This window comes from Paenibacillus paridis, from assembly GCF_006345825.1.
GTDB lineage: Bacteria > Bacillota > Bacilli > Paenibacillales > Paenibacillaceae > Pristimantibacillus > Pristimantibacillus paridis.
Window position 1 is genome coordinate 1,211,103 of sequence record NZ_VCIX01000092.1, and the last position, 55,344, is coordinate 1,266,446.

The window sequence follows — 55,344 nt, forward strand, 5'->3', positions numbered from 1 at the left end:
GGGCGATCTTTCCAAGCCGAAGCAGGTGGCAAAGATTGAGCGGCTTATTGAAGGCGAGATTACAGCGATTATGGAGAATGGATGGAAGGCTTTGCGCAAAAACGGTGCGGACGTCATCGGCTTTGGCAGCGTCATCCGTCAGAAATATCCAAAGCAATGGTCAAAGGCCAGCGATAATTGGGAAGAGCTATTTGCAGGCACAGAGGTAAAAGTAAAGGTGAAGGTCAAACTGAATTCTACGGGCATGAGCGGTAGCGGCTTCAAACAAGAGCAGGAGAAAGACAGCTAATAAGCAGAAAGGAGACCGTATGCAGCAAATCGGGAAAAACCAGCTTTGGATTTTGATCGTCGTTTTTATGATCGGCAGCACTCCGCTGTTCGAGCTTGGCATTAAAGCGAAGCAGGATGCATGGATCGCGATGACGCTTGCCGCGGTCGCCGGTCTGCTGCTTACGGCGCTTTATGTCCAAATTCAGAAGAGAGCGCCCGAATCTGAGCTTGCGGAGCTTTACAAGATCCATTTTGGCCGCTGGATTGGCGGATTTGTTGGCATTATTTACGTTTTGTGGTTCGCTTATGAATCGATGCGCAACGTACGGGATGTCGGTGAGCTTACCGTCATGACGCTGCTCTCCTTTACTCCGAAGTGGATCGTCATGCTGCTTATTCTCAGCGCTGCCGCTTACACGGTGAGCAAGGGGCTGGAGGTGTTTGTGCGTGTCGTGCAGCTGCTGTTTCCTATTGCGGCATTTAGCTATGCTTTTCTCCTAATTCTGTTGTTTATCAGCAGGCTTCCGAAAATTAGGCATTTGCTTCCCCTTCTGGAGAATGGCATGATGCCTGTCTTAAAGTCGGCTTTTCCAGATTTGCTATCCTTTCCGTTTGGACAATTGGTTATTTTTTTCGTTTTCTGGAAGCATGTCAGCGAGAAAAAAATGATCGGAAAAATTTCTTATTGGGCTTATATAAGCGTATCCCTGTTTCTCATTCTGATGAACGCCATTACGCTGAGCGTGCTGGGTCCGGAGATTTCTGCCCTTACTGCGTTGCCGCTGCTTGAGGTGGTGCAGTTGATCAGGCTGGCCAATATTTTGGAGCGATTGGATGTTATTGTGACGCTGCTGCTGTTGATTGGACTTTATGTCAAAATGACGGCGCTATACATGGCGGCAGTGTTTACCTTCACCGCTGTCACCGGTATGGCCTACCGATACTGCGTGCTGCCCATCGGTCTCGTCATCTATGCGTCTTCGTTTCTGGAAACGAACAATACGTACCACCTTTGGATCGGGCTTGATATTACGCTCAAAATCGTTCCGTTATTTCAAGTCGTGCTGCCGTTCTTGATGCTAATCGTCGGGGTGCGGAAAAAATATAAAACCAAAAACATGGCCGGCTAGCTGCTGGGCCATACTCACCGAAGCGGCTGTGTCTACATATTTTATGATACAGCTTGAAATATGAGCTTTATTTGCTGCTTATATTTCACCGCGAAACGGGCTTTTGCCGCCGCAGGACTGCGTAAGCCGTTTACGCTTGCTTGAGGGGGATACGCGTGAGCGATGCCAATAGGGATATGACAAGCATTATTTTGGTGACTTACAATCAGCTGGATTACACGAAGCAATGCGTGGAAAGCATCCAGCGTCATACGCAGCAAGGAAGCTACGAGCTGATAATAGTAGACAATGGATCAACGGATGAGACGGTGCAATGGGCCAACAGCCAACCGGGCCTCCACGTTATCGCTAACGGTGCCAATGCCGGATTTCCAAAGGGCTGTAATATCGGCATTGCCGCAGCTTCAGGGGAACATCTGCTGCTGCTCAATAACGACACCGTTGTGACACCGGGCTGGTTGGATGGATTAAAGCGCGGCTTGCTAAGCGATGAAATGATTGGGGCCGTTGGTCCCGTGACTAATTCAGCGGCTTACTGGACGGCAATTCCCGTCTCTTATGCAACAATAGAGGAAATGGAGTTGTTTGCTTCCGCGATGCACGCCTTTCCCGACCGCTCGAAGTGGGAGGAGCGGGTGAAGCTGGTGGGCTACTGCCTGTTAATTAAGCGGGAGGCATGGGAGCGGGTTGGGCCGCTGGATGAGACCTTTGGAATGGGCAACTTCGAGGATGATGACTACAGTATCCGGCTGAGGCTGGCAGGATATAAGCTGCTGCTGTGCGGAGATACGTTTATTCATCATTATGGCAGCATGACCTTCGGCTCCGATCTAGAGAAGTTTCGAGAGGGGTTTCGAAGAAATGGCGAGATTTTTCGGGCAAAATGGGGCTTTCACCCGAGCGAAGCGACATCGATGCGAACGGATATTAGCGCGGTCATCCAGCGTGAATCCCACGGCTTTAAACGCGAGGGCGGAGCCTATATGGAAATTGGCTGCGGCTGTGGAGCTACGATACTTAATATAAAGAACCGATTCCCTGCCGCAAAATGGTACGGTGTAGAGCGCAACGAGCTGGCTGCTAGAGTAGCTGAATCCTCGAACATTACCGTGTTTCGCTCGGGTGAGCTGGAGGATTGGACGCTGCCTGCCGAGGGGCTAAGCGGCATTATCGTCGGTGATGCCCACGCCTATGGTACGCCGGAAGCGCTAAAGCGATTGGTTCGGTTGCTGAAACCCGGAGGCTGGCTCGTTGGCTCTTTTGCAAACCGCTTTTATTTTGAGAATATCCGGCAATATTTAGACCCGGCGAATGTAAATGCACAGCGTCAGGTGAGCACTCAGTACACCGTGAAGCAGGCCAACCAGTTATATGAGCAGGCTGGTTTTACCTTTGTGAAGGTTACGTTGGAGGAAAAAAAACCACCGGAGCAGCTTGACTATATCCGGCAGTTGGAGCAAGTCACGGATGCCGCTATCCATAATGAGCTTGCTTCACCCTATTTGCTTGCGTACGGACGGACGGCTCTTACCAATCAGGAACAAGAGGCGGAGAGCGCGGAAGAGAGCTGAACGGGTGTAGTCGCAGTGCCGTGTCGGAAGAAAAAAAGAGCGGAAGGGGAAAGCTTTTTGAAAAAAAACTGACATGGTGGCTGCGGTTTGTTATAGTATAAAATAGATTGACGAAACCGAATATGTTCTGGGGAGCTGGTTTGGCCGGCTGAGAGGGAATTAGCGATACAATTCCGACCCGTTAAACCTGATCTGGATAATGCCAGCGTAGGGACAGAAGCTCTTGTTTAAGGAATGCTTGAAGGTTAGATTCAAGCGTTGCCTGAATAATTAGCTGCGCAGCCGATGATATGGCGTCCTCCGGATTGGGAGGGCGCTTTTTTTTTGATGTCCAGCATGGGTTTGGCCAACCGGACCGGAATGAGGCTTCGTCGCTAGAACAAATAGACGGAATGAGAGGGGAACAAACACATCATGAATCAGAGGAAAGCAAGAAAAGGCTCGTGGAAAATGATCGCGGCGATGCTAGTGTTCGTTATGGCACTTGCAGGCTGTGGCGCGGCAAACAATAAACCGGCTGAAAGCGAGAAGCCGCAGGGGCAAGAAGGTGCAGTGGACAAGCCGCTTGAGAAAGTGCAGGTGGTGCTCGACTGGACGCCAAATACGAACCATACCGGACTTTATGTCGCTAGAGATAAAGGTTTCTTCAAGGAACAGGGCCTCGATGTTGAAATCATTCAGCCAGGACAAAGCGGCGCGGATCAAATGGTCGCCTCCGGCAAAGTGCAATTCGGCGTAAGCTATCAGGAATCCGTCACGATGGCAAGGATTGAAGGCGTTCCGCTTGTATCGATCGCGGCGGTCATTCAGCATAACACCTCTGGCTTTGCTTCGCCGCTGGCGAAGGGGATCGATTCGCCAGAGAAGTTCGAAGGCAAAACATACGGCGGCTGGGGTGCTCCGGTAGAAGAGGCAGTCATTCAATCTATCATGCAAGAAAAAGGCGCGGATGTCAGCAAGGTCAACCTAATCAGCATTGGCGATAGTGACTTCTTTACAGCAGTGAAGCGGGATATTGATTTTGCTTGGATTTATTACGCTTGGACCGGTGTGGAGGCGGAGCTGCGCGGAGAGAAGATCAACATGGTCTATTTGACGGATTACAGTGACAAGCTGGATTATTATACGCCGGTTTTGACAACAAACGAATCTCTGATCCAGGAAAAGCCGGACTTAGTTAAAGCGTTCACGGCGGCGGCAGCGAAAGGTTACGAGTTTGCGATCGGAAATCCCGAGGATGCGGCTGAGATTCTGATTGCGGCGGAGCCGGATTTGAATGCAGATCTTGTACGTGCCAGCCAAAAGTGGCTTAGCCCGAAATATCAGGATGACGCAGCCAAGTGGGGCGAACAGAAGCTAAGCGTCTGGGAAAATTACGCGAGCTGGATGTACGAGCACAAGCTGCTGGAGAAGGAGCTTGAGCCGGAAAAAGCGTTTACGAACGAGTTTTTGCCCGAATAGAGCATTGGGTACCGACGATCAGAGAGGATGAAGCGGCTTAGCCGCATAGATCGACAACAAAGAGAAAGAAGGAATGGAAATGGCAAACGCACTAGTAAGCATACAAATCTTGCCGACCACGCCCGGCGGCGAGAGCGTCCTGCCTTATGTGGATAAGGCGATAGACATCATTAAAGCAGCAGGGGTGCCGTACCGCGTTGCTCCGCTGGAAACGACAATGGAGGGCGAGCTTAGCCATCTGCTAGGCGTTGTTCAGTCGATGAGCGAGGCCATGGCGGAAATGGGCTGTCCGTCCGTTATTTCGCAAGTGAAAATTTACTACAATCCGGCAAAGGGAGCTTCTATGGGCAGGCTGCTGGAGAAATATCCAGATGGACAATAAACGCAAAAGCTTTTGGTCAAAGCTCTGGCCCCCGGCGCTTTTGCTAATTATTCTGTTAGGGTGCTGGCAGGGCGCATTAGAGCTTGGCATTCTAAAGGAATGGATGGTTCCATCGCCTGTCATGATCATAGAAGAGGCCATTCGGATTTGGCCAAGGCTAATGGAACATACGGAAGCAACCGTGCAGCTGACACTGCTTGGGTTTGCTGGGGGAACGGCGGTGGGCTTTGTGCTCGCCGCTTTGCTGCATTTAATTCCCGGAGTCCGTACAGCCGTCTATCCGCTGCTCGTTTTATCGCAAAATGTGCCTGTGATCGCCATTGCACCGATTTTGACAATGCTTCTTGGTTGGGGACTGCTGCCCAAAGTCTTGCTTGTTATGATGGTTTGTTTCTTCCCCATAACGGTAGCTATGCTCGGCGGCTTGATGAATACGGATCAACCACTTCGCAATTATTTGCAAATGATCGGTATCCGCAAGTGGAAGTTGTTCTGGAAGCTGGAGCTTCCGCATGCTATTGTCCATTTGTTTTCCGGCCTCAAAATTGCGGCCTCTTATAGCGTGCTGAGTGCGGTCGTGGCAGAATGGCTAGGCACCAATAAGGGACTGGGGGCGTTTATGCTCATTTCATCCAAAGGGTTTAAGCCGGATCGCGTATTTGCGGCAGTTTTTATTATAGTCGTGCTTAGCTTGACGTTATTTGGGCTTATTGCTCTGGCAGAACGCCTAGTTATCCGTTGGCGCCCAGAGAAAGAGGGGAGGTAGCGAATGCGAAGCAGGAACGACAATCAAGCGATGACGCTTCAGGTGAATAATATACGAAAACAATTTGGCAAAGGGAACGAGAGCAAACAGGTGCTGGGAGGATTAACCTTTTCGGTAGCGGATGGAGAGTTCGTATCCATTATCGGCCCGTCAGGCAGCGGAAAAACGACGCTCTTTCAAGTCATCGGCGGGTTGGAGCGGCCATCGGAAGGCGAAATCTGGATTGACGGAAAGAAGGCGAATGGCGAGCGCGGCCATATTTCATATATGCCGCAGCAGTCGTCGCTATTGCCCTGGCAAACCGTGGCCGGGAATATCGAGCTGGCTTTGACAATATCGGGGGTCAACGGCAAATTGGCCAAAGAGCAGACGAGAGAATGGCTGGACCGCATTGGCTTGACAGAATATGCGAAGGCCTACCCGCATGTACTCTCCGGCGGCATGCAGCAGCGGATTTCGTTTTTGCGAGCATTGCTTGCGCCGCAGCGCCTAATGCTGCTGGATGAGCCGTTTGGCGCTTTGGATGCTCTTACGCGCGTGCAAATGCAGCAATGGCTGATGTCCATCTGGGAGCAAAACCGCAGGTCTGTCTTGCTTGTGACGCACAGCATCGAGGAGGCCCTGTATTTATCCGATCGGGTCATTGTGCTTTCAGCCTCGCCAGCGACTGTGCTGGAGGAGTTTCATATTCCATTTGAGCGTCCGCGGCAGGAAGAAATCTGGTCCGATTCGAGGTTTATTATGCTGAAGCAGCGTATTTATGAGCTGTTGAGGTTTGGCACAGAAGGAGGGCGAGAACGATGAGTGGAAAATCGGATGAGCAAAATAGGATGAAGATGAAAGCAGGAATAGCACCTCATTCTCAAGCTTGCATCGATTCCCACGTGCACGTTGATTTATATGATGAGCAGGAACGAGACAAGCTGCTGGAGAACGCCTTCAGCGAGGGGGTGGCGGCTGTGGTGGCAGTCTCGATGCATTTGCAATCGGCAGTCTTAAACAGGGCGATCGCAGGGCGTTATCCGGGAAAGGTCTATCCTGCTTACGGCTTCCATCCAGAGCAGCCGATTCCATCCGAAGAGGAATTAATGAGGCTGTTTGATTGGATTCGTGAGCGTTATGAAGCAGAAGAGCAGTTTGCGATCGGTGAGGTCGGTCTGCCTTATTATACGCGAACAGAAGCGGAAGCGGCTAAGGCAAACCAAGAGGGGCACCTCTTCGATGAACGGCCTTATTTGGCGCTTCTTGAGCGTTTCGCCGCACTTGCCGCAGAGCTGGACCTACCGATTATCTTGCATGCGGTCTACGAGGATGCTGCTAAAGCATGCGATATTCTGGAAAAATACAACGTGCGAAAAGCCCATTTTCATTGGTTTAAAGGAAGTGCCGAGGTCGTTCGTCGAATGGCGGCGCGCGGTTATATGGTTTCGGTTACGCCGGATGTAGCCTACGAGGAGGAGATCCGGCATCTGGTTATGCAGTATCCCCTTGAACAGCTCATGGTGGAAACGGACGGTCCCTGGCCATTTGAGGGCCCCTATGCCGGACAGCCTACACGGCCTGCGATGGCTGCCGATGCCGCTAAGCATATCGCCGAAATCAAAAAGCTGCCAGCGGATAAGGCAGCCGAGCAATTGCTTGCCAATACACGTCGTTTTTATGGCATAGAGTAGCGTTATTCCTGCCGCTTTGTCCATGGCGCTTGTAACTTTTGCTGCATACACAAATAAGGACAGGTAAGATTACAGGCCTTAACAAGCGGCAGAAGGGAGTCATGCGAATGGCACAGCTGACAAGGGATCAATTTATAGCGATATTGGTACCGACGGTTATACGGATAAGGCAAGAAGGCTCACCCATGTTTCCATCCGTTCGGCTAGCGCAAAACGTGCTTGAAACCGGAGGGGTTATTCACTCTTGGTACAACTTGGGCGGAATCAAGGTAGGCAGCGGGCAAACGAATGCCTATTGGCACGGAGAAGCGGTCGTGAAGGGCACCTGGGAGGTTGTGGACGGGCGAAATACGACTACGCGAGCTGCATTTCGGGCTTATAAAAGTGTTTATCATTTTTATAAGGACCTCGATCTGCTTCTCGCTACACCGCGGTACGAGCGTGTTCGCAAAGCAGCAACGCCAGAAGCGCAAGCCGATATGCTATTGGCATGCGGCTACGCGACGGACCCGGCTTATCCGGCGAAGCTAAAGGCGATTATCAATCAATACAATTTGAAGCGATATGACGCCGCAGGCAATAAATTCGTGCCAAAGCCGGAGAAGCTGAAGGATGCAGAGAGGATCGCCGTTTTGTCTGACGGTGAATTTTTGTCTGACGGCTATTTGCTAAATGGAGTGACCTGGGTTCCTGCAAGGCTGGTTGGCGAAGCTCTAGGGGCAAAAATAGATTGGACTGGAACAAAGGTCACTGTAAACGGAAAAGAGCTTGAATCGATGTTGTCAGAAGCGACAGGTTATGTACCCATCCGTGCGCTTTCCACGGAGCTTGGGCAAGCGGCAACCTGGGATGCGGCTGCCCGCGCAATCTTGCTTGCGCCGCTGTAACTGGCCGCCATTCAAGCTTGATCGAACACTTGAATAAGTGGCCAGCGCTGCTTCCAATTTTTCCGTGCGATACGTTGTTCATAATACGATAGCCGTTCAGCGGAACCGGCAAAAAACGGCGTTGGCCTGACTTTCATTTGAATGGCATCTGCAATGCCGCAAGGGGCTGCCAATCGTACTTGATCGTCATCGTCTAGCGTTAGCCCTAGCGCTGTGGCAGTCTCAGGGAATTTGGACATGGCATCCGTACAGGAGAGATAGGGCGGCGCTTGATCGATAAGATGCATCCGTGCTTCATTTTTGACAGACCAGGGGATATGAGGCTGGAGAACGCGAAGGCGCGCTTCCAGTCTCTTTTCCACGTCTTCCTCTATATTGCTGTCATCGAAATAGATAACATCCACATCGGGTGTAGCCGTCCTTTCGCGAAAGCCATGCAGCACGTCCCATATTTTGGAGCGAATAAAGCCGGCACAGACCCACCAATCGGGCAAATGCAATGTACTTACTGTTCTAAGAATGTCCATCATCCACTCGTCCTCCTGAACAAGTGCGAGGATGTCATTCTCCGTGCGCAAATTCATGGGAATGCCTCCTAAGGGGAAATGATAAAAATGATTTGGCCAAAAGAAACCGGCTTTCAGACCCTCGCGTGTCTGAAAGCCGGTTTCCTTGTCTGGCAACGAATATGCTGCTTATTTGCCTTTCCGGGAAGCAGCCCAGAAAGCGAGTATGATAAGTGGGATAAGAATGTACCAGGGAATGGTAATCGTGCCCCCAACGATAAGGGCCAGTGCCATAACTAAAATCACGCCAATAATAATGTACAAACAGCCTCTGCCGAATGTTTCCATCGCCAATCGCCTCCTAAAGCTTCGGCTTTGCGGAGCAAAACCCTTTCCGTAAGCAGCTACCTCTTGAGAGTATATTCGTATATAACGTTTTTAGAGGCGATCGGGTTCCAAATAGTTGCAGCGACTAGCTCGAGACGACCCTGCATAACATGCCAAGGAAACGGAAGCCGGACAAAAAAATGGCCCACATCGCTGTGGGCCGGTGTCCTAGATCTATATATCAACAGTGGGGTTGATGTCTTTTATTATAAAAAATGAACCTTAACTCAACATTAAAAATCTTTGTCGGTTTATTGAAGAACAACCGCTCCAAATATTGGGCTAAGGAGCAATCACAAACTGCTCCCAAGCTCCGCCAACAGCCGCGCGATTAGCATAAAGTACGTTCCCGTTGTTCAAATCGGCGCAAACGTACATATTGTTCGCGACGGATCTCAGCGCAATAAGCCCATTTCCCAAGTCCTGCCGGTAAAACTTCTCCCACGTTCCGATAAAGGAGGCGCTGGCAATGAGTCTGCCTCCATTATTTAAATCCGCTTGAACGTATTTAATATTAGCAAGAGAGAGCAGAGATACGGTGCCGTCTGAATTGTTGATCACCTTGAACTGTTCCCAATCCCCGGCTGTCGCACGATTGGCAATCAGCGGGCTTGTGCCCGTGTTATCCGCGCTGACGTAGCTGCCATTCGCGTTCGCCTTAAGGCTAGACCAGGTGGAGCTTACTGGCGCCGCTCCCGTATACTTTTTGACAAGGTTCTGGAATGTGGTGTTTGGCGTAAAGTTTGCAGTCGTGAATTTATTCCATTTGGCAGTAATGGTGGCTGCGCTATCGCTAGTTAAGTTAGGTGCAGGATTGCTGTTGTTGACGTAATAGCCCCAGTTGCCCCCATCCTTAACCTTATAGCTCCAGTTGGTCCAAGAAGCGTTCAAGCCATTTAGGCCATTCAGCCATTTTTCGTATAGATCATTTTGCCCAAAAGAGAATTCACCTGCGTAAACGGGCACATTCCAGTTTTTCTGATACAAAGCCATTTCTCTCAGCCATCTGTCGATTTCGGAATTGGTCAAATTCCAGTTGTTATAATCGGTGAATTGATAGTGGTGGGTTTGGTAGACAACGTTAGTCCAGCCGTATGCAGAAGGAGGGGAGGCAGCGAACCAATCGAAGAAGGCTGCGATGATGATGATATGGTTTTGGTCCTTGGCACGAACAGCTTGATACAGGCGGTGGAAAAAGTCCATTTTCTGCTTAATTTGAGCTGCGTTTTCCCCTGTTCCCATCGTCACGAGAGGTTCATTTAGCAGATCATAGGCAGCTACTGTCGGATTGTTATTATAGCGCGCAGCTAGCCTTTCCCAAATTTGTACGGTCCAGTTCTGGTAAGTGGCATTCGTCCACATTTGGTTTGAATTTTCCTGTCCGCAGGAATGCCAAGGACATGCCGCGCCAGGTGCCCCGTGGAGGTCAAGAATGACGTATAAATTCCGATTGCTTGCTTCCGTGATCAGCCAGTCCAGCTTGCGGAATGTCACCGAATCCGGTTTCATCGTGCCATTCGTGTACATGAAGTCCTCCCAGTAGAGGGGTACCCGTACCACGTTCATTCCCATATTTTTAATGTTATCAAGGTCGCTTGCCTGAATCCATGCATCCTGGTAGCCGTTGATCAACGTTTGCGCCCCCGATTCACCGAACCGGTTAATTAAGGTCCGGCGTATCGTATACTCATCAACCGCGCCAGCGGGGGTCATCCAGTTTTCCTGCAGCAGCCAGCCGCCAAGATTTGTGCCTCGCAGGTTAATGACGGATCCAGTGCCCCAATTGTTTTTGATGACGGTTCCGCTGGTTTTCAGAAAATCACCTGAGCCGAAAGCCGCATTGGCAACAGATGGACCCGATACGGTAAGCAACAAGCTTACTAATAGCGTACTGCATAACATGACAAGCAAACCTTTTTTCAAAATCATCACGCCTCCTTGTCATCTTCCCCATCCAAAGAATAGCATTGTAAATCTGTTCAAATAAGTACTCATTTTTGCGAAAATGTATTCAAATTATGGAAGTTTTCACTTGGGAGAAGGAGCTGAAAAGGGAGAACTGTACAATTTTACATGGCGGTAATTTTCCAAGCGAATCTAGTTAATGAAATGGGATTATACTGAGGACGTAACAAAAGAAAAGGATGGTGACGGAGTCATGAACGCATTGGAAACCAAGGAAACGATTGTCCAGGAGTTAACTGCAAGAGTGGTGCCTGTTCCGCTCATGACCAATAAACAGACCTGTTATGAAGCGTTGCGAGCCTTTCAAAGCCATCCGGAGGTGCCATGCATTATCGTATCGGATAAACAAGGCCAGCCTATAGGACTGGTAAGAAAGGATTTGTTCTTTCTAAGGCTGAATGGCTTTGGCGGCATGGATACTTGGCAAACGGAATCCATTGCGAAGCTTATGAATAAATCGCCTGTGATTGCCGATCTAGAATCCACAATGGATCTATTAATTGCGGCATTGGCGATTGGAACTGGCCTGCACGGGAAAGGTGCGGACTATGTGATAGCGATTAAAGGAAACGGTATAATGGGAGTATTGTCGGCTAGCCACTTCCTAAACCCATAAATGCATTCACATTAGGCTAACCAAAATAGTAGTAGTTCTTTAACTGTCCGCTAGAGGGACGGTTTTTTGTTTTTAAAGCGCGTATTTGGAGGCTGGATGCCTGCTGCATAGTTTTTTTATGGTTAACAAATAATACAGGTGTTTAAAAAAAATCTGGCAAGGGGACGAGTAAATGAAGAAGATCTCGCTTATTTTCTGTATGATTGCTTGCATGGCATTTGTATTTGCTGCACCCGCTTTCGGAGATAACTCAAGAACAGGCACGATGGAGTCGAACTACAACACACGAAGCATGGGGAATACGGTGCCCGACACAGGCATACGCTCAGGGATCGAAAGAGGGATAGACAATACTACCCGCGCACTTGATGCAGACCGCACAACGAATATGACCGCTAATAATTACAGAGCGACTGCGACGGATGATCGCGCCTTTAATTGGAGCTGGCTGGGGCTGCTGGGGCTGCTAGGTTTAATCGGGTTGAGAAGCCGCGATCGCGAGCGTACGTAATACTCCTTTTTATGGGCCTTCGAGGCGCTAAAACGGATAATTGTGGTGAAGTGTAGCTGGACATGACAAAAGAGCTGAGCAGATTCATTTCTGTTGGGCTCTTTTTTTTGCGCAGGGGTCATTTCTATTCAGGTAATAGAAATTACATGATAGAATGGAAACTAAAGGGGATTGATCAAGCTAAGGAGGATAAGCCGTGGAAGCCTTTATCGCTTGTTTATTTTTTGTGATTATGTTTATTACTGGGATGCTTCTATACCTAAGCAAATCTCTGAAAACAGACCGTTGCCTGGTCGTCAGCAAAAAAGCGGAAAAAGTATATGGAATGAACGGATACATCCATTCAAAAAAAATAACAGTGCTGACGGTTAACAGCTCGGAACTGGAACTTATCGTAATGAAACATTCTGATTTTGAAGAAATCCAGGTTGGAGCTAGAGGAAGTATAACGTACAGGGGAGTTTTCTTTCGTAAGTTCAAGGTTGATACTGTGCAATAAGTATGGTTATTAATGGTTAACTAAGGCATTTGAAAATTATATTGATTTAAGCGCAGCGGGCCGAATAGGGCACACGCTGCGCAGCAAGTAAACCAAACTTTAGGCCCCGCGCCACTCCTTTAATTGCCACGAAGGGACAGCTTCAAATTACACTCCATGCAGCTTCTGATCCACAAAACGCCCATGCTCCGGCACCGCAATTTCACTAAATTTATCCGTTAGCAGCTTTAAGTTGCTTTTTAGCATCTCGCCGAACATCGGCTCGCCATGGCCGGTAATTGCCAAATAGGGTTGGAGGTCAGCCAGCTTCTGCACCGACTTCTCCGCTGCCTGCCAATCCGTCGTAAAGTATTTGGGAGGGCCGCTTATTTCCTGTTCCTGCATCATGACTTTATATAGCGATTCCTGCTTTACGGTGACGAAGGCGTCGCCCGCAATTAAAGTGCCATCCTCTTGGCGGAACAACGATATATGGCCGGGGGTATGGCCTGGCGTAAGGATGTATTTCCAGTCGGGAAGCCCGGGTACTTTTCCACCTGGAGGAAGGGCTTGAACGCGATCATCCAGATTTATGCCATCATGGGGAAAGAACGCCGACATTTCAGCGATGAGCCCGCCATGAACGGACGGGTCGGCAGGCGGGTAATCCGCTTTGCCTGTCAAATAGGGCAGCTCCCGCTTGTGCGCATACACCGGAGCGTTCCAATGCTCAATTAATTCAATGATAGCTCCGACATGGTCAAAATGCCCATGCGTCAAAATAATAGCCGTCGGCGCACGGCCAAACCGCTCTTCCGCCGCTTGAATAATTTTTTTGGCGGATCTTGGCATACCTGCATCTACGAGAACCCAGCCATCTTCCGGTTTGTTTGGGTCGCCGATAAAACAAACATTAACGATCTGAATGGGATAACAAAAAATATCGGGTCGATACGCAAGCCCCTCGCCGCTGGCAAAAGTCGTGATCGGCATAAATGTATGTTCAAATGAACTTTCCAAGCATCCAGCGCCTCCTTTAATGACTTCATTTTCCTATATAAAATGTCCAATTGTGTTTCGCTTATACGGAAGCCCTCATGCTAATAGCCGCAATTTGCACGCAGGCATCGATTCTAATGTTAAAAGAATGAAATGCTGAGCATTCGTACAAATTAAGTTGCATGATTAGCCGAAGGAGAAGAGCGATGACAAACACGATTCCTAAATTTCCTGAATCCTATTGGACCGAATCAGCAAACGTAAATCAGTATCCCGTACTTGAGGAAAGTATTGCTACGGACGTTGCCGTTGTGGGCGGCGGCATATCGGGTATTACTACGGCTTATCTTCTAGCACAGGCAGGACTCAAGGTCGCCTTGCTGGAAGCGGGCAAGCTTCTTCATGGCACCACTGGCCATACGACAGCGAAAATCACGGCACAGCATAATTTGATTTATGACGAGCTTCTAAATAAGCAAGGAAGCGAGACAGCTAAGCTTTATTACCAGGCTAACCACGATGCGTTACAGTTCATCAAGCAAACGATTGAGAAGCACCAGATCGAGTGCGGCTTCTCCGTACAGGATGCATATCTATACACCAATTCGGATGAATACATAAGCAAACTGGACAAGGAAATGGCGGCGTATGAAAAACTTGGTATACATGCGACATATGTTGACCGTATCCCGCTCCAGGTCGCTTCTAAAGCCGCAATTGTTATGCATAAACAGGCACAGTTTCATCCGCTGCAATACTTATCGGCTTTGGCTGAAAAGTTTGTAGAGGCTGGCGGCTTCATTTATGAGCAGACAACGGCGATTGATGTTGAGGAAGGGCCTCTTCCTGAAGTGATAACGAGCAAAGGGCACCGGATCAAATGCAAGCATGTCGTCTCCTGCACGCATTTTCCTTTTTATGATGGACACGGGTTTTATTTTGCAAGAATGCATGCGGACCGCTCCTATGTGCTTGGTATTCATGTAGAGGAGGCTATTCCGGAGGGGATGTACCTTAGCGCTGAAGATCCGAAACGTTCAATCCGGTATGTAGAAACGGCGGAATCCGCCAAGCTGCTCCTGATTGGCGGGCAAAGCCATAAGACAGGGCAAGGAGTATGTACGATCAATCATTACGAGGAACTCAAAAGGTATGCAGTAAAGCAGTTTCAAGTGAAGGATATTGCTTATCGCTGGTCCGCGCAGGACTTGGTTACCGGAGATAAGATACCTTATATCGGCCGAATAACCTCATCGTCCACCAACGTATATATCGCTACGGGCTATCATAAATGGGGAATGACGAACGGGACGGCAGCCGCGCTGCTTATTAGGGATCTAATTACGGAAAAAGAGAATGCCTATGAGCCGTTGTTTTCCCCGTCACGCTCGATGTCACTCGGAACGGTCGCCAAGCTTGTCATGGACAATGCGGATGTCGCGAAGCACCTGGTTGCAGGCAAGATCGAGATGGTGCATAAACGGCTTGAAGATTTAGCGGCGGATGAAGGAAGCGTCGTGAGGTTCCATGGCAAAAGAGCAGGGGCCTACAAGGACGTGAATGGAAACCTGTTCCTTGTGGATACGACCTGTACCCATATGGGCTGCGAAGTGGAATGGAACAATGGGGACCGGACCTGGGATTGCCCGTGTCATGGCTCCCGGTTTGCATTTAACGGGGATGTGGTTGAAGGTCCGGCAGAAGAGCCTTTGAAAGTGCTGGATTTTTGATCGGTGCTAAAGAAGAAATCAAGTCATTCGCTTACACTCAAGGAAGGAGAGCAACAGTGGAAAAAAAGTGGGATTTGGCAGCTTTGGCATCTATTCCTTTAATCATGACACTAGCTAATTCAATGCTGATCCCGGTGCTTCCGTTAATGCAGAAGAAGTTGAATATTTCCTCTGTTCAGTCAAGCCTGATCATAACGGTCTATGCGGCAGTTTCCATCTTGTGTATCCCCATCGCCGGTTATTTGTCGGATCGTTATGGAAGAAAAATCATCATTATTATAGGGCTATCCATTGCGGCTATCGGAGGACTAGTCTCCGGTCTGGCTGCCTGGCTAATGGATAACCATGTCTATGCGACCATATTAGCTGGCCGTTTCATTCAAGGAGTAGGCGCAGCAGGCGCTTTTCCCATTGTACTGCCTTTGGTCGGAGATATGTTTGACAGCGAAGAAGAAGTGAGCAGCGGGCTTGGCATGATTGAAACCTCCAATACGTTCGGGAAAGTGCTTAGTCCGGTCGCAGGATCAGCTCTTGCGCTGGTGATCTGGTTCCTTCCGCTGGCCGTCATACCGCTAATCTCGTTGATTTCCATTTTGGGAGTCCTATTTCTGGTTAAGGCACCCAAGCAAAAGAAGAAGCAAGACAATAGCCTGAAGAGCTTCTTTCAATCCATCAAATCCATTTTGGCTGAGAAAGGGCACTGGTTGTATGTAACGTTCGCGATCGGCGGAATAGGCATGTTTATTATGTTTGGATTTTTGTATTACTTGTCTTCGGTTCTGGAGGACTATTATCATATTGACGGAATATGGAAAGGAATGCTCCTAGCGATTCCGTTAAGCGCGATATGTTTGTTCTCATTCATTACTGGGAAAATCGTTGGCGAAAGCAAGGCGAAAATGAAATGGTTTATCGTGATCGGTACCGCGGCGTTAGCGGTGATGATGTTCATTTGCGGCATCATGAATACGAAAGGGCTCTTCTTTTTGCTTTCATTTATGTTCATCAGCGGCGCAGGTATCGGACTCGCGCTGCCGAGTCTGGACGCGTTGATTACAGAAGGCATTGAGAAGAAGCAAAGAGGGACGATTACCTCACTTTATAGCAGTACTCGCTTTATTGGCGTGGCGGCAGGCCCGCCCATTGCGTCGCTGCTGATCAAAAATGAGACCTTTTTGTTTTTTTTGTTTGCAGGATGTGGCTTGCTTTGCACGCTGCTGGCTCTATTCGCCATTAAGCCTAGCAAAGAACCAGCAGCTTCCAAATCATGAAGCCAAACGGCCCCTATGCTCATATTTATCGAGCATAGGGGCCGTTTGGCTTGCTGTTTATTGGAAAAGCTGTTCAGGAACTGCACGCAATGCCGTCACCGTCGCGGTCGAGCTTTTGGCTATAACCGGGATCACCTTTGTGCAGAGGAGCGGCTCCAGCCTCGCGAACGGCTGTGCAGTTCGCATAGTATACCGGCGCTTCAGTCGCTGCCGGTACTTTTGTTGGCGCTTCTGTGACAGCGGGCTTGGAGGAAGCTGCTGGCTTCACATTCGAATTGGCTGCAATGGCAGAATCCATGACGAACAAGACTCGAGTGCCGTCCTTCAAGTCGGTGAGCTGGTTGCCAATCCATGAGCCGGCGCCTCGGTTATCCTTCGGCGTAACATAAGCGATATCTGCACCTTCGCCGCCTTCTTTGCACATGGCCATTGGCCATTCATCGCGGTCGAAACCTTTTTTGGTCGGAACGCCTTGCAAAGAAGCGCTTCGGTTAGCTTCCGCTCCATCCCGATCAATCGTGCATATAGCGGAAGCGCCGGACTTGATCGCTGCGGCAATATGAGCCATGGTTTCGGGATAGCGGTCTGTCGGCAAAATAATTTTCGTATCATAGGCGCTTGCTGCATTGGAGCCACTTGAATCCAATTGGACAGATAAAGCCCCGCAGCCCGAGAGGAGGATAGCCAGCGTAAGCAAAGCGGTAAGTAAGGCTTTCATTATGTATCTCCATTTCCGTTCTTTTGAAGTTATCATACTATAGGATTGCAACTAACAAAAAGCAAAAAATGGAAAGCTGGCGCACAAAACCAATACGTAGGTCTTGTGCGCCAGTATTTATAATGTTTTTTGGCTGCTTATTAGTAACGGCCGCCAAAAATCCCGCAGCTACAAGCGATAATAACTAGCAAAATGAAGAGGACCAGAATGGTACCCGTGTTATGAAAAGCACCGCCAACATGACCGGACATATTCATTGCACCTCCTTTGTGCTGAAGTACTCTGTAGATTATGCATCACGTGTTTAAGCTTTTATTTTAGTAGCCTCCACCGTAGCCTCCGCCAAAAATTCCGCAGCTGCAAGCGATAATCACCAATAGAATGAAAAGGACCAGAATAATACCTGTATTCGAAAAAGCACCACCAACGTGTCCGGACATTGTTCATGACACCTCCTTACGTCTTGTGTACATTGTAGATTATGATGGGGAAGGGCTTTTTGACTGGGTGATTGTTCCGGTAACCATTGATACCCGTCATCCGCCTAACGTGGCAGGAGGCAAAAGGTTGACCGGGCGGATGATATTCGATTATTCTTATGTCCAGCTTATTGCGAGCCAACTATCCATGGAGCAAGAAAGAAAGGGAATTTGAAATGCAGATCCACGCAAAACAATGGTTAACCGGTTTTTTATCAGCATTGCTGGCATGTACGGGAGGGGCCGTGCTTATCGTTAGCAGCGCAGCGCAAGCGGGTTTCACGAATAATGAGCTTGTTTCCTGGATTTTTACGGTTTATGTATTTGGAGGATTATTCAATATTGCCTTGTCCCTATATTACAAAATTCCGTTCGGCGGGGCTCATTCGATAACGGCAGTTGCCTTTCTAAGCACGTCCGTTGTCTATTTTTCAATGGCAGAGCTGGCGGGAGCTGCGATCATGGCGGGAGTGATCATCGCTGTATTTGGCTTATCGGGCCTTGCGGACAAGCTGCTGGCTTTTTTGCCGAAGCCTTTACTTGATGCAATGCTAGCCGGACTGATATTCAATCATATTGTGAAAATCGTACCGGCGCTCAAAGATAATTCATTTGTCGGACTTATGGCTTTGGCAGGTTTTCTTCTTTTTCCAAAATGGATTAAAAAGTGCCCACCGATCCTCGGTGTCATGGTCATGGGAATGCTGGCGCTCTTTGTCGGATATGACTTTCCTGAGGCGGAGAAAATTCCGTTCGCGCTGCCTCACGTCATATGGCCTGTATTTTCATGGCATGGTTTTATTTCGCTGGCGCTTCCAATGGCTCTGCTTGTGCTGAGCAATGACCTGTTTGTTGCCCTTGCGGCGCTTCGGAAAAATGGCTATGAGCCTTCAGCGGTGAAAATCATTACGTTAACGGGGATAGCAACTTCGCTTACGGGCTGGTTTGGCGGGCATGCAGTCAATGTCGGAGGCATGATGAGCATGTTATGCAGCAGTGAAGAGGCGGGTCCGAAAGACAAGCGGTATTACTCTGCTATCGTGTCGGGTGCATTGGTTATGCTGTTTGGGTTATTTGCCTGGAAGGTCATTGCTTTTATGAAAATATTGCCGCTGGCGTTCATTGTTATCGTAACTGGCTTTTCATTAGTGGGCATATTTATTCAAAGTATACAATCGACCTTCTCTGAGCAGTTGTTCCGTTACTCGACAGTTGCTGCTTTTGTCATTGCGGTGTCAAACGTTACCTTTCTAGGCATATCGGCTCCCGTATGGAGTCTTATTGTCGGTATGGTCATGATGAAATGGTTTGGCGAGGGCAAGCCAAGTAAAGCCTAACCCGAAAATTTTATTTTCGCATTACGCTGGTTTTTTTGGACAAAGTAGCTCGAACGAGTCATGCCTTCTCCTGCATAAGTAAGCGACAATGGAAGGAGAGGCAGGTGACGGGAAAATGATGCAAACGGTACGAGTATTAATTGTTGACGACCATCCCCATGCAAGGGAAGGAATACGGGCCATTCTTAGTGAGGATGTGTTATTTGAAGTCGTTGGGGAAGCCGCGAACGGAGTGGAAGCCATTTATTGGACGGGACAGGTTATGCCCGACGTAATCTTGATGGACATCAATATGAAAAAGATGGGTGGGCTAGAGGCGACAAAGGTTATCAAGTCGCAATTCCCCTATGTGAAAATAGTGATGGTTACCGTATCCGATAACATTACGCATCTATTCGAGGCTTTAAAGAAGGGGGCACAGGGCTATCTCCTGAAAAATTTAAACCCGGGAGCATGGCTCGAATATTTAAGAGCCATTGCGTTTGACGAGGCGCCGATGTCGCAAGAGCTAGCCCAACGGATTTTAAGCGAATTCTCGCATGTAAAACCTCCAAAGGAAGAGGACACGCCTCTTACGCCTAGAGAGAAAGAAATTTTATTGTTGGTGTCACAGGGCATGCTGAACCGTGATATTGCAGCCGAGCTGGTTATCTCAGAGCATACGGTAAAGAACCATCTGAAAAATATTCTTCAAAAGCTTCATTTGGACAATCGCGTGCAGTTGGCCAGATATGCATACGAGCAGGGCTATTATCAGCTATAGCGCACTCATGAGAGTGCGTTTAACGCTCTTTCAGTAAACTGCGAATATCCTTCAGGATTAACCCGTTATCCATTTCTTCGCCCATTCGGTAAACCTTGCGAACTTGCTGATTGGCATCAATCAGCAGAAGCGAGGTAACCGTGTGGACAAATTGATTGTCGGCAAGTCGTTGAACGCCGATGCCGTATTCCTTCGCCTTTTGAATCGTATACTCTTCATCCCCGCGCAGCAGCCTCCAGCCCGATTGATCAATGCCCATACGCTCGGCATAGGCTTGAAACACCTCAGGTGTGTCGGTGTTCGGATCGAAGGTGATGGCAGCAAACTGAACGTTTTTCCCAAATATTCCTTGTTTATTTAGCTCGTCTTGAAGCAATACCATATTATAGGTCGTGGCAGGACAGATGTCGGGACAGCTCGTAAACATAAATTCCATAAGCATAACTTTTCCCGCTTGCTCACTTAGCTTAAAAACGCCGCCGCTAAGCTCTTCCAGTTCAAAATCAGGCGCCGGCTGGACGACAGGCAGCTTGTTGCTGCTCTGCAGGTTATAAATGAAGTACGCAGCTGTAGCTAGTATCAGCAATATAATGATTATTCCATATTTAGTGCTTTTGTTTCGGGCAGTCATGTTGGGTCTCCTTGGCGATTGGAGGGATAGGACAAGACATGCTGTTCTTGGATAACGTCATCCTCTTTAATGACGCTTGCTCCCATTTTCAGAACAAATAACAGTCCTCCCAAAAATAATCCTCCGATAATGATCCAGTAAAGCATAGGTTATTCCCCTCTCTTGTTTCAGATTTTCGCGACAGTATGTTTTATAGGCTTTAACATACGTACAACTATCATTATAGAAGGAAAGACGATCGGATTTTAATGACTCAAACGAGCTATTTTCTAAAAGGGGCTAGGAATCATAACAGGGGGGAGAGTAGCGAAGGCTTGACTTGTACTATTCTTAACAGTTATCATAGATCAATTAAATCTGCAAAAGAGGTGCAAGATGAAGTATTCAAAGGCGACCAATTATGCTCTTCACACGATGCTTTTTTTGGTAGCGGCATCGTCTGATAAACCAGTAGGTGTGGCGCAGCTTGCGGAGAAGCAGGGAGTTTCACCAACCTACCTGTCTAAAATATTGACGAAACTTGTAAAAGCGGGACTGATCGAGTCGGCTTCGGGAGCGAATGGCGGTTATCGGGTAAAGAGGAAGAAGGAGGAGATATCGTTTTTGGATATTATCCACGCAATTGAGGGGACGGCTTCCTTATTTGATTGCAGCCTTAACCATCCCGCTGAGTGCTTAATCCAGAGGGTTATGGTGGAAGCGGAGCAGAAGATGGAGCAGCATTTGTTGAACCAGAAAATTGTTGAATTAGCAGCAAAAATAACTGTGGACTCGTAGGTTCACAGTTATTGGTTGGACTTGCTTTATTATGATGGGCGAGTCCGGCGTTTTCAAATAGAAAAGAACACCATTAGCGGCAAGTCAGTTAAAGAGCATGGGAAGGAATATGAATAAAAAGACAATCAATACGATGATACTACTGATCCGACTCATCAAAATATAAGCATCGCTGGGCTCCGAATTTCCCTTTACCATCCAACCGTACCTCATATACCAACCGAACCTCGGAAAGAAAATGTTAAGCAGCGCCAGCAAGACAAAAAGAATAGCAAACATCACCATATCAATCATCTCCTTCCTTATTCTTACGCTAAACACGATAATGATGTTTCAAAACGTTCACATTTGATTAAAGTGAAATATACATAAAATCCCTAATGTCATAACCGATTATGTTATGATTAGTTTAGTTGCGCCATAAATGACCCACCTATCCAAGCAGGAAAACATTAGATGTATTTCACGAAAATCAGATACAGGGAAGTGATTTCGATGATTGAAATATTTGATGTGAGAGATAAAATGGATTATTTGGATGAAGCGATCATGGTTTTCTGGAAACAGTGGGGAAATCAGGGGAACTTTAAATTTTATCAGGATTGTATGATGAATGCTTGTCATCCATCTCATGATTTGCCTCGTTTTTATATTGCTGTCCATAACGATACCATTATCGGAACTTATGCGTTATTAAGAAACGATTTGATCAGCAGGCAAGATTTGTTTCCATGGCTCGCATGCCTTTATATCGATTTACGATTTAGGGGCAATAATTTAGGAGCTCAGTTGCTGGAGCACGCCGCACGTGAGACCGAAAAGTTGGGTTTGAATAAGCTTTATCTTTGCACGGATATAGACGGTTATTATGAAAAAAAGGGATGGGCTTTTTTATCGACGGGATACTTGTTTAATGGCGAAGCCGCTAAAATATATGAAATGAGTGTCGATCGAATAGACAAGGACAACGGATGATTTATTTGTTGTTTTTGCTGTTATCGTTATTTTTGATAGCGATAGATCATTGTGGCGTTTCGATGGGCGATCACCTATTCAGAGCTATCGGGATCTCGCCATGGAGTAATTCGGAGAACCATTCAGGACTTCATTTTCCAGTTATTATTGGCCTTCTAATGCTGATAATTAGCGGAGTTTTACTGACAAAGCATTATCGGGAAAGGCATAGTAAGGGCGGTAGATTTGTGCTTATCGGAGTGATCGGTTTCCTCGCTGTTTTTCCGTACCTATCCAGTAGTGCGATGATGCTTGTTCACCATAAGAACACGGGTATAACAGCACTGGATTATTCGCAAAAGGGGTCGTCATGTCGCTATGCTACGCAAGATAACGTCGTGCACATGCAATGTCAGTTAACACTTATGAATTATGGAAGCGAATCAAAAGAAGTGAGAATCGAGCCATTATTTACGGAATATGACAGTGGGCTTTTGGCATCTGTAAATATAAAGAATGAAGGTATTGTCATGCCGCGAAGGTCAAGCCGCACCTATCACATTAATTTTGAAGGAAATGTTGATGATGCATTGTTTGTTACAGGCAGCACAAATATTGTAGGCGTGAAGTTTATAGATGGTTCGCAAGAAAAAGAAACGTAATGTAGGTGAATCTATATGATGAGAAAAAAGTTAGTGAACCTGTCCTTTGCCGCTTTCATTATGATCGCGGTGGTTTCGGTTTACAGCTTTGTGTTCCCATTTGAGGCTGGCCATCCGCTGCAGGGATTGTGGTTTGGCCTGATTATTACGGTGACTCCTTTTGGCGTTATAGCGGCGTGGTTTGGCAAGCAGGGGAGGGAGGCAGCTAAACTACGAGGGATAGCCATTACAGGGCATCTTGTATTAATCCTTTTTTTATTTTTATATATGACGCTTGGTTATGTGTTTTTTGGAGTCTAAGATAAAAGTTCGGAGGAAAAAGAATGGCAGAAATAGAAGATTTCACAAAGCTGGATATTCGAATTGGTACGATTTTGACAGCGGAGCTCTTTCCTGAGGCCCGAATCCCAGCGATAAAGCTTGAAATTGATTTTGGCGCGTTAGGCATTAAACGCTCATCGGCACAAATCACTCGCCGTTATGAGCCCGAGGCACTGGTTGGTCGGCAAGTGGCAGCAGTTGTTAATTTCCCGCCAAGACGCATTGCTGGCTTTAAATCGGAGGTGCTTGTCATTGGAGGCGTGCCGGCAGAGGGCGATGTGGTATTGCTGCAACCGGATACGGCTTTACCCAATGGCACACCGATCGCCTAGAACGTCATTGACCCTATCAAAGGGCACTTTAAAAAAAGAAGAGCATGCTCTTCTTTTTTTTTACCGAATGCGAGTGCATCGAATCAATATTTTATTTCATCAAACAATTGTTGCAGCCGGGCTCCGTCCCAGAGGCGTTAACAACATGGTCCAGACAAATACCGGCCGCTAACGTACTGGATTTGGTTTCTTTAAAAGCGGTTTTGAATAAAAAATTAGCAGCATTGCGCTCGCGAACTTCATCACATAAGGTGCAATAAAAATATCGTTCGTCAACCATTTGCATTCGCCCCTATTACAGACATAAAACCCTCATATAACCATTACCCGCTTCTGTATGTTTTGAAACAGCAAATGACATAAAATTAGAAAAATATAATAGATACGAAATTTTTGCTGTAAGTCAAAGGTACATATTCATCTATAACGAAGTAGGATGTGTGTTATTTTGTCGATTAAGGAGGGGGGGATTCACATGAAGGTAGTCATTGAGACGGCGACGCTTCTGGATGCACATGAAATTATAGCGTTACAGAAGCAGGCTTATCGAATATTTAATACGAAGCTTCTCAATGAGCGATTTAGTCTAGTATTGATGGAAAAGACAAATGCTAAATCGAACTATTGGCGGAATAGTCTCAAAATAGTTAAGATGAGCCGTAAAAAAGAATTAATAAATTCAGTAATAAATAAAATTTTTTTCATAATAACCATCCTTCTAGAAAGTATACTTTCTGAGAATAATGTTATGGATAAATATCGTGTAATCATAGGCTGATTATTACGATACAACTAGATAGAAGGCAGCGACATTCTAAAACTTTTATCGTGTCTAAGGCTGTCACTTTGTTCTTGGATACTATTATAATTTTTTGAGTGCAGCTTTATATTTATTGAAATCTTCTTCTTTCACGCCACCGCTGAGCTGGATAAGCACGTTTCCGTTGGTAGCTGTCCAACTTGAGAACATCTTTGATGACTTAGCCATTTTATCGAAATATGCCTTAGCTGCATCTAGGCTCTTTTTATTGTCAAAGATAAAGATACGCAAGCCTTCTGCTTCACCAAGTGAAGGTACGGATGAACGGACAACTTTAGATACGGTAAAAGGCAGTACATCGAGGTCTTCCGCCGTCAGCACGACTGGGTTCTCAGCTTCTAAGCCAGCATCCTTAAATACCTTGATTACTTCATCTGTTGTTACTGTCTTCGCCTCGCTGCAACCACTTAACACCAAAATAACGGATAGAATCAATGCACCAACTAATTTCTTCATTCCTTCTCATACCCCTTTATTGTTAGTATAAATGATATTTTACTACATTTTTCCACAATTGCCCAAGGTTTTCGACAAATTAATGATAGAGGAGCAGGGTTGGAAAATCACTAGGCTTAAGCTACTCGTATCGATTCAAGAGTGGTTGTAAAGTAATTTGACAGTACTGACCTGGAAGGCAAGATTAGCTCACGCTAGGAGTAAATCGATTGCAGCGTCATTATGATTGGTCGGCAAGATAGGCCCTCGCTTATTGTACTGGCGGACACTGGCCGTAGCGGTGAGAGCTTTGAAATAACAAAACAGCCCACTAACCATATCGGTTGGGCTGTTTTGTTATGTTCCCAAGCGCTTGGGAGGTTAGTCTACCTAATTTCTATCATTTTTAATATTTTCGTTTAGCTTACGAGTGAAATCGTTCTATAGAATTCGAAAATGTGTGAACATACCACGCCATTCGTCTTGTCCGTTATTTAAATACTAGCATATCTTTAATAGGTGGTTACTCATTCAAACTATGAAATGGAGTGTTCATTAAGCATTACGGTCAAAAAAATTGTCGTTACGAAAAGTTGTAAAAAAAGATCGCCGCGAAAAAAAACGTTCTTGTAAATCGGTTTCAATACAAACCATATTATTGGAGCAATTGCAATTTCAAGCACAATTACAATCACAGCTACAAGCCCAATCACAATCCGAACTACAATTTCAGGCCCAAGTACAGTCGCAGTTTCAAGCCCAAGCGCAGGCTCAATTAGAGGCGCAAATTCAACTGCAAGCACAAATACAAGCACAGCATCAGGCACAATTGCAATTCCAAATGGAAATGCAAAGTCAGATGCAATCGGATAAAACAATTGTGAATATCAATCCTGGTGACTGGCCACCTCCACCACCAACCTGATGTAGTTGTATCAACGATCAATGGTATGCTCTTTATAAAAAAAACCTGCGAGTCTAGCATTAGCTATTAGGCTTCTCAATTTTCTCATTATCTAGGAATGGGAGATTTAAGTGATATGATTTAGTATATAAAAGTGAACTCCAGCGAATATTATGGGGTTTATTTTTTACTTGAAACCGAACGCTTGTTTGTGCTGGAAGAACGAACATTCGCATTGAAATGATAGGCATGATTGAAAGCTTTGTCGTCGGGACTGTGCAAATTATCTACAACGAATGAATAGGAAAGGTTTTAGCTCATTTATTAGATGAGTTTTTTATTTTAGAAACAGAACGACAAATGAACGGCAAAGGGATTTTCTGAGAGCTTTAACTTTTACAAATATGCTTAAAATCCTTATAAATAAAGGCTTTACATAAAAAATCGGAGCCCTCTTTCGAGAGCTCCTTTTCATGGGAGAGGAGAGTACATTTTATGTGTAAAAACTGTAATAGCTCGGTGTTACTGGATTTTTTCAGCTCAACTGCATGCTCCAAATAGCCTAGAATAGGCGACTTTTGAGAATTCGGGTGACAATTGGGCGACAAAAGTGAATTGAAGCAATTGTAGCTATTGGGCAATAGATTTCATATAATAAAGCTATCTGACGCATAAAATTTGAAAAACAAGTCGCATATATTTTAAAAACATTATGCGTAGGATATAATGTGAAATAGGTTTTAAGGAGGAGAAAATATGGATACATTGAAAGATAAACTAAGTAATTTGCAAAAAACAGCAAAAGAAAGAACTGTAAAGACTCAAAATATTGAATACGACCTTGAAACACTTGTGAAGAAAATAAAGAAAAATATAATAAAGCTTGATCCTGAATACCAAAGGAATCATCGCTGGAATAATGATATTTCATCGCGCTTAATTGAAAGTTTAATCTTAAATATACCTATTCCGACAATTTATATATCACAAGATGTTGATGTTGATTTAGAAATTGATGAAGATGAAATAGCTAGATATTCAGTGATTGATGGACAACAACGTTTAACCGCAATTAATAATTATATGACTAATAGTTATCCTCTATCAGGACTTTCAGTCCTAGATGATTTGAATGGGACTTTTTATAAAGATTTGCCTACTTTTTTGACTAGAAGGTTAGAAGAAAGAACTGTTAAATGTTTAAGAATAGATTCTACAGTTGATTCACAAGTAAAGTATGATATCTTTGAACGTTTAAACACAGGTGCCGTAAAATTAGAACCTCAGGAGTTAAGAAATGCTGTTTGTAGGGGCCCATTTAATGATTTAATAAAAAAGTTAGCAAAAAATAATGATTTTAGGGATTTATTACAAATAGACACTAAAAATCCTGAAGAAAATACAAAAGTAAAGAAAATGGAAGATGTTGAATTGGTGCTTAGATTTTTTGCACTAGGTAATGATAATTACCTTAATTACCGCAAAGGTTTTAAACAGTTTTTAACTGACGAGATGGAAAAATTAAATAAAGAAGATTCTAATAAACTCAAAGATTTGGAAGATGTTTTCATTAAAACAATGAGTGGAATAAAAGAGTATTTTGGTAATCTTGCTTTTGCAAAATACAAAAAACAGTCTGGTGTTCTAAAAAAAGTTTCCAACTTTAATTCTGCTGTTTACGATGCTTTAGCAATTTCATTTTCTTCAAAGGTTAATTTAGATAACCCTTCTATTACAGCTCATACTGTTGAGGAATATAAGGAGCTTTTTAAGAGTACTAAGTTTTTTGATTCGGTTACAGGAAGCGTGAACGATCGTGAAAAGATTATTCAAAGAATAGGTAAAGTAAAAGAGGTTTTTAGATGAGTACCTCTATTCATGAGTTATCATGTTCGATTGATGTGAGGTTAAATGAGGTTGGATTATTACTAGAGAAAGCTGAAGAATATAAAGACAACGAGGCCTTTTACGGAGCTCTTTGTCGTTCTTCAGCTGTTTTATTAGTTGCACATCTTGAAGGGTTTATTAAAGAAGCAGCAAAAGCACTAATCGATGATATGAACTCATACTCAAACTTTAATGAACTACCACAAGCTATAAAAAGAACTTATTGTACGTTGTTTATACCAGGAGATGACACGGGGAATTCTGATAAGAAAATTAAAAAATTAATTGAAGTTTTTGATACCTTAGAAACAAAATTAAAAGTGGATTCTTTCCTATTTGAAAATAATAAAAATCCATCTCCAACAATTATTGATAAAGTGTGCAAAAATTTCGGTGTGAAAAACATTTTTAGTTTATTACATAACTCTAGGCTTGATGATGTATTTAGTGAAAATAAATCAGAAACTAATGAATTATTAAATGAATTAAAGGAACATGTTATTTCTAGTGTTAAAAATTATCCATACAATTCTGACCCTACATTATTTAATATTTCGTCTGATTCTGCTCTTAATAAGAGATCAAGGAGCCTTTGGCAAGTTTTCTTAGATGACTTGCTAATGAACAGACATACTATTGCACATGGCACATCATTTTTAAACACATTATCTTCGGAAGAAATTCAAGTGCAAAAAACAAAAGTAGAAGTTCTACACTATGCTATTATCTTGGTTCTGACGCAATGTTTGAAGATGTAAAATCACTACGTAAATGATATTTTCTTGAAATAGAGTAATTTCCTAACTTTTTCTTATCTCATCAAAAACAGAAGCAGCTGCCTGATCGACAGATTCGAAAATGTGACCATAAATCTCAAGCATTTTGATATTTGAGTGTCCAACGCGCTTTGCTATAGCCTCAGAATGGACCTTATAAATCATCCATGAGACTGACGTGTGTCTGAGATCATGTAAACGGATTGGCTTCAGTTGGTGACGACGATGGAAGTCGATCCATTTTTTTGTGAACCATTGCGGATCATAGAGCATACCGTCTGGGTGACAGAAAATAAATGAATGCTTGCCATCGGCCCACTGATCCAGTAGTTCAGACCGCTCAGCTTCGCGTTCAGCGTGCAGTAAGCGGAGTTCAGTCAAAATTGACTCGGAAAGATCGATCTTACGTGGTTTTCCGTTTATAGGCGGTTTTAAAATGGGAGTGCCTTCTTTCAATTTCGGAATTGATTGAGTGATGAACAGATGACCACGTTTGAGATCAATCTTGGACCACTCGAGACCAGCTATTTCGCCACGGCGCATGCCTGTTGTCACGGCCAATGTTATGGCAGTCCTTAATTGAAGTGACTAATGTTCAAGAGCTTCGAATAGCTGCTTGATTTCTTTCTCGTTGTAAACCTCCATTTCTTTAACATCGTCCTCCTTAGGCTTCTTAATACCGGTCATAGGATATTCCTTAATGACTTTCCATTCCATTGCCTTAGTAAATATGCTTTTTAATACGCGATAGTTATACACTAAGCTTGCGGACTTTAACGGACCCAAACCATCAAGGCGTGCATTAGGCTGCCGAAGCATATCCATAAAATTGAGTATATGAAGTGTTTTAATTTGTTCCATATACATGTGGCCCAAAAAGGGAGCACTTCACACTTCATTGCTTAGGGGTCTTTTTGTTTTTAAAAATACCTGGAGAAAAAAATGTGTGAAAAAAATCAAAACCTATCGTATTCAATCGTATTCTGAATTGAGTTATGTAAAACAGAAAACCCCGAAAATCCCTTTACACACTAAGGATTTACGGGTTTATGTAAATCATTCAACTGATTCATTAAAGTTCTTATGGCGTGCCGGAAAGGATTCTAATTTTTAAAAAACGCTTAGTTACAAAAAGATAGAGTCGGATTTGGATGATTTTAATTTTAGGCGACAAATGGGCGACAATTAAAGAAATAACAAAAACGCTAGAGCGTAAAACCCTTATAAACCAAGGGTTTTAAACAAAAAATCGGAGTCCTTTTTCAAGGACTCCTTTCATGGGAGAGGAGAAACCGGACGAAGAGCTTATGGGGAAACGTAAGTCTTCTCCGCGGTTGTCTACGACATCTTGCGACGCCGATAAATACATTTTGTCCGCATAATTGGAAAATATACATGGTGCTGCGAAGGAATATTTTTGTGTTTGTTTTGGAGGAAAAGGAACGCTCATATTTCGACATCCTTCTACTTTATTATGAAAGGGGTTCTATGGTACGATAGGCGGGAATGAGATAGAAGGGGGCAATTGCAGTGAGAGTCATTGCGGGCGAGGCCAAGGGCCGCACGCTGAAGGCTGTGCCTGGCATGAACACGAGGCCGACAACGGATAAGGTGAAGGAAGCTATTTTCAGCATGATAGGGCCTTACTTCGACGGTGGAATGGCGCTGGACCTGTTCGCAGGTACGGGGGGATTAGGCATTGAAGCTTGGAGCAGGGGAATCGAACGAACGGTGTTTATTGACCGGGAGAAAATAAGTGTCGATACGATCCGTCTCAACGTCGAAACGGCGAAGATGGGCAGTGCCGCTGAAATTTATAGGAATGATGCAGAGCGTGCATTGAAAGCGCTAGCGAAGCGGGAGCAGAGGTTCCGGCTTGTTTTTCTTGATCCGCCATACAAAATGGTAACGATGGATAGTTTAATGGCTCAACTTGCGGCAAATGAAATGCTGGAGCAGGATGCCATCATTGTCGTCGAGCACGATGCGGCGCATGCCTATCCGGAGCAGCTTGAACAATTTGACCGAATAAAGCACGCGAAGTACGGAGATACCGCCGTGTCGATTTACCACTACTACAACGCTGGCAGTCACGACGGGGGAGAATCCGATGTTAATGAATAAACAAGAGCGAGTCGCAGTTTATCCGGGCACTTTTGACCCGGTTACTTATGGTCATTTGGATATTATTCGCAGATCTGCTAAGCAATTTGACCGGTTGATTGTAGCCGTATTGAATAATTCCAGCAAAAATCCGTTGTTCAGCGTAGAGGAGCGCAAGGCGCTCTTGTCGGAAGTTACGCGAGATATACCAAATGTTGAAATTGACAGCTTTCGAGATTTGCTCGTTCGTTTCATGAAGTCGCGCCAGGCTAACGTCATTATTAGAGGAATTCGTTCCGTAACGGATTTTGAATACGAGCTGCAGCTGGCGTCAACCAATCATTTGCTCGATGCTGAAATCGATACCATGTTTATGATGACTAATCCGAAGTATTCCTACTTAAGTTCGAGTATCGTTAAGGAAATAGCGCAATTCCATGGTGCGGTTCACGAGCTTGTGCCGCCGGTCGTGGAGCTGCAATTACGCGAGAAATATAAAGCTAAGAGATAATGTTTTCATAGGGGAAATATATAAACGCGATCTGTATCGTTATCCAGTTTTTTGGGCTTTGCGATAGGGAAACAGCAGTATGGCTAAAGCAATGCCGATCAGAGCAATGATTGCACAGGCTGTCAGGGAGTGCTGCCATAATAAAGGAAGCTCACTGACTTTGAAGGATAAGGCAGCGTAAGTGCCTAACGCGTCATCCGGGGAATCGAAGTCAGCAAAGGTTGGAGTTGCCTCGGGTGCAAGCAGAGGGCGCAGCAACGATGTAATGGGGTGCCACAGGACAATCATAAATAGACAAGCGTGCACGGCATGGGCTGCTCTCCAAGCGATGAAGGGCAGCAGCTTCAGATCTGTCCCCGAGATGGAATAGCCAGCTTGCAAGATGCCGCTGAACCCGCTCCAGGCGAGAACGGCGGCTATGGCAGCCGCATTGGCGATCGTACTCGTTCCGGGAGCATCCCATACCGCTGCGGCGTAAGCGCCGAGATGACCTTCAAAAAAAGCTTGGCCCATAAAGCCAAGACCTGTCTGGTCTAAAAGCGGGGAGAGAAGCGGCTCCGCGAGTTTGGCAAGAACGGCCGCGAAAATCATAAACCCGCCGATCATCATAAGTCTTTGAACGCTGGCGGCTACGGCATCGCCCAGTGCTTTGCCGAAGCTCCGCCCGTCCTGCTCTCGGCCTAGACGCAGCGCCTCAGCAGCTTGATGCAGCATGCTTGGCTTTTGTTTGTTTTCAGCGTGTGCGCTAGCCGCAGGGAGATCGCTCTGCTCTTTCCGGCTAAACCATGTGATTAGCAGCGTGATCCAAATCGCGGATAACCATACCGCAGTTGCGATAATAAAACCGGCAATCGGTTTATGCAGAAAACCTGCCCCTATAACAACGAGCATAAACAAGGGGTTAGGCATGTGAGAAAGAGCTAGCAGACGCTGGCCCTGTTGTTTTGATACGATGTTCCTTTTGCGAAGGGAAGCGGTTGCTTCCGCCCCTCCAGGGTAACCGCCCATCCAGCCTAGTACGATGGTTAGTGCTGCTTCGCCTGGCAGCTTGAACAGTCTGCCCATCAGCGGCTGCAGAAGCGCTCCGGCTGCATGCGCAAGCCCGAAAGCGGCAATTAACTCATATAACACGAGAAAAGGCAGCAAGCCGGGGAAAACGATGCTCCACCACACTGTCAATCCTTGCAGCGAGGACTGGAAAGCAGCATCCGGCTGTAAAATGATGGCGACGACAAGCAGGAGGGATAGGAAAGCAAGCAGAACTGTTTTAGCCAAAGCTACTCAACTCCTTTGTTTCGAAGGGGGCAACTGTTACTGACTTGTCCGTTATCAGGTGCTAGGCATGAAGGCGCGGACAGTCGTATACGTTAATTAGTACGCCGGCAATGCTTGGGTTATACCATTTGGCTGTCCAATGCGCCAATCATGCGCTTGTTGATAGATTCAGATAGGAATTTGGAAGCTCGAATGGAGGCCTCCGTATGCTAAAGCAAGGATCCAATTTTCGCAGTGTGGTTTTATATGTCATGTCTACAGCCGTTCTGATGTGGGTGCTGCTTTATGCGCCTACTCCTTATGTTGCCTATGAACCAGGCATTGCCGTTCCGGTCAAGCCAATGGTCGCTATCGAAGAAGGCGATGAACTCGGAGCAGGAGATTTATTGCTTACGGCTGTTAAATTGACGGAGCCGAATTTTTTGCGTGCGATCCAGTCCGTCTGGAATTCGAACGTAGAGCTGCACCTCAAAAAAGAGGTACTTCGAGGGTATTCAAAGGAACAGTATGCAGCAAGATTAAATGTCGTCATGCAAGGTTCGCAAAATAATGCCATTGAAGCCGCGTATCGCTATGCCGGTTTGCCTTACGAAACACGCATGGAAGGCATTATTGTATCCGATGTAGCTGCAGAAGATGAAGGAGCCTTCCCTACGCGCGGCTCCTTTGAGGCTGGAGACCAAATACTTGGGATTAATGGGGATACTGACTTTGGAAGCGGCGCGGAATGGCTTGAGAGGCTGCATGGAAGCAGCAAAGATAAGCCTTTGTCATTTGAAGTTGTTCGGGGAGACAAAAGGCTTAGCATTGCGTATCCAGCTCATACGTTAGCAGCTGCTAAGACAGACGAGCAACTGCTGGCGGCGCTGGGAATAAAGAGTCTGACGGAGATGCGGAGCATAGAACCTACGGACGGGCATAAGCGCTTAACGATTGCAGCGGGAGCCATTGGCGGACCTTCGGCAGGCTTGGTGTTTGCGTTGCAGTCTTTGGATCTTTTGACGGAGGGGGATTTATCCGGCGGGCACCGAATTGCTGCGACGGGTACGATTACCATAGAAGGCAATGTCGGTCCAATCGGCGGCATCAAGCAAAAGATTGTCGTAGCGAGCCGTGAAGGAGCAGAGCTGTTTCTGGTGCCAGCGGGCAATTTCAAGGAAGCCAAAGCAAAAGCAAGCTCGCTTGGCACTAATATGAAGGTTGTTAGCGTGGGGACGCTGCAGGAAGCCTTGGAACAAATCGAGGCATTCGAAGCAGCGTCGGTATAACCGTATTTACATCTCAGCGTTATTGCGCGATAATATTTATTCCATCGTAATGGGCTTGTCCATAAAATCACGGAATAAGGATTTTGACGATTCGAACCCCGGCTGCCCCAGCATATAAACACTGCTGGCCTGCGTGTCCAGCTCCAGATAACGGTAGGACTGGGACGCTCTTGCGGCGCTAAGCAACACGGGAAGCTTTGCTGTGCTGCGCATGCGGCGAAGTAATTGCTTTCCTTTTTCCGAAAATCCTAGTACTCTTATATATTCAACACCTGTCGAGAGTCGATCCGGAGTAAAATCTGCTTTGTGATGACCAAGAAGTATGGCTAGCAGCGCGCGTTGAAGCTTAGTTCGTGTGTACCTCTTCGTTTTCAACGTGTCTAACAAGCCTTCGAATTGAAGCGATGCAAGCTTTGGCATAGCATTTCGTATGCGATGCTCCAACCCTTCCGTTATTTCATGCAGCTCGGCGAGCTGAGCTGGCGTACGGGTAAGGATGGCGTGAAGCAACGCGTTTGTATAAGGTTCCCAACTCATCGGGCAATGTCCAGTGAGCCATTCTTGCTGTAAAATACGGTAGGTGGTCGCTGGCACATAGGCTTGCGCAGCTTCGAGGGAACGTTGTTCAAGCAGCAGCTTGCGAATTGCTGTTGCGCTTGCGATCTGGCGATCAGTGACGGTTTGTTGACTATACTGCGCTTTCTCGCGCGTGATGGTAAAAGGCTCCATTTTTCCGTTCAATCGATGGTGGGCAATCAGATAGTGAAGGCCTAACGTATGATTGGGGAGCGCAAATGGAAAATTAACGGCATCAACATATCCATGCTCTGATAAATAGCTGGTGATGGCGTCGCTGTAGGCGCTTGGATAGCTTACACCGGTTTGCAGTCGCTGCATAAGCAGGCTTTTGAAAGCAGCAGGCTCGTCTGCAACGATATGGGCAGCCTGGAGCAACGGGGCAAGGTCTCCGTTCTCGGTGCCGAAGCAGAAGCTGTCTACAACGCCTGTCGCTTCCAACAAGGATACTGCACCGTAAGCAAACCATTCGGCAGCTTGCGTTGCATAAGCCACGGGAAGCTCGATGACGAGATCGCAGCCGCCTTCCAGCGCCATTTTGGTACGAGCCCATTTGTCGAGCAAGGCAGGTTCGCCACGCTGCAGGAAATGTCCGCTCATTACGGCTACGACTGCGTCTGCTTGCGTTATTTTGGCTGATTGTTGCAAATGATACAAATGACCGTTATGAAACGGGTTGTATTCGACAATAAGTCCCACCGTGCGCATTCGCTTGACCTCTCTTTAGTTAAATGTTGGTGGTTTCACTATAGCATAGAGAAGGCGCTCAATCACGGGCTGCTTATGGCATTAAGTAAAAACAGTGTGAAAATGTTGACAAAACGGTAGTCTGATAGATATAATAATCTTTGTTTGTTTGGGGTGATCTGATGCAGTTTCATATTCAAGAAACAATGTCCAAAGGCTTAAAATTGACAATCGATGAAGAGTTGAATGTCAGTGACCTTTTTAAAGGACGCCAAGATGTTTATCGTACGGGACCGCTCCATGTTGCGCTTCAGGTGACAGGGTACGAAAGCTTTATTGAGGTTAATGGCAAGCTTGCCATTGATTTCGAACTTGCTTGCGCGCGCTGCCTTGATCCAGTGCAGGAGCATACGGTTATTGCTTTCTCTGAAGTGTTCAAACGTCCTTCCTCTAAAGAGGATCGCGAGGATGATACGGAAGAGGAAGAAAGTGATTTCATTGAGGTGGATGGGGAAAGACTGGATTTGACGCCTTATGTGGAAGAAGCGCTTCAATTATTCATGCCTTTTGCCCCGCTTTGCCGCAATGACTGTAAAGGTCTCTGCCCAACTTGTGGACAGAACTTAAATGAGCACAAATGCGACTGTTCGACGGATAAGATTGACATCCGCTTTGCAGCGCTGAAGGATCTGTTTAAGGAATAAGCGAATGTAACGATTGATTTTTGAAGGAGGTGTTAAATATGGCAGTACCTCAGCGTAGAACATCCAAGACTCGCCGTGATAAACGTCGTACGCATTTCAAACTTGCAGTACCGGGCATGGTGAAGTGTGAGCAATGCGGCGAGCTGAAATTGGCTCACCACGTATGCAAAGTTTGTGGATATTACAAAACTAAAGAAGTCATTTCTCAATAGTAGATTGATTTCAGGAATAGCACTCCATCCTAGGATGGAGTGCTATTTTTTGTTGAACCCCATTGCTTTTTAAGTTAATGTTACAGAGCATTTCCGTCCTTCGTGGTGCACTTGTTCAGAGCGATCCTTATGTGATAAGCTTATTTAATATTCCGACATTGGGAAGCGAGATTGCGCTTGGACGTATTTTTTTATATACTTGATTAGTACCAGGTGATAAGATCAAGCAACATACATAAACTTAATATGCATATGTATTTCATAAAACATCAACGCGGATCTTCGCAGAGTTTAACTACAATCTAATTAAAGGTGGTGCCGAAAATCGAACGAATGCCCAAACGGCAGCGGCATCAGCAGCTTGCCCGGTATATTGACGAAAACCCCTTTATTACCGATCGGGAGCTCACGCGACTGCTAAAAGTAAGCATCCAGACGATTCGGCTCGACCGTATGGAGCTTGCCATACCGGAGCTAAGGGAACGGCTAAAGCTGATGGCGGAAAGATCCTATGATTCCGTTCGGTCCTTGCCTCTGCATGAGGTTATTGGTGATATCGTGGATTTGGAATTGGACAAGAGCGGTATTTCTGTATTTGAGATCAGGGAAGAACATGTTTTCTCGAGAACCGGAATTGCTCGTGGCCATCACGTCTTTGCGCAAGCGAATTCACTGGCAGTTGCTATTATAGATGATGAGATTGCACTTACCGTAACAGCAGATATTAGATTCATTCGTCCTGTAAAGCTCGGTGAGAAATGTATTGCCAAGGCTTATGTGCGCTCGATTTCGGGGGAGCGGAGCAAGGCGAAGGTCGAGCTTTTCACTTATGTTGGAGACGAAATGGTGTTTCAAGGTAACTTTGTTATTTATCGGTCCGCGGGAGATACAGATACTGAAGGAGGAAACGAGAGTGCGGATCGCTATTGATGCTATGGGCGGCGATAATGCTCCTAGCCTGATTGTGCAAGGTGCGCTTGACGCGGCTGCGCAGTGGCCCGATACGGAGCTGCTGCTTGTCGGAGAAACGTCGGTGATAGAGCCGCTTATGAAAGGACAGAAGCCTGCTAACGTGACGATTTGCCACGCGGACGAGGTCATTGGTCCAGATGATGAGCCTGTGAAGGCGGTTCGCCGCAAGAAAGGGGCATCCATGGTCGTTGCCGGGCAGCTCGTTCGCGAGAAGCAGGCAGATGCAATGCTCTCGGCGGGCAACACCGGTGCTCTAATGGCTACGGGGCTTCTAGTGGTTGGAAGAATGGACGGAATCGAACGGCCAGCGCTGGCGCCGATGATGCCAACTATGGACGATGTCGGCATTCTAACGCTCGATTTGGGAGCGAACATGGATGCGAAGCCGGAGCACTTGCTGCAGTATGCGATTATGGGCAGCATTTACCGGGCTAAGGTTCATGGGTTAGAAAAGCCGAGAGTAGGGCTTCTAAACGTGGGTACCGAAGCGATGAAAGGAAATGAAATGGCGAAGGCTGCATTTGCCCTGCTGGAGCAAGCGCCGGTTCATTTTATCGGAAATGTGGAAGCAAGGGATGTTTTGAACCGGAATTGCGATGTGTTGGTATGCGATGGCTTTGCCGGCAATATTATGCTTAAGGCGATGGAGGGTGCAGCGGGCACCATCTTCACATCGCTCAAGGATGCATTCGGCGAATCCTTATTGACGAAGCTTGCCGCGGCGATCATGCTGCCAAAGCTACGGTCATTAAAGAAAAGAATGGACTACAAGGAACATGGCGGCGCGCCATTACTGGGCCTTAACGGGCTGGTAGTCAAATGCCACGGCTCTTCCGACGCTCTTGCTGTGAAAAACGCTGTAAGGCAAGCGCGAAGCGCGATTCAGGGTCAATTGATTGAAACGATTGCAGCAGAAATCAACGGGAAGTGAGTGTGCGAAATGGGTTTACATCCTGTAGGAATTCTTGGAACTGGCAAGTATGTTCCTGAACGTATTTTATCGAACAAAGAGCTGGAAGCGATGGTAGAGACGAACGATGAATGGATCGTTACGCGTACAGGCATTAAGGAACGCCGCCTAGCAGCAGCAGACGAGGCTACTTCTGATCTTGCGCTGTATGCTTCGCAAAAGGCGATTGCCGCTGCTGGCCTGACAGCAGAGGATATCGATTTGATCATCGTTGCAACGATTACGCCGGATATGTTTTTTCCTTCGACGGCCTGTCTTCTGCAGGATAAGCTTGGAGCGAAAAAAGCGGCGGCATTCGATTTGTCAGCAGCCTGCTCAGGCTTCATTTACGGACTGGCAACAGGCTCCAGCATGATTGCCAGCGGCATGTATAAGCATGTACTCGTTGTAGGGGCAGAGACGCTATCGCGCATTACCGATTATACGGACCGCAATACCTGTATTCTTTTTGGTGATGGAGCTGGCGCTGTAGTGCTCGGGCAGGTCGAAGAAGGCCGCGGCTTCCAATCCTTCAAGCTTGGAGCGGATGGCAGCGGCGGTGATTTGCTTAAAGTCAGCGGCGGAGGCTCGCGTACGCCAGCAACGGAAGAAAGCGTTCAAACCAAGCAGCATTATATTCATATGGCTGGCAATGATGTCTTTAAATTCGCGGTAAGAATAATGGGCAGCGTTGCGGAGGAAGCTTTGGAGATGGCAGGCATTGCGAAGGAAGACATTAGCCTGTTGGTTCCTCATCAAGCGAATATTCGCATTATCCAATCTGCACTTAATCGACTGAATTTGTCCGAAGACAAAGCTATGATTAATTTGGATCAGTATGGAAATATGTCCTCAGCCTCGATTCCTGTTGCTTTGGCGGAAGCTGTAGAGCAAGGCCGTGTGAAAGAAGGCGACAAAATCGTGCTCGTGGGCTTTGGCGGCGGCTTGACTTGGGGCGCATCGGTGCTAGTTTGGTAATTTAAAGTGTATAGAAACACCATTTGCATTCTAAATAGGATCGGTTTATATTTCACCGCGGAATAGCATTGTCGCTCTTGAGAGGGCACAAGCGGTTTACGCGTGTAATGGAGGAATTCAATTGAGTAAAACGGCATTTGTATTCCCGGGACAAGGCGCGCAGGCCGTGGGAATGGGTAAGGATATTTATGAGGCTTATGACCGATCGCGGGCTATTTTTGAACAAGCCGATAAAGCACTGGACTTTTCCCTAAGCAATATCATATTTGAAGGACCTGAAGAGACACTCAAACAAACGGCGAATACACAGCCTGCACTTCTAACTGTTAGCGTCGCTATGCTGGAAGCATTGGCCGAGCGAGGGCTGAAGGCGGATTATGTAGCTGGCCACAGCCTTGGCGAATACAGTGCTTTGGTTGCTGCAGGCGTATTATCGTTTGAAGATGCGGTTCGCACCGTTAGGGCGAGAGGCCAGTATATGGAGCAGGCGGTTCCAAGCGGACAAGGCGCAATGGCGGCCGTATTGGGTGCTGAACGGGAGACTTTGGCAGCACTATGTGCAGCGGTGACAACGGAGGGTTCGGCAGTTGAACTGGCAAATGTGAATTGTCCCGGACAGATTGTCGTATCAGGAACCGCAGCCGGCGTACAAGCTATTGTCGAGCGCGGCAAGGAAGAATCAGGCGCCAAACGCGTCATTCCCCTTGAAGTCAGCGGACCCTTCCACTCCTCGCTCATGAAGCCAGCAGCCGTTAATTTGGAGTCCGTTCTAGCGGGCATCCAGATGCAGGATGCCGCTATCCCTGTTGTTGCAAACGTTACTGCACGCACGGTGACGGCAGCAAATGAAATTCGGGGGCTGCTTGTAGAACAGGTCTATTCACCCGTATTATGGGAAGACAGCATTCGCTATCTGATCGAGCAGGGCGTGGATACTTTTGTAGAAATTGGTTCAGGCACGGTTCTAGCTGGCTTAATCAAAAAAATCGACAAAAATGTACGCGTTATATCGGTAAACAGCAGTTCTGCGCTCGAAGCGCTGTAGGAAAAGAATGAAGTAGAGTGGAGGCGATAGGATGTTTGCCAGCTTGGAAGGTAAAAAAGCACTCGTAACCGGGGCTTCGCGCGGCATAGGAAGAGCGATAGCTGTCGCTCTTGCCGAAGCAGGTGCGGATGTTGCCATCAACTACTCCGGAAGCGAGGCGGCAGCAGCGGAAACAGCACAGGCTGTGGAAGCGCTCGGCAGGCGCGCAATCGTCATCAAGGCAAATGTCGGCAAAGCGGACGAGTTTGACTCGATGGTCAAGGAAGTCATCGAGCAATTCGGATCGGTCGACATCTTGGTGAATAATGCAGGTATTACAAGAGATAATTTAATCATGCGTATGAAGGAAGACGAGTTCGACCAAGTCATTGAAACGAACCTTAAGGGCGTGTTCAATGGGATTAAGGCAGTTACCCGTCCGATGATGAAGCAGCGCTCGGGCCGCATTATCAACATTTCATCCGTTGTTGGTGTGCTCGGCAATCCTGGCCAAGCGAACTATGTCGCGGCTAAGGCGGGCGTTATTGGCCTTACCAAGGCCAGCGCGCGCGAGCTCGCCTCCAGGGGCATCACTGTTAACTGCGTTGCCCCTGGCTTTATACAAACCGAGATGACGGATAAGCTTCCGGAAGAAATGCGCCAATCGTTAGCCGGCCAGATTCCGCTTGCCCGTCTCGGCGATCCGAGCGACATCGCAAACGCGGTCCGTTTTCTTGCTTCGGATGCCTCCGCTTATATGACGGGGCAAACGGTGCATGTGGACGGCGGCATGTATATGTAACACCGATTAATTTGGCAATCCGGAATTAAAACGGTTACGTATGGCATTTTATCTTTAATTCTCGTATAATACCATGGAGGAGGTGAACCGGATGTCCGAAGTAGTAGATCGCGTAAAACGTATCGTCATCGACCGACTTGGCGTGGACGAAGCGGAAGTTACACTAGAAGCTTCATTTAAAGATGACCTCGGCGCTGACTCTCTTGATGTCGTTGAATTGGTCATGGAGCTAGAAGACGAGTTTGATATGGAAATTTCTGATGAAGATGCTGAGACTATCACCACTGTGGGAGAAGTAGTTAAATACATACAATCTCATACGTAAGAAGGACAAGTCCCGTTTGTAACAAACGGGACTTCTCTCCATCTAAACGGTTTTGACCGTCAGAATGACATGAAAGATACATGCAGGTATACGCAATGATTTTATACCTCCTTATATTTCGAGCGTAAAGGCTCTTACTGTCGAAGAACGGTCTGGCTTGGTTTTACCAAGAAATATAAGCAGGGTATACGCGGTACGGTCATATCGACTGATTATTTATACAAGGACGAGCCCGCTCGTCTATATGCTGGACATAGAGGTGAATCGAATGAAACAAAGAGTTGTGGTTACGGGCATGGGCGTTATTACGTCGCTCGGTTCCGATTTGGAGCAATTCTGGGGCAACCTGCTGGAAGGGAAATCAGGGGTATCGGTTGTTGAGGCTTTCGATTTCTCTGAATATCCGACCTATATTGCCGCAGAAGTGAAAAATTTTAATCCGGAAGATTATGGTTTAGATAAGAAAGAAGCACGCAGAATGGACCGTTTTGTGCAATTTGCCGCAGTAGCGAGCCAATTGGCGGTTAAGGATGCGGATTTGCAAATCGGCCAAAATGCTGACGCTGAGCGCGTAGGCGTAATGGTAGGCTCGGGAATCGGCGGACTTGGAACATGGGAAGACCAGCATAACATTTTGCTGGAGAAGGGTCCTAAGCGGGTCAGCCCTTTCTTTATCCCGATGATGATTGCCAATATGGCATCCGGACAAGTTTCGATGCTGACTGGCGCGAAAGGTCCTAACAGCACAGCGGTTACCGCTTGTGCGACAGGAACTCATTCCATCGGTGATTCCTTTAAGCTCATTCAGCGCGGCGATGCCGACGTTATGATTGCCGGCGGAGCTGAAGCGACGATCAGGCCTACGGGTATGGCGGGCTTTTGCTCGATGCGCGCAATGTCTGTTCGCAACGACGAGCCAGCGAAGGCAAGCCGTCCATTTGACATCGACCGTGACGGTTTTGTCATGGGTGAAGGCGCGGGCGTCTTGGTGCTTGAATCGCTTGAGCATGCACAAGCGCGCGGAGCGAAGATTTATGCGGAAGTGATCGGGTATGGCATGAGCGGAGATGCCCACCATATGACTGAGCCAGACCCGGATGGGGCTGCGCGCTGCATGGTGAAGGCGTTCAAGGATGCCGGCATTGAGCCTTCTGAGATCGATTATATCAACGCGCACGGGACATCTACCCCTGTCGGCGACCGCTCGGAGACCAAAGCGATCAAGAAGGCGCTTGGCGACCATGCTTATAAGGTTGCTGTCAGCTCAACCAAATCGATGACCGGTCATTTGCTTGGAGCTGCCGGAGGCGTGGAAGCTGTTATTTTGGGCTTGACGCTCAAGAACGGCATTATTGCGCCAACGATTAATTTAGACAATCCAGACCCGGAATGCGATCTGGATTACGTTCCTAATAAACCGCGTGAGGCGGATGTGAAAATCGCGCTTTCCAACTCATTCGGATTCGGCGGTCATAATGCATCGATCGTGATGAAAGTTTATGAAGCGTGATTCCTTCTATGAGCTGCAGCAGCGGCTTCAGCTCAGCTTTAAACGGACGAAGCTGCTTCGGCAAGCCTTTACGCATACCTCTTATGTGAATGAGCATAAGCGCGGTTCGGCTCAGGATAATGAACGTCTGGAGTTTTTGGGAGATGCAGTGCTGCAATTGCTAGTCTCGGAGTATTTATTCTCTACGTATCCGCAGCGTCCGGAAGGCGAACTGACAAGAATGCGCGCTTCCATTGTCTGTGAGCCTTCCCTAGCGCAATTCGCGGAGCGGCTGGAGCTAGGCTCTCACGTCCTTCTTGGGCGAGGGGAAGAACAGCTCGGCGGCAGACAGCGGCAAGCGTTGCTTGCTGACTTGTTTGAATCTTTTGTCGGGGCGATTTATTTAGATGCCGGCATCGAGCAAACGAGAGCATTTCTGAATGAACATATGTTTCCGTTCGTGGAATCGAATGACTACGGTCTGCTCGTGAAGGATTCCAAGTCCAAGCTGCAGGAGCGTTCGCAGCATCACGGGCTTGGTGCGGTCGAATACCGGATTATCGAAGAACGTGGACCTGCGCATGACCGTGAATTTGTAGTTGAGGTGTATCTCGGGGAAGAACGCTTCGGCGTTGGAAGCGGGAGAACGAAGAAGGAAGCGGAGCAGCGTGCGGCAGCTGAAGCATGGCGCACCTTGTCGCAGGAGCAAGCTTAAGCAGCGAAGAGAGTGTCCTAGCAGGTCATGCGATCTGATTGGACGCTCTCTTTTTTATGATGAGAAGTGCTTGCGAAGTTGTTCTTCAAGGCAGGGGCGGCACTGCAGGATGAGTCCGGCTTTGCCCGTCAATATGGTTATCAAGGCCCATGAGATGTGGTACAATGAGGGGTGAGGTGAAAACCAAGATATGTTTCTGAAACGGATCGAATTATCAGGCTTTAAGTCTTTCGCCGATCGGACTGAAATGGAGTTTGTAACCGGAATTACTGCGGTGGTCGGGCCAAATGGCAGCGGTAAAAGCAATATTTCAGACGGCATACGCTGGGTGCTTGGCGAGCAAAGCGCCAAGAGCTTGCGCGGCGGCAAGATGGAGGATATTATTTTTGCAGGCAGCGATGCCCGCAAAGCTGTCAACTACAGCGAGGTTTCGCTCACGCTCGATAATGCCGACGGCGCGCTGCCGCTCGAGTATAACGAGGTGACGGTCACGCGGCGCGTTCATCGGAGCGGCGACAGCGAATATTTGATTAATAAGCAGCCATGTCGGCTAAAAGATATTACCGAGCTGTTTATGGATACCGGTATCGGTAAAGAGGCCTACTCCATTATTGGACAAGGCCGCATTGAAGAGATTTTAAGCACGCGCTCGGAGGATCGGCGCGGAATTTTCGAGGAAGCCTCCGGCATTGTCAAGTACAAGTCACGCAAGCGCGAGGCGCAGAGAAAGCTGGACGAGACGGAGCAAAATTTGCTGCGCATCCACGACCTTGTGACGGAGCTTGAGGATCAGGTTACTCCGCTGCGCAAGCAATCGGAGAAAGCCATTCACTTCAAGTCGCTCAAGGAGAAACTGAAAACAAAAGAAATCTCGATGTACGTACATAGCATTGAGCAAATTCACGGTTCATGGACGGAAGCGAATGGCAAGCTTGAGCGCTTGAAGCAAGAAGAGCTTCAGTTGTCCACGGTGGTGAGCAAGCACGACGCGCATCTGGAGAAGGATCGTCATCAACTGCGCGAGCTAGAGCATGCTCTCGACCAGCTTCATGAAGCGATGCTCCAAATTAGCGAGGACTTCGAAAAATGCGAAGGCTACGGCGAGGTGCTTAAGGAGCGCAAACGCAATCTTGAGCAGAACAAACGTCAGCTGGAGGAGTCGATTGCTGCACAGGATGCCCGGATCGGCACGATGACGCAGGAAGAAGCAGAGTTCCGCAGCCGCGCAGCTGCATTGCAGCTTCAGCTGGCTGATCTCCGCGCAAAAATATCCGATGAAGAAGCCCGCTTGCTGGGTGTAGCCGGCGGAGCGGTTGCCGATGCGGAAGAAACGCTTAAGGGTGAGCTTCTTGAGGTGCTTAGTTCAATGGCTCAGCATCGCAACGAAATTCGTTACGCGGCGCAGCAGCAGGAAACGCTTCAGCGCCGAATGGAGAGAATCAGCGAGGACGAGAGCAAATGGCTGGAGCAGCAAACCAAGCTGGACGCCAGGCGATTAGAACTCGCGGAGGCACTGGAATCGACGCTTACGCGCCTTGAACAAGCGAGAAACAAAACCCTTACGGAATCCGAGCAGGTTAGAACGATTTCGCAAGGATTGGAAGAAGTTACGCTAGCGATACGCAAGTGGGAGCAGAAGCTTGACAGTCATGTTTCCAGACGCGATACGATGAAGGAAATGCAGGATGCGCTTGATGGCTTTATGCAGGGTGTCAAAGAAGTGCTGAAAGCATCAAGACGCGGCAATAGCGGGATTACGGGTGTCCATGGCGCGGTGGCAGAGCTGCTTCGTGTGCCTGAACGCATTGAGACTGCCGTAGAGACAGCGCTTGGCGGAGCCTTGCAGCATATCGTTATGGAAGATGAGAAAACGGCGCGCACCGCGATCGCCTTCCTCAAACAGCGTCAGCTCGGACGAGCGACGTTCCTTCCATTGGATGTCATTCGAGGCAGGCAAGTGCCTGAACACGACAGGCGAACCGCAGAAACCATTGAAGGCTTCGTTGGGGTTGCAGCGGATTTGGTGAGCTCGGATTCTCGCTACTCGGCAATCGTAAACAGTTTGCTAGGCAACGTGCTGCTTGCGGAAACGCTGGAACAAGCGAACCGCATTGCTTCCAAGTGCCAATACCGTTACCGGGTCGTTACGCTTGAAGGCGATGTGGTTAACGCAGGTGGTTCCATGACAGGGGGCAGCCTCCAGAAGAAGGGAGCCAGCCTGCTCGGCCGCCAGAGGCAAATTGATTCGCTCGACCAAGAAATCAAGGACTCTGAAAGAATGGTGGAGCAGCTGCGGAACAAGCTCAGCGATTTGCGCAAAGAGCATTCCATCCGTTCCCATAATATAGAAGAGCTTCGCGCGGAAGGCGAGAAAAGCCGGATTGAAGAACAGCAAATTAGAGCCGAGCTGCAGCAGCTTCATAACGAAGCCAAGCATTTGGACGAGCAGCGCCAGCTGTATTCGGCAGACCGTAATACGCATTTGTCTGAGCAAAAAGACGTTCAGACGGCGGCAGCGGCAGCAGAGAAGCGTTTGGAGCAGCTTGTTGTGGATGAAGCAAGGCTGCAGGAAGCGATTCGGATGGCCGAAGAGCGGCGCAAAGCAAGCGAATCCGCCAAGGAAGAGCTTCAGGGTCAGCTTACCGACATTAAGATAGCTGCGGCGAAGGCAGATCAGGAAAGATTGTCATACGAGGATCAGTCTGCACGCGTGCGGACAGAGATCCAACGGGCAAAGCAAGAGCTGCAAGGGCAGCGTTCGTTGTTGGTTCAACAGGAAGAGGAGCTCGCTAGACATAACCAGGAAATGGTGAATCAAATCGAGCAGCTCAACCATCTGCGCATTAAAAAACAAGAGTGCGGAGAACAGACGGATCTGAAACGGTCGGCGCGGGCGCAGCGAATTGCGGAGCTCGATTTAGGCGAGAGTGAGACGAAGGAGCAGCGCGCGCAGCTGAGGCAAGTGGAAGAGCAAATGCGTCAGACTGAAATTGCCGCGAACCGTCTGGACGTAGAGCTCGATAATCTGCTTCGCAAGCTTAGTGAGGAATACGAGCTGAGCTATGAGCTGGCGAAAGAAGAGTACCCTGTGCCGGAAGACGTCATTGGGACGCAAAATGAAGTCAGAGATATTAAACGCCAGATTTCGTCGCTCGGGGAAGTAAACCTGGGCGCGATCGAGGAATATGAGCGCGTAAGCGAACGGTTTGAGTTTTTGTCAGAGCAGAAGGATGACCTCATCGAGGCAAAGACGACGCTGTATCAGGTCATCCGGGAGATGGACGATGAGATGTCGAAACGGTTCAAAACAACATTTGAAGCGATTCGCGGCCATTTCGTAGTCGTTTTTGCCAAGCTATTCGGAGGCGGCCGAGCGGACCTAGTGCTCGTTGATCCGGATCGCGTGCTCGATACGGGGATCGATATCGTAGCGCAGCCGCCAGGCAAAAAACTGCAAAACCTGCAGCTGTTATCTGGTGGAGAGCGCGCGTTAACGGCGATTGCTTTGCTGTTTGCGATATTGCAGGTCAAGCCAGTGCCGTTCTGTGTGCTCGATGAAGTTGAAGCCGCGCTAGACGAAGCCAATGTCTCGCGCTTTGCGCAATATTTGCGCGAGTTTTCGGAGCTGACGCAGTTTATCGTCGTTACGCACCGGAAAGGGACAATGGAGGAAGCGGATGTGCTGTATGGCGTTACGATGGAGGAAGGCGGCGTATCGAAGCTAGTCTCCGTGCGCTTGGAGGATGAAGAGCCGGTATCCGCATAAAAAATCGGCAATGTGAGGATGGGGAGTAGAGAAGATGAGTTTTTTTAAGAAGCTGAAGGAAAGCATCGCTTCAAAAACAGAAGCGGTAACAAATATATTTAAAGAAGGCTTGTCCAAGACGCGTACAGCGTTTGTTGAGAAGGTTGAGGAGCTGATTACCCGCCGCAAAAAGATCGATGAGCAGTTCTATGAGGAGCTGGAGGAAATTCTAATTGGCGCAGATGTTGGCGTCAACACGGTAATGCAGCTCATCGAGGACTTGCGCGTTGAAGTGAAGAAGCGGAAGATCGAGGACGCAGCTGATTTACAGCCGATTCTTTCGGAGAAGCTGATCCAGCTGATGAAAGGCGATGACCAGTCAGGCTTGCGTATGGCGTCCAGTGGGATAACCGTTATTTTGTTCGTTGGCGTCAATGGCGTCGGCAAGACCACCACGATCGGCAAGCTGGCCCACAAGTTCAAAAGCGAGGGGAAAAGCGTGCTTATGGCAGCGGGAGACACCTTCCGTGCAGGAGCAATTGAGCAGCTTGAAGTATGGGGTCAGCGCGTAGGCGTGGACGTCATTAAGCAGCAATCGGGTTCAGATCCCGCGGCAGTCATGTATGACGCAGTGCAAGCGGCTAAGCAGCGCGGCGTTGACGTGCTCCTCTGCGATACAGCTGGAAGGCTGCAAAATAAAACGAATCTAATGGAAGAGCTGAACAAGATCTTCCGTGTTATCAGACGCGAGTTGCCGGATGCGCCGCATGAGGTCCTTCTTGTCCTGGATGCGACAACCGGCCAAAACGCGCTAAGCCAAGCCAAATTGTTCGGCGAGAAAAGCGGCGTAACTGGCCTTGTGCTGACCAAGCTTGATGGCACGGCCAAGGGCGGAATCGTCATTGCGATTCGCAATGAGCTGAGCTTGCCCGTTAAGCTCGTGGGACTCGGCGAGAAAATGGGCGATCTTCAGCAGTTTGATTCCGAGCAATTTATCCATGCGCTGTTTGCCGGATTGATTCAGCGCGAGGATGACAGTGACGAATCAAAAACAGCGGAATAATGTCAGCCTGTTCGTCAGATTCGCCTGAAAAGAGCGGCTTGTAAAGGTGACAAGGGGAAATGCTTGACAGCAGCCTACAGCTTCATGTATGATAAAAGACGTTGTCAGGTGTAAAGGTATTTACCTTGTCGGTGACGCAAGCATAATAACAGGAGGGGCTGAGGGGATGAAAGCAAATGAACCAGATGCCTTATCCAAAACAACCCGAATAAACTTGTTATTCGATTTTTACGAGCCGCTCTTGACTGAGAAGCAGCGGACGTTTCTCAAATATTATTTCCATGATGATTTTTCTCTGGGAGAGATTGCAGCGGAATTCGGCATTAGCCGGCAAGCGGTCTATGAGCATATCAAGCGGGCTGAACAGGTGCTTGAGAGCTATGAGAGCAAGCTTGAGCTTCATCTCAAACATGAGTCCTTCTCACAACTAACGGTGCAGCTTGTGAACAGCGTCAATGCATTATCCCTTGCCGAGGAAGAACGGCAGGCGCTCATGAGCGTTATCGCACAATTTAAATTGACCGAGTAATTAAATGAAGAATGGAGGTGACGGTACATGGCAGCATTTGAGAGCTTATCGAGTCGGCTTCAAAATGTGTTCAGCAAGCTAAGGGGCAAAGGCAAGGTTTCCGAGGAAGATGTTGGCGAAGCAATGCGCGAGGTGCGTTTGGCGCTTCTGGAGGCGGACGTTAACTTCAAAGTCGTTAAGGACTTTATCGCGAAGGTGAAGGAACGGGCGATTGGCTTGGATGTATCCAAGAGCTTCACGCCTGGCATGGTCGTCATCGATATCGTAAATAAAGAGCTGACCGAGCTGATGGGCGGCACGCAGAGCAAGCTGGCGAAGGCTAACAAGCCGCCAACAGTCATTATGATGGCTGGTTTGCAGGGCGCCGGTAAAACAACGACATCGGGCAAGTTGGCCAAGCTGCTGCAGAAGAGCAACAACAAGCCGCTTCTAATTGCATGTGACATTTATCGTCCGGCTGCGATTAAGCAGCTTCAAGTTCTCGGTGAGCAGATTAATGCACCGGTCTTCTCCCTGGGCGACCAGACTTCGCCCGTAGAGATTGCACGTGCCGGTCTGCAGCATGCCAAAGAGAATGGAAATGACTACGTCATTATTGATACCGCTGGACGACTGCATATCGACGAAGAGCTGATGGAAGAGCTGAAGCAAATCCATTTGGTTACGAAGCCGGATGAAGTTCTTCTCGTGGTGGATGCGATGACGGGACAAGATGCCGTCAACGTTGCGCAAAGCTTTCATGAGCAGCTCGCCTTAACGGGTGTTGTGCTCACGAAGCTTGATGGCGACACCCGCGGCGGCGCGGCGCTATCGGTTAAAGCCGTAACAGGCTGTCCGATTAAATTCGCGGCGATGGGTGAGAAGATTGACTCCTTGGAGCCATTCCATCCGGAGCGCATGGCGTCCCGTATTCTCGGCATGGGGGATATGCTTTCCCTTATTGAGAAGGCACAGTCGAATATCGATGCGGATAAGGCGAAGGAAATGGAACGCAAGATGCGTACCGCAGAGTTTACGTTCGACGATTTCCTTGAGCAGATGGAGCAGGTTCGCAACTTGGGGCCGCTTGATCAAATTATGGATATGCTGCCCGGCATGAACAAGATGAAGGGCATGAAAGATATGAAGGTCGATGAGAAGCAAATCGGCCGCGTTGAGGCGATTGTCCGCTCCATGACGAAAGAGGAGAAGCAAAAGCCTGAGCTGCTTAACCACAGTCGCCGCAAACGCGTCGCTGCTGGCAGTGGCACGACGATTGTTGAGGTTAACCGCCTCATTAAACAATTCGACGACATGAAGAAAATGATGAAGCAATTCTCATCGATGATGGGTCCGAAAGGTCCGAAGGGCGGCAAGAAAGGCCTGAAGGGCATGCTCGGCAAAAATATGAAATTCCCGTTTTAAGTACAGTTTACTCTTTGAAGGAGGTGAATTTTCATGGCAGTACGTATTCGTTTGAAAAGAATTGGTGCTCACAAAGCTCCTTTCTACCGTGTAGTAGTTTCGGATTCCCGTTCGCCGCGTGACGGACGTTTTATCGAAGAGATCGGCACTTATAACCCGGTTGCACAACCGGCTCAAGTTAAGATCGATGAAGAAAAAGCGTTGAAATGGTTGCAAACAGGAGCACAAGCTTCTGATACCGTTCGCGACTTGCTTTCCAAAGCTGGTGTTCTGAAGAAGTTCCATGAGCTTAAGCAACAGAAATAACTGTTGAATAGCGGAGGGCCTTGAGATGAAAGAATTGATTCTTGTCATAGCGAAGGCATTGGTTGATCATCCTGATCAGGTGCAAATCAATGTGAAGGATGATGACCGTGGCACGATATACGAGCTTTCGGTTCACCCCGAGGATATCGGTAAAATCATCGGTAAACAGGGACGCATAGCGAAAGCGATTCGAACGGTTGTCACTTCTGCTTCCGTCAAATCGCCAAAGCGTGTCATCGTTGACATCATGTCATGATGCACATGCGAGAAGAAGGCCGGGATGAATGTCCTGGCCTTCTTTTTTCGTCATTAGGTTCCATGAGAACTAGACATCTCCAAGCGGCTTCGTTCTTCGACATGGAACGATGCCGTTTTTGCATGTATAATAAGGTATACACATTGGAAGGGCTGATTTGACATGAGCGAAAAATGGTTTACGGTCGGGAAGGTAGTCAATACGCATGGCATTCGGGGAGAACTTAAGATTTTGTCGCAAACGGATTTTGCGGAGGTCCGTTTTGCAGTGGGAAGCCAGCTACTAATGCTGAATGAAGAAAACGGGGCGTCGCTTGAAGTAAAAGTGATTAGCTCGCGTGCGAACAAAAACGTATACATATTGAAGCTGGAAGGCTTCACGAATATTAATGAAGTAGAGAAATATAAGGGCTGGGTGCTTAAGGTTTCGAAGGACAAGCAGCTTGAGCTTGACGAAGGCGAATACTATTACCATGAAATTATCGGTTGCCGGGTCGTGACGGAGGAAGGCGAGGAAATTGGCACGATCTCTGAAATTTTAAGTCCAGGCGCTAACGACGTTTGGGTTGTGGACCGGCCTAAGGGTTCAGGCAAGCAGCTGCTCCTGCCAGTCATTGACGAGGTGCTAAAGAACGTCGATACGAAAGAAAAAGTTGTGACGGTTCACCTCATGGAAGGGTTGATTTAACCGATGAAAATTGATGTGCTGACGTTATTTCCCGAAATGTTCGATGGCGTGTTCCAAGCGAGCATCCTGGGAAAAGCGAAGGGAAAAGGGATTGTTGATCTACAGGCAATCAACTTTCGTGCTTATTCGGGCAATAAGCATAATACCGTTGACGATTATCCTTACGGCGGCGGAGGCGGCATGGTGTTGAAGCCAGAGCCGGTTTTCGCGGCAGTTGAGGATCTCAAACTGGAAGAGGACGTAAAGCCCCGCGTGGTGTTGCTCTGTCCGCAAGGAGCACAGTTTACGCAGCAGAAGGCAGAGGAGCTTGCCAAAGAACAGCACATCGTGCTTATCTGCGGACATTATGAGGGCTACGATGAGCGTATTCGCGAGCACCTCGTTACCGACGAGCTATCGATTGGCGATTATGTGCTGACGGGCGGGGAAATCCCGGCCATGGTGCTGATCGACAGCGTCGTAAGACTGCTGCCTGGCGTGCTAGGCAATGAGACGTCGGCAGTAACGGATTCTTACAGCACGGGCTTGCTTGAGCATCCGCACTATACTCGTCCTGCCGCGTTTCGTGGATGGGAGGTGCCGGAGGTTCTAATATCCGGACACCATGCCAATATTGAGGTATGGCGGCGTCAGCAGTCGCTTTTGCGGACGCTGGAGCGCCGTCCTGACCTACTAAAGAGTGCGGAGCTCTCGGATAAGGAGCGCAAGTGGATCGCTTCTCGAAGGAAACAGGAGCCGGACAAGGCACGTACGTGAATATGACTAATGTATAAATACAAAGCCGCAGCGGAAGTCCGCTGCGGCTTTGGTTGAGCATAAGGCCCAGAATTATGGCGTATAAAAATTTTGCGTATAATAGACTTGGTAACTGCCGCCAATGGCAACGCCCGTTCCGAGCCGCTTCAGCTTGCTGCTTAGCAGCGTCTCGCGGTGTCCCTTTTTGGAATTAATCCATCCATAGTGTGCGAAAATGCTATTCGTGTATCCGGCTGCAATATTTTCCGAGGCTGAATGATATTTGACGCCACTGGCTTTCATGCGGTCAAAAGGCGTCGAGCCGTCGGGATTGGTATGGTCGAAAAAATCTCGTGCGCTCATGTCGCTGCTATGTCCATGGGCAGAGGCGGCGGCAAGCTTGTCCCATAACAAAAGCGGAATTCCGCGGCTTGCGCGTTCGGCATTCGCCAAATCAAAAAGCTGCTGCTCATAGGCAGCTTCAAGCTTGCTTGAATAGGCTGCTTTTGGAGCCTGGGACGATTCCTGATTCATAAGCAGGATCGCGCTAATTTTGCTGCTGTTTTGTCTATCTAGAAACAAAGTGGTTCGGACCTTATTGGTGGTATAGGCATAATAGTCGTCAGCCGCCTCTGCTTTCGTAACATTGGATACCAGTTTTTTGGCGTTTTCTATGCTTTGACTGATTTTTATGCCTGATTTCAGGCTCCAGCTGCCGCCTGCATTAGAGTAGAGAGCCGTTACTCGTTCATTTTGAACGCCGAACATCATAAGGTTGTCATAGCTCGCATTATAGACATACCAGGAGAAGCCATATTCGCTCGGATCGATGCGTGAGGGCTTGCCGAGCAGCGTCTGCAGCCTTTGCTGCGTGTCATTCAATGCGATTCCGCCTAGCGAGTCGTTGGTGTTTTGGATTTTTGCTGCGGATAGTGTGCTGGAATGAAGTTTGAGGTTATAAAAGAAGGTGAGCGCCTCGGCGCGCGTTAGTTTTCCGTCTGCAGCAAAACCTGCGACCGTAGCCGAGGTGCGTCCGCTTGATATTTTCTCGTTGAGCAGCCATTGGATGGCGCTTTGCTCGGTGTAGGTCTTACCGCTTGCCGCCGATGCGAGCAGCAGTGCAGCTTGTCCGCGCCGCAATTCGCCTGTTGGCTTAATCGTGCTTAATGGCCAGCCCAGATTATTTGCATAATCGTAATAAGGCGCAGACCAACTGGCGCCGCTTGATGCGGATTCATTAACTAAACTATATGTTCTTAATAGCATGGCAAGAAATTCAGCTTCATTAACAAGCTTATTAGGCTTGAACGAGCCATCCTCGTAGCCTTGAGCCAAATGCTGCTCGGTTGCCCAAGCGATGTAGAAGCCGGCCCAGTGGCCGCTTGTATCCTTGAACGCTACGGTATCCGCTGATGCCTGCAATGGACCTGCCACTGCGAGCACGCTTAATACAGCGAGAATCCCCCCTTTTTTCAAAATAGTTGAGAAACGTCGTGGGTGGTGCAAAATGGTCACCTCTTTTGTCGGTGTTTGTCATACTTCAGTATACATGAAATTAAGATAAAAAATCGTGTTGTATTCTTGGGCTAGATATGGTAAAATTTCTAATGTTGTTCGTAAAGTCGGACGGTCCGCTATCAGCGATGATCCGGTTCAGAGGAATTCGGGGAGTTTATAAGAACGTCTATGTGGAAGGAGTGAATCAAATGAATCTTTTGCAAACAATTGCGCAAGAAAACCTGCGCCAAGGTCTACCGAACTTTCGTCCTGGTGACACGCTAAAAGTTCATGTAAAAGTTATCGAGGGAACTCGTGAGCGTATCCAGTTGTTCGAAGGCGTTGTTATCAAACGTCGCGGCGGTGGAATCAGCGAAACTTTTACAGTGCGTAAAATTTCCTACGGTGTTGGTGTGGAAAGAACTTTCCCGCTTAACTCGCCTAAAATCGAAAAAATCGAAGTGGCTCGCCGTGGTAAAGTACGTCGCGCGAAACTGTACTACCTACGTAGTCTTCGCGGAAAAGCTGCTCGTATTAAAGAAATTCGTTAAGAACAAACGACAAGAGGGGCTTGCGCAAACAAGCTCCTTTTCGTTTTTTCTCAAAGGCTATTTACATATTCCAACATAGGGGAAGAAGGCGAACAGAGTGGATTCACAGCAGCGCAATGATGGGCTGGACAACGGCAGCGACAATGATTCAAAAGATACGCAGAACCATGCAGACAATCAGCAATCTATACCTAACCGCGCAGCAGTCCACGCATCTGGCTCAGGAAAGCAAGGCGGAGCATACAAGGAAATCATAGAATGGATCAAAGCATTAGTCATTGCGGTCGTTCTTGTATTTCTCATTCGTCAATTTTTGTTTTCGCCATTCATCGTCGATGGACCATCCATGCAGCCTAACTTTGAGACAGGCGAGCGTCTGATTGTTAACAAAATTTTATACACGATCCGTGAGCCGAAATTCGGCGAGGTCGTTGTTTTTGATGTCCCTGAGCAAGGCCGCAAGTTTATTAAGCGCGTCATTGGCGTGCCAGGCGACACCATAAGGCTTGAAGGCGATGATTTGTATATCAACGACAAAAAAATCGAAGAGCCTTATATTAAAGAAGCGATTGCAGAAGCTAATGCCAAAGGCGAGCTATACAATCAAAATGGGCCCAACTTTCCAAATCCCGAGGTTCCTGAAACTACGGTTCCCGAAGGTACGATTTTTGCGCTTGGAGACAACCGGGGCGACAGCACGGACAGCCGTGTGATCGGATTTGTCAAAGACAAAGAGGTTGTCGGTCGCGCCGATATTATATTCTGGCCGCTGAACAAGCTGGAGTTTATCAAGCACTGGACTAAATGAGGTGAGTAAATGACCATTCAATGGTTTCCGGGTCATATGACCCGGGCGAAACGGCAAATACAGGACAAGCTCAAGCTCATCGATCTTGCCATCGAACTATTGGATGCTAGGGTTCCGCTTTCGAGCCGAAATCCGATGATTGAGGAAATTTTGAACGGAAAACCAAGGCTGATCGTGCTGAACAAATCCGATTTGGCCGATCCGAAGACGACGGAGCAGTGGATGGCGTATTTCCGTAACGAGGGTCACGAATCCATTGCAATTGATTCTTCGACGGGCACGCGCGTGAACGAGGTTCCACTCAAGGCAAAGCAAATATTGCATGAGAAGATTTCCCGTCAGATTGCCAAAGGCATTAATCCGCGAGCAATCCGCGGCCTTATTGTAGGCATTCCAAACGTAGGGAAGTCAACATTAATCAACAAGCTGGCAGGCCGTGCGATCGCTTTGACAGGTGACCGTCCAGGCGTAACGAAAGGCCAGCAATGGATTAAAGTAGGAACCGAGATGGAACTCTTGGATACACCAGGTATTTTGTGGCCAAAGTTCGAGGACGAGCTGGTCGGTTACCGTTTGGCAATGACCGGTGCAATCAGAGAGCAGATATTAAACGTGGATGACATTGCTTTTTTTGCGATGCGTGAGCTGATTGACCGCTACTGGCCGAATATGAAGGAACGTTACGAGCTCGAGACGCCTCCTAAGGACGTTACCGATTCCGACGAGATTGTAAGAGTGATGGAGGATATCGGCCGTCGCAGGGGCTGTTTGCTG

The 55,344-nt window shown here is 47.7% G+C and carries 64 protein-coding genes, 2 pseudogenes and 1 riboswitch (2 of these 67 running past the window's edge); of the genes and pseudogenes, 48 read left to right on the forward strand and 18 right to left on the reverse strand.

The features are described 5' to 3' along the window. From FJQ58_RS27175 to FJQ58_RS32445, 9 genes are all read left to right on the forward strand, one after another. A protein-coding gene (locus FJQ58_RS27175; RefSeq protein WP_139998217.1) for a Ger(x)C family spore germination protein crosses the window boundary here: on the forward strand, positions 1-289 show its 3' portion. 980 nt of this gene lie to the left of the window's left edge; 289 of the gene's 1,269 nt are visible here — the last part of the coding sequence; the start codon falls outside the window, past its left edge; it ends in the stop codon at positions 287-289. A gap of 19 nt (positions 290-308) precedes the next feature. Then, a complete protein-coding gene (locus tag FJQ58_RS27180; protein ID WP_139998219.1) occupies positions 309-1,400 on the forward strand; it encodes a GerAB/ArcD/ProY family transporter in 1,092 nt (363 codons plus the stop codon). 155 nt (positions 1,401-1,555) lie between these two features. Continuing rightward, positions 1,556-2,971, forward strand: coding sequence for a glycosyltransferase (locus tag FJQ58_RS27185; protein ID WP_139998221.1), 1,416 nt, complete (start codon positions 1,556-1,558; stop codon positions 2,969-2,971). A 118-nt stretch (positions 2,972-3,089) separates the two neighbouring features. After that, positions 3,090-3,202, forward strand: a riboswitch (TPP riboswitch). 183 nt (positions 3,203-3,385) lie between these two features. After that, the gene (locus tag FJQ58_RS27190; protein WP_238404362.1) at positions 3,386-4,432 is read left to right on the forward strand and encodes an ABC transporter substrate-binding protein; all 1,047 of its coding nucleotides are present in this window, start codon (positions 3,386-3,388) and stop codon (positions 4,430-4,432) included. A gap of 79 nt (positions 4,433-4,511) precedes the next feature. After that, positions 4,512-4,814, forward strand: a complete 303-nt coding sequence (locus tag FJQ58_RS27195; protein WP_139998222.1) for a thiamine-binding protein — start codon at positions 4,512-4,514, stop codon at positions 4,812-4,814. After that, positions 4,804-5,580, forward strand: coding sequence for an ABC transporter permease (locus tag FJQ58_RS27200; protein ID WP_139998224.1), 777 nt, complete (start codon positions 4,804-4,806; stop codon positions 5,578-5,580). The genes FJQ58_RS27195 and FJQ58_RS27200 overlap by 11 nt, the downstream gene beginning before the upstream one ends. A gap of 3 nt (positions 5,581-5,583) precedes the next feature. Then, positions 5,584-6,384 carry an ABC transporter ATP-binding protein gene (locus tag FJQ58_RS27205; RefSeq protein ID WP_202915339.1) on the forward strand — a complete coding sequence of 267 codons (801 nt, stop codon included), beginning with the start codon at positions 5,584-5,586 and terminating at the stop codon, positions 6,382-6,384. Then, on the forward strand, positions 6,381-7,253 hold the full coding sequence (locus tag FJQ58_RS27210; protein ID WP_338016171.1) for a TatD family hydrolase: 873 nt from the start codon (positions 6,381-6,383) through the stop codon (positions 7,251-7,253). Before FJQ58_RS27205 ends, FJQ58_RS27210 begins: the two co-directional genes overlap by 4 nt. Positions 7,254-7,360: 107 nt before the next feature. Beyond that, a complete protein-coding gene (locus FJQ58_RS32445) occupies positions 7,361-8,140 on the forward strand; it encodes a glucosaminidase domain-containing protein (RefSeq protein WP_162341793.1) in 780 nt (259 codons plus the stop codon). Between the two features lie 11 nt (positions 8,141-8,151). Here FJQ58_RS32445 and FJQ58_RS27220 read toward each other — a convergent pair whose 3' ends face one another. The 3 genes from FJQ58_RS27220 to FJQ58_RS27225 form a co-directional block, all read right to left on the reverse strand. Next, a complete protein-coding gene (locus tag FJQ58_RS27220; RefSeq protein ID WP_139998226.1) occupies positions 8,152-8,724 on the reverse strand; it encodes a nucleotidyltransferase family protein in 573 nt (190 codons plus the stop codon). Between the two features lie 111 nt (positions 8,725-8,835). Further along, entirely contained in the window at positions 8,836-8,994 is a 159-nt protein-coding gene (locus FJQ58_RS32660) for a hypothetical protein (RefSeq protein ID WP_175598142.1), read from the reverse strand. Positions 8,995-9,315: 321 nt separating this feature from the next. Next, positions 9,316-10,962, reverse strand: coding sequence for a cellulase family glycosylhydrolase (locus tag FJQ58_RS27225; RefSeq protein WP_139998228.1), 1,647 nt, complete (start codon positions 10,960-10,962; stop codon positions 9,316-9,318). A 229-nt stretch (positions 10,963-11,191) separates the two neighbouring features. On the opposite strand from FJQ58_RS27225, the gene FJQ58_RS27230 reads away from it, so the two are divergent. The 3 genes from FJQ58_RS27230 (at position 11,192) to FJQ58_RS27240 (ending at position 12,624) form a co-directional block, all read left to right on the forward strand. After that, complete coding sequence (locus tag FJQ58_RS27230) at positions 11,192-11,614, forward strand: CBS domain-containing protein (RefSeq protein ID WP_139998230.1); 423 nt, start codon at positions 11,192-11,194, stop codon at positions 11,612-11,614. A 172-nt stretch (positions 11,615-11,786) separates the two neighbouring features. After that, entirely contained in the window at positions 11,787-12,125 is a 339-nt protein-coding gene (locus tag FJQ58_RS33065) for a WGxxGxxG family protein (RefSeq protein WP_139998232.1), read from the forward strand. 196 nt (positions 12,126-12,321) lie between these two features. Beyond that, entirely contained in the window at positions 12,322-12,624 is a 303-nt protein-coding gene (locus FJQ58_RS27240) for a DUF2500 domain-containing protein (RefSeq protein WP_139998234.1), read from the forward strand. Positions 12,625-12,771: 147 nt separating this feature from the next. Here the strand turns inward: FJQ58_RS27240 and FJQ58_RS27245 are convergent, their stop codons facing one another. Then, the gene (locus tag FJQ58_RS27245) at positions 12,772-13,596 is read right to left on the reverse strand and encodes an MBL fold metallo-hydrolase (RefSeq protein WP_202915368.1); all 825 of its coding nucleotides are present in this window, start codon (positions 13,594-13,596) and stop codon (positions 12,772-12,774) included. Positions 13,597-13,808: 212 nt separating this feature from the next. Here FJQ58_RS27245 and FJQ58_RS27250 point away from each other — a divergent pair, with 212 nt between their 5' ends. Then, on the forward strand, positions 13,809-15,332 hold the full coding sequence (locus tag FJQ58_RS27250) for an FAD-dependent oxidoreductase (RefSeq protein ID WP_139998238.1): 1,524 nt from the start codon (positions 13,809-13,811) through the stop codon (positions 15,330-15,332). A gap of 56 nt (positions 15,333-15,388) precedes the next feature. Beyond that, a complete protein-coding gene (locus FJQ58_RS27255) occupies positions 15,389-16,603 on the forward strand; it encodes an MFS transporter (protein ID WP_338016172.1) in 1,215 nt (404 codons plus the stop codon). A gap of 73 nt (positions 16,604-16,676) precedes the next feature. On the opposite strand, the gene FJQ58_RS33070 is transcribed toward FJQ58_RS27255, so the two are convergent. The 4 genes and pseudogenes from FJQ58_RS33070 to FJQ58_RS27270 form a co-directional block, all read right to left on the reverse strand. Then, positions 16,677-16,901, reverse strand: a complete 225-nt coding sequence (locus tag FJQ58_RS33070; RefSeq protein WP_238404443.1) for an excalibur calcium-binding domain-containing protein — start codon at positions 16,899-16,901, stop codon at positions 16,677-16,679. After that, positions 16,899-17,321 (reverse strand): annotated as a pseudogene (locus FJQ58_RS33075) (NucA/NucB deoxyribonuclease domain-containing protein); the annotation flags it as partial. The gene FJQ58_RS33070 and the pseudogene FJQ58_RS33075, both read right to left, overlap by 3 nt. A 140-nt stretch (positions 17,322-17,461) precedes the next feature. Further along, a complete protein-coding gene (locus tag FJQ58_RS27265; protein ID WP_139998244.1) occupies positions 17,462-17,572 on the reverse strand; it encodes a sporulation protein YjcZ in 111 nt (36 codons plus the stop codon). A 66-nt stretch (positions 17,573-17,638) separates the two neighbouring features. Beyond that, positions 17,639-17,761, reverse strand: a complete 123-nt coding sequence (locus tag FJQ58_RS27270; RefSeq protein WP_139998246.1) for a sporulation protein YjcZ — start codon at positions 17,759-17,761, stop codon at positions 17,639-17,641. Between the two features lie 215 nt (positions 17,762-17,976). Between FJQ58_RS27270 and FJQ58_RS27275 the strand changes: the two genes are divergently transcribed. Continuing rightward, entirely contained in the window at positions 17,977-19,137 is a 1,161-nt protein-coding gene (locus FJQ58_RS27275) for a benzoate/H(+) symporter BenE family transporter (RefSeq protein WP_139998248.1), read from the forward strand. 115 nt (positions 19,138-19,252) lie between these two features. Beyond that, on the forward strand, positions 19,253-19,900 hold the full coding sequence (locus tag FJQ58_RS27280; protein ID WP_238404363.1) for a response regulator: 648 nt from the start codon (positions 19,253-19,255) through the stop codon (positions 19,898-19,900). A gap of 19 nt (positions 19,901-19,919) precedes the next feature. Here the strand turns inward: FJQ58_RS27280 and FJQ58_RS27285 are convergent, their stop codons facing one another. Both FJQ58_RS27285 and FJQ58_RS32455 read right to left on the reverse strand, forming a co-directional pair. Further along, complete coding sequence (locus FJQ58_RS27285) at positions 19,920-20,531, reverse strand: SCO family protein (protein ID WP_139998249.1); 612 nt, start codon at positions 20,529-20,531, stop codon at positions 19,920-19,922. Then, positions 20,528-20,677: a hypothetical protein gene (locus FJQ58_RS32455; protein ID WP_162341795.1), complete on the reverse strand. Its 150-nt coding sequence runs from the start codon at positions 20,675-20,677 to the stop codon at positions 20,528-20,530. Before FJQ58_RS32455 ends, FJQ58_RS27285 begins: the two co-directional genes overlap by 4 nt. Before the next feature lie 229 nt (positions 20,678-20,906). Between FJQ58_RS32455 and FJQ58_RS27290 the strand changes: the two genes are divergently transcribed. After that, positions 20,907-21,308: an Rrf2 family transcriptional regulator gene (locus FJQ58_RS27290; RefSeq protein WP_139998251.1), complete on the forward strand. Its 402-nt coding sequence runs from the start codon at positions 20,907-20,909 to the stop codon at positions 21,306-21,308. An 84-nt stretch (positions 21,309-21,392) separates the two neighbouring features. On the opposite strand, the gene FJQ58_RS33335 is transcribed toward FJQ58_RS27290, so the two are convergent. After that, positions 21,393-21,602 carry a DUF6199 family natural product biosynthesis protein gene (locus FJQ58_RS33335; RefSeq protein WP_338016173.1) on the reverse strand — a complete coding sequence of 70 codons (210 nt, stop codon included), beginning with the start codon at positions 21,600-21,602 and terminating at the stop codon, positions 21,393-21,395. 201 nt (positions 21,603-21,803) lie between these two features. Here FJQ58_RS33335 and FJQ58_RS27300 point away from each other — a divergent pair, with 201 nt between their 5' ends. The 5 genes from FJQ58_RS27300 (at position 21,804) to FJQ58_RS27320 (ending at position 24,355) form a co-directional block, all read left to right on the forward strand. Next, positions 21,804-22,283, forward strand: coding sequence for a GNAT family N-acetyltransferase (locus tag FJQ58_RS27300; RefSeq protein WP_139998255.1), 480 nt, complete (start codon positions 21,804-21,806; stop codon positions 22,281-22,283). A 227-nt stretch (positions 22,284-22,510) separates the two neighbouring features. After that, positions 22,511-22,924, forward strand: a complete 414-nt coding sequence (locus FJQ58_RS33080; RefSeq protein WP_238404366.1) for a hypothetical protein — start codon at positions 22,511-22,513, stop codon at positions 22,922-22,924. Between the two features lie 15 nt (positions 22,925-22,939). Further along, entirely contained in the window at positions 22,940-23,224 is a 285-nt protein-coding gene (locus FJQ58_RS27310; protein ID WP_162341797.1) for a hypothetical protein, read from the forward strand. A gap of 23 nt (positions 23,225-23,247) precedes the next feature. Beyond that, a complete protein-coding gene (gene csaA / locus FJQ58_RS27315) occupies positions 23,248-23,577 on the forward strand; it encodes a chaperone CsaA (protein ID WP_139998261.1) in 330 nt (109 codons plus the stop codon). Positions 23,578-24,052: 475 nt separating this feature from the next. Next, the gene (locus tag FJQ58_RS27320) at positions 24,053-24,355 is read left to right on the forward strand and encodes a hypothetical protein (protein WP_139998263.1); all 303 of its coding nucleotides are present in this window, start codon (positions 24,053-24,055) and stop codon (positions 24,353-24,355) included. A gap of 84 nt (positions 24,356-24,439) precedes the next feature. On the opposite strand, the gene FJQ58_RS27325 is transcribed toward FJQ58_RS27320, so the two are convergent. Beyond that, positions 24,440-24,853 (reverse strand): stress protein, encoded by a 414-nt coding sequence (locus tag FJQ58_RS27325; protein WP_139998265.1) that lies wholly within the window; start codon positions 24,851-24,853, stop codon positions 24,440-24,442. A 515-nt stretch (positions 24,854-25,368) separates the two neighbouring features. Then, complete coding sequence (locus FJQ58_RS27330) at positions 25,369-25,710, reverse strand: hypothetical protein (RefSeq protein WP_139998267.1); 342 nt, start codon at positions 25,708-25,710, stop codon at positions 25,369-25,371. 782 nt (positions 25,711-26,492) lie between these two features. Between FJQ58_RS27330 and FJQ58_RS27335 the strand changes: the two genes are divergently transcribed. Further along, positions 26,493-27,602, forward strand: coding sequence for a GmrSD restriction endonuclease domain-containing protein (locus FJQ58_RS27335; RefSeq protein ID WP_139998269.1), 1,110 nt, complete (start codon positions 26,493-26,495; stop codon positions 27,600-27,602). Further along, the gene (locus tag FJQ58_RS27340; RefSeq protein WP_139998271.1) at positions 27,599-28,381 is read left to right on the forward strand and encodes an MAE_28990/MAE_18760 family HEPN-like nuclease; all 783 of its coding nucleotides are present in this window, start codon (positions 27,599-27,601) and stop codon (positions 28,379-28,381) included. The genes FJQ58_RS27335 and FJQ58_RS27340 overlap by 4 nt, the downstream gene beginning before the upstream one ends. 42 nt (positions 28,382-28,423) lie before the next feature. On the opposite strand, the pseudogene FJQ58_RS27345 reads toward FJQ58_RS27340, so the two are convergent. Continuing rightward, positions 28,424-28,969: pseudogene (locus FJQ58_RS27345) on the reverse strand (site-specific integrase); the annotation flags it as partial. 18 nt (positions 28,970-28,987) lie between these two features. Beyond that, a complete protein-coding gene (locus FJQ58_RS27350; protein WP_139998274.1) occupies positions 28,988-29,260 on the reverse strand; it encodes a hypothetical protein in 273 nt (90 codons plus the stop codon). Between the two features lie 669 nt (positions 29,261-29,929). On the opposite strand from FJQ58_RS27350, the gene rsmD reads away from it, so the two are divergent. Beyond that, positions 29,930-30,523 (forward strand): 16S rRNA (guanine(966)-N(2))-methyltransferase RsmD, encoded by a 594-nt coding sequence (rsmD, locus tag FJQ58_RS27355; protein ID WP_139998276.1) that lies wholly within the window; start codon positions 29,930-29,932, stop codon positions 30,521-30,523. After that, positions 30,510-31,013, forward strand: a complete 504-nt coding sequence (gene coaD, locus FJQ58_RS27360; protein WP_139998278.1) for a pantetheine-phosphate adenylyltransferase — start codon at positions 30,510-30,512, stop codon at positions 31,011-31,013. Before rsmD ends, coaD begins: the two co-directional genes overlap by 14 nt. Positions 31,014-31,052: 39 nt before the next feature. Here coaD and FJQ58_RS27365 read toward each other — a convergent pair whose 3' ends face one another. After that, the gene (locus FJQ58_RS27365; protein WP_139998280.1) at positions 31,053-32,288 is read right to left on the reverse strand and encodes a nucleoside recognition domain-containing protein; all 1,236 of its coding nucleotides are present in this window, start codon (positions 32,286-32,288) and stop codon (positions 31,053-31,055) included. Between the two features lie 206 nt (positions 32,289-32,494). Here FJQ58_RS27365 and FJQ58_RS27370 point away from each other — a divergent pair, with 206 nt between their 5' ends. Beyond that, a complete protein-coding gene (locus FJQ58_RS27370) occupies positions 32,495-33,556 on the forward strand; it encodes a S16 family serine protease (protein WP_139998282.1) in 1,062 nt (353 codons plus the stop codon). A 36-nt stretch (positions 33,557-33,592) separates the two neighbouring features. On the opposite strand, the gene FJQ58_RS27375 is transcribed toward FJQ58_RS27370, so the two are convergent. Further along, positions 33,593-34,840, reverse strand: coding sequence for a nucleotidyltransferase (locus FJQ58_RS27375; protein ID WP_139998284.1), 1,248 nt, complete (start codon positions 34,838-34,840; stop codon positions 33,593-33,595). A 161-nt stretch (positions 34,841-35,001) separates the two neighbouring features. On the opposite strand from FJQ58_RS27375, the gene FJQ58_RS27380 reads away from it, so the two are divergent. The 18 genes from FJQ58_RS27380 (at position 35,002) to trmD (ending at position 51,735) form a co-directional block, all read left to right on the forward strand. Further along, the gene (locus FJQ58_RS27380; protein WP_139998286.1) at positions 35,002-35,523 is read left to right on the forward strand and encodes a YceD family protein; all 522 of its coding nucleotides are present in this window, start codon (positions 35,002-35,004) and stop codon (positions 35,521-35,523) included. A 38-nt stretch (positions 35,524-35,561) separates the two neighbouring features. Then, the gene (rpmF, locus tag FJQ58_RS27385) at positions 35,562-35,735 is read left to right on the forward strand and encodes a 50S ribosomal protein L32 (RefSeq protein WP_021880971.1); all 174 of its coding nucleotides are present in this window, start codon (positions 35,562-35,564) and stop codon (positions 35,733-35,735) included. A 333-nt stretch (positions 35,736-36,068) separates the two neighbouring features. After that, on the forward strand, positions 36,069-36,665 hold the full coding sequence (gene fapR, locus FJQ58_RS27390) for a transcription factor FapR (protein ID WP_202915340.1): 597 nt from the start codon (positions 36,069-36,071) through the stop codon (positions 36,663-36,665). Further along, positions 36,649-37,638, forward strand: coding sequence for a phosphate acyltransferase PlsX (gene plsX, locus FJQ58_RS27395; protein ID WP_139998290.1), 990 nt, complete (start codon positions 36,649-36,651; stop codon positions 37,636-37,638). Before fapR ends, plsX begins: the two co-directional genes overlap by 17 nt. Positions 37,639-37,647: 9 nt before the next feature. Beyond that, positions 37,648-38,634 carry a beta-ketoacyl-ACP synthase III gene (locus tag FJQ58_RS27400; protein WP_139998292.1) on the forward strand — a complete coding sequence of 329 codons (987 nt, stop codon included), beginning with the start codon at positions 37,648-37,650 and terminating at the stop codon, positions 38,632-38,634. 121 nt (positions 38,635-38,755) lie between these two features. Then, positions 38,756-39,679, forward strand: coding sequence for an ACP S-malonyltransferase (gene fabD / locus FJQ58_RS27405; RefSeq protein ID WP_139998294.1), 924 nt, complete (start codon positions 38,756-38,758; stop codon positions 39,677-39,679). 31 nt (positions 39,680-39,710) lie between these two features. Then, the gene (fabG, locus tag FJQ58_RS27410; RefSeq protein ID WP_139998296.1) at positions 39,711-40,460 is read left to right on the forward strand and encodes a 3-oxoacyl-[acyl-carrier-protein] reductase; all 750 of its coding nucleotides are present in this window, start codon (positions 39,711-39,713) and stop codon (positions 40,458-40,460) included. Between the two features lie 91 nt (positions 40,461-40,551). Continuing rightward, entirely contained in the window at positions 40,552-40,785 is a 234-nt protein-coding gene (locus tag FJQ58_RS27415; protein ID WP_053375686.1) for an acyl carrier protein, read from the forward strand. Positions 40,786-41,053: 268 nt separating this feature from the next. After that, positions 41,054-42,295 (forward strand): beta-ketoacyl-ACP synthase II, encoded by a 1,242-nt coding sequence (gene fabF / locus FJQ58_RS27420; RefSeq protein ID WP_139998298.1) that lies wholly within the window; start codon positions 41,054-41,056, stop codon positions 42,293-42,295. Beyond that, complete coding sequence (gene rnc, locus FJQ58_RS27425; RefSeq protein WP_139998300.1) at positions 42,285-42,989, forward strand: ribonuclease III; 705 nt, start codon at positions 42,285-42,287, stop codon at positions 42,987-42,989. Before fabF ends, rnc begins: the two co-directional genes overlap by 11 nt. A gap of 190 nt (positions 42,990-43,179) precedes the next feature. Further along, the gene (gene smc, locus FJQ58_RS27430) at positions 43,180-46,755 is read left to right on the forward strand and encodes a chromosome segregation protein SMC (RefSeq protein ID WP_139998302.1); all 3,576 of its coding nucleotides are present in this window, start codon (positions 43,180-43,182) and stop codon (positions 46,753-46,755) included. Between the two features lie 34 nt (positions 46,756-46,789). Continuing rightward, complete coding sequence (gene ftsY / locus FJQ58_RS27435; protein WP_139998304.1) at positions 46,790-47,797, forward strand: signal recognition particle-docking protein FtsY; 1,008 nt, start codon at positions 46,790-46,792, stop codon at positions 47,795-47,797. Between the two features lie 166 nt (positions 47,798-47,963). After that, on the forward strand, positions 47,964-48,326 hold the full coding sequence (ylxM, locus tag FJQ58_RS27440; RefSeq protein ID WP_139998306.1) for a YlxM family DNA-binding protein: 363 nt from the start codon (positions 47,964-47,966) through the stop codon (positions 48,324-48,326). 27 nt (positions 48,327-48,353) lie between these two features. Beyond that, the gene (ffh, locus tag FJQ58_RS27445) at positions 48,354-49,730 is read left to right on the forward strand and encodes a signal recognition particle protein (protein WP_139998307.1); all 1,377 of its coding nucleotides are present in this window, start codon (positions 48,354-48,356) and stop codon (positions 49,728-49,730) included. A 33-nt stretch (positions 49,731-49,763) separates the two neighbouring features. Beyond that, entirely contained in the window at positions 49,764-50,036 is a 273-nt protein-coding gene (gene rpsP / locus FJQ58_RS27450) for a 30S ribosomal protein S16 (RefSeq protein ID WP_053375694.1), read from the forward strand. A 25-nt stretch (positions 50,037-50,061) separates the two neighbouring features. Beyond that, complete coding sequence (locus FJQ58_RS27455) at positions 50,062-50,292, forward strand: KH domain-containing protein (RefSeq protein WP_139998308.1); 231 nt, start codon at positions 50,062-50,064, stop codon at positions 50,290-50,292. A 162-nt stretch (positions 50,293-50,454) separates the two neighbouring features. Next, entirely contained in the window at positions 50,455-50,979 is a 525-nt protein-coding gene (rimM, locus tag FJQ58_RS27460; protein ID WP_139998309.1) for a ribosome maturation factor RimM, read from the forward strand. Positions 50,980-50,982: 3 nt separating this feature from the next. Beyond that, a complete protein-coding gene (gene trmD, locus FJQ58_RS27465) occupies positions 50,983-51,735 on the forward strand; it encodes a tRNA (guanosine(37)-N1)-methyltransferase TrmD (protein WP_139998310.1) in 753 nt (250 codons plus the stop codon). A 72-nt stretch (positions 51,736-51,807) separates the two neighbouring features. Here the strand turns inward: trmD and FJQ58_RS27470 are convergent, their stop codons facing one another. After that, complete coding sequence (locus tag FJQ58_RS27470) at positions 51,808-53,220, reverse strand: CAP-associated domain-containing protein (RefSeq protein WP_162341799.1); 1,413 nt, start codon at positions 53,218-53,220, stop codon at positions 51,808-51,810. A 200-nt stretch (positions 53,221-53,420) separates the two neighbouring features. Between FJQ58_RS27470 and rplS the strand changes: the two genes are divergently transcribed. The 3 genes from rplS to ylqF form a co-directional block, all read left to right on the forward strand. After that, positions 53,421-53,762: a 50S ribosomal protein L19 gene (gene rplS / locus FJQ58_RS27475; protein WP_053375699.1), complete on the forward strand. Its 342-nt coding sequence runs from the start codon at positions 53,421-53,423 to the stop codon at positions 53,760-53,762. 187 nt (positions 53,763-53,949) lie between these two features. Next, positions 53,950-54,570, forward strand: coding sequence for a signal peptidase I (gene lepB, locus FJQ58_RS27480; RefSeq protein WP_238404445.1), 621 nt, complete (start codon positions 53,950-53,952; stop codon positions 54,568-54,570). Positions 54,571-54,579: 9 nt separating this feature from the next. After that, positions 54,580-55,344: the 5' portion of a ribosome biogenesis GTPase YlqF gene (gene ylqF, locus FJQ58_RS27485; RefSeq protein WP_139998312.1), read on the forward strand. It continues 102 nt past the right edge of the window; only the first 765 of its 867 coding nucleotides appear in the window; its start codon is at positions 54,580-54,582; its stop codon lies beyond the right edge, outside the window.

Coding starts and splice junctions, on each gene's coding strand:
- FJQ58_RS27180 (WP_139998219.1), top strand. CDS start 309: ATGCAGCAAATCGGGAAAAACCAGCTTTGGATTTTGATCGTCGTTTTT.
- FJQ58_RS27190 (WP_238404362.1), top strand. CDS start 3,386: ATGAATCAGAGGAAAGCAAGAAAAGGCTCGTGGAAAATGATCGCGGCG.
- FJQ58_RS27195 (WP_139998222.1), top strand. CDS start 4,512: ATGGCAAACGCACTAGTAAGCATACAAATCTTGCCGACCACGCCCGGC.
- FJQ58_RS27200 (WP_139998224.1), top strand. CDS start 4,804: ATGGACAATAAACGCAAAAGCTTTTGGTCAAAGCTCTGGCCCCCGGCG.
- FJQ58_RS27205 (WP_202915339.1), top strand. CDS start 5,584: ATGCGAAGCAGGAACGACAATCAAGCGATGACGCTTCAGGTGAATAAT.
- FJQ58_RS27210 (WP_338016171.1), top strand. CDS start 6,381: ATGAGTGGAAAATCGGATGAGCAAAATAGGATGAAGATGAAAGCAGGA.
- FJQ58_RS32445 (WP_162341793.1), top strand. CDS start 7,361: ATGGCACAGCTGACAAGGGATCAATTTATAGCGATATTGGTACCGACG.
- FJQ58_RS27220 (WP_139998226.1), bottom strand. CDS start 8,724: ATGAATTTGCGCACGGAGAATGACATCCTCGCACTTGTTCAGGAGGAC.
- FJQ58_RS32660 (WP_175598142.1), bottom strand. CDS start 8,994: ATGGAAACATTCGGCAGAGGCTGTTTGTACATTATTATTGGCGTGATT.
- FJQ58_RS27225 (WP_139998228.1), bottom strand. CDS start 10,962: ATGATTTTGAAAAAAGGTTTGCTTGTCATGTTATGCAGTACGCTATTA.
- FJQ58_RS27230 (WP_139998230.1), top strand. CDS start 11,192: ATGAACGCATTGGAAACCAAGGAAACGATTGTCCAGGAGTTAACTGCA.
- FJQ58_RS33065 (WP_139998232.1), top strand. CDS start 11,787: ATGAAGAAGATCTCGCTTATTTTCTGTATGATTGCTTGCATGGCATTT.
- FJQ58_RS27245 (WP_202915368.1), bottom strand. CDS start 13,596: ATGCCGATCACGACTTTTGCCAGCGGCGAGGGGCTTGCGTATCGACCC.
- FJQ58_RS27250 (WP_139998238.1), top strand. CDS start 13,809: ATGACAAACACGATTCCTAAATTTCCTGAATCCTATTGGACCGAATCA.
- FJQ58_RS33070 (WP_238404443.1), bottom strand. CDS start 16,901: ATGGATTCTGCCATTGCAGCCAATTCGAATGTGAAGCCAGCAGCTTCC.
- FJQ58_RS27265 (WP_139998244.1), bottom strand. CDS start 17,572: ATGTCCGGTCATGTTGGCGGTGCTTTTCATAACACGGGTACCATTCTG.
- FJQ58_RS27270 (WP_139998246.1), bottom strand. CDS start 17,761: ATGTCCGGACACGTTGGTGGTGCTTTTTCGAATACAGGTATTATTCTG.
- FJQ58_RS27275 (WP_139998248.1), top strand. CDS start 17,977: ATGCAGATCCACGCAAAACAATGGTTAACCGGTTTTTTATCAGCATTG.
- FJQ58_RS27280 (WP_238404363.1), top strand. CDS start 19,253: ATGATGCAAACGGTACGAGTATTAATTGTTGACGACCATCCCCATGCA.
- FJQ58_RS27285 (WP_139998249.1), bottom strand. CDS start 20,531: ATGACTGCCCGAAACAAAAGCACTAAATATGGAATAATCATTATATTG.
- FJQ58_RS32455 (WP_162341795.1), bottom strand. CDS start 20,677: ATGCTTTACTGGATCATTATCGGAGGATTATTTTTGGGAGGACTGTTA.
- FJQ58_RS27290 (WP_139998251.1), top strand. CDS start 20,907: ATGAAGTATTCAAAGGCGACCAATTATGCTCTTCACACGATGCTTTTT.
- FJQ58_RS33335 (WP_338016173.1), bottom strand. CDS start 21,602: ATGATTGATATGGTGATGTTTGCTATTCTTTTTGTCTTGCTGGCGCTG.
- FJQ58_RS27300 (WP_139998255.1), top strand. CDS start 21,804: ATGATTGAAATATTTGATGTGAGAGATAAAATGGATTATTTGGATGAA.
- FJQ58_RS27310 (WP_162341797.1), top strand. CDS start 22,940: ATGATGAGAAAAAAGTTAGTGAACCTGTCCTTTGCCGCTTTCATTATG.
- csaA (WP_139998261.1), top strand. CDS start 23,248: ATGGCAGAAATAGAAGATTTCACAAAGCTGGATATTCGAATTGGTACG.
- FJQ58_RS27320 (WP_139998263.1), top strand. CDS start 24,053: ATGAAGGTAGTCATTGAGACGGCGACGCTTCTGGATGCACATGAAATT.
- FJQ58_RS27325 (WP_139998265.1), bottom strand. CDS start 24,853: ATGAAGAAATTAGTTGGTGCATTGATTCTATCCGTTATTTTGGTGTTA.
- FJQ58_RS27335 (WP_139998269.1), top strand. CDS start 26,493: ATGGATACATTGAAAGATAAACTAAGTAATTTGCAAAAAACAGCAAAA.
- FJQ58_RS27340 (WP_139998271.1), top strand. CDS start 27,599: ATGAGTACCTCTATTCATGAGTTATCATGTTCGATTGATGTGAGGTTA.
- FJQ58_RS27350 (WP_139998274.1), bottom strand. CDS start 29,260: ATGGAACAAATTAAAACACTTCATATACTCAATTTTATGGATATGCTT.
- coaD (WP_139998278.1), top strand. CDS start 30,510: ATGTTAATGAATAAACAAGAGCGAGTCGCAGTTTATCCGGGCACTTTT.
- FJQ58_RS27370 (WP_139998282.1), top strand. CDS start 32,495: ATGCTAAAGCAAGGATCCAATTTTCGCAGTGTGGTTTTATATGTCATG.
- FJQ58_RS27375 (WP_139998284.1), bottom strand. CDS start 34,840: ATGCGCACGGTGGGACTTATTGTCGAATACAACCCGTTTCATAACGGT.
- FJQ58_RS27380 (WP_139998286.1), top strand. CDS start 35,002: ATGCAGTTTCATATTCAAGAAACAATGTCCAAAGGCTTAAAATTGACA.
- rpmF (WP_021880971.1), top strand. CDS start 35,562: ATGGCAGTACCTCAGCGTAGAACATCCAAGACTCGCCGTGATAAACGT.
- fapR (WP_202915340.1), top strand. CDS start 36,069: ATGCCCAAACGGCAGCGGCATCAGCAGCTTGCCCGGTATATTGACGAA.
- FJQ58_RS27400 (WP_139998292.1), top strand. CDS start 37,648: ATGGGTTTACATCCTGTAGGAATTCTTGGAACTGGCAAGTATGTTCCT.
- fabG (WP_139998296.1), top strand. CDS start 39,711: ATGTTTGCCAGCTTGGAAGGTAAAAAAGCACTCGTAACCGGGGCTTCG.
- FJQ58_RS27415 (WP_053375686.1), top strand. CDS start 40,552: ATGTCCGAAGTAGTAGATCGCGTAAAACGTATCGTCATCGACCGACTT.
- fabF (WP_139998298.1), top strand. CDS start 41,054: ATGAAACAAAGAGTTGTGGTTACGGGCATGGGCGTTATTACGTCGCTC.
- rnc (WP_139998300.1), top strand. CDS start 42,285: ATGAAGCGTGATTCCTTCTATGAGCTGCAGCAGCGGCTTCAGCTCAGC.
- smc (WP_139998302.1), top strand. CDS start 43,180: ATGTTTCTGAAACGGATCGAATTATCAGGCTTTAAGTCTTTCGCCGAT.
- ftsY (WP_139998304.1), top strand. CDS start 46,790: ATGAGTTTTTTTAAGAAGCTGAAGGAAAGCATCGCTTCAAAAACAGAA.
- ylxM (WP_139998306.1), top strand. CDS start 47,964: ATGAAAGCAAATGAACCAGATGCCTTATCCAAAACAACCCGAATAAAC.
- ffh (WP_139998307.1), top strand. CDS start 48,354: ATGGCAGCATTTGAGAGCTTATCGAGTCGGCTTCAAAATGTGTTCAGC.
- rpsP (WP_053375694.1), top strand. CDS start 49,764: ATGGCAGTACGTATTCGTTTGAAAAGAATTGGTGCTCACAAAGCTCCT.
- FJQ58_RS27455 (WP_139998308.1), top strand. CDS start 50,062: ATGAAAGAATTGATTCTTGTCATAGCGAAGGCATTGGTTGATCATCCT.
- rimM (WP_139998309.1), top strand. CDS start 50,455: ATGAGCGAAAAATGGTTTACGGTCGGGAAGGTAGTCAATACGCATGGC.
- trmD (WP_139998310.1), top strand. CDS start 50,983: ATGAAAATTGATGTGCTGACGTTATTTCCCGAAATGTTCGATGGCGTG.
- rplS (WP_053375699.1), top strand. CDS start 53,421: ATGAATCTTTTGCAAACAATTGCGCAAGAAAACCTGCGCCAAGGTCTA.